Source organism: Nonomuraea sp. CA-143628 (assembly GCF_050942315.1).
Lineage (GTDB): Bacteria > Actinomycetota > Actinomycetes > Streptosporangiales > Streptosporangiaceae > Nonomuraea.
Map to the genome: position 1 here is coordinate 10,693,254 of NZ_CP192072.1, position 56,287 is coordinate 10,749,540.

Genomic DNA, 56,287 nt, shown 5'->3' on the forward strand with positions numbered 1-56,287 from the left:
GCTCGCCGTATCGCGGCTCGGCGGCCACGATCCGCACGCCGGGCACGCGCTCGCGCAGGAAGCGCCCCACCCCCATGAGGGTCCCCGTCGTGCCGAGCCCGGCGACGAAGTGGGTCACGGTGGGCAGGTCCTCAAGGATCTCGGGTCCGGTCGACTCGTAGTGGGAGCGCCAGTTGGCCGGATTGCCGTACTGGTAGAGCATCACCCAGTCCGGGTGCTCGGCCGCGAGCTCCTTGGCCACACGCACGGCCTCGTTGGAGCCCCCCGCCGCGGCGGACGAGATGATCTCCGCCCCCCACATGCGCAGCAGCTGGCGGCGCTCCTCGGAGGTGTTCTCCGGCATGACGCAGATCAGCTTGTAGCCCTTGAGCTTGGCCGACATCGCCAGGGAGATGCCGGTGTTGCCGCTGGTGGGCTCCAGGATCGTGCAGCCGGGTGTGAGCAGCCCGTCCTTCTCGGCCTGCTCGACCATCCAGAGCGCGGGCCGATCCTTGATCGACCCGGTCGGGTTGCGGTCTTCGAGCTTGGCCCAGAGGCGTACCTCGGCCGACGGCGAGAGCCGGGGAAGCCCGACGAGCGGCGTGCGACCGACCGAGTCGATCAACGATTCGAAGCGCATGTCACCCGCCGGCGACGGCGGGCAGCACGGTCACCGTGTCGCCGTCGGACACCGGCGTGCCGAGGCCGCCGAGGAAGCGCACGTCCTCGTCGTTGAGGTAGACGTTGACGAAACGGCGCAGGGCGCCTTGGTCGACCAGGCGGTCCTTGATCCCGGGGTGCAGGGACTCAAGGTTGCTGATCAGCTCGTCGAGGGTGGCGCCCTCGGCGTCGACGGCTTTGGCGCCGGCGGTGTAGGTACGAAGAATGGTCGGAATGCGAACCTCGATGGCCATCGCGGTCAGTCTCCTCAGGTCAGGTCGTCGTCCCATCGGCAGCAACACCGACGGCTGAACACGGATTCCTGATCAGCGACAGTCGTAGACGACGACAGCCGGGGTATGCGCGAAGAGGTAGCTCTGCACCGGCCGGACCATCATGGTACGAACCTTACCTCTTCCTCCGTTATCGCCCCATCGAGGATCCGGTACGAGCGGAACTCCGTCTCGTCCTCGTCCCTCGTCGAGACCAGAACGTAGTGGGCGTCCGGCTCTGAGGCGTAGGTCACGTCGGTACGCGAAGGGTAGGCCTCGGTCGCCGTGTGGGAGTGGTAGATCACGACGGGTTCCTCGTCGCGGTCGTCCATCTCGCGCCAGACGCGCAGCTGCTCCAGCGAGTCGAAGCGGTAGAAGGTGGGCGAGCGCTCGGCGTTCTCCATCGGGACGAACCGCTCGGGCACCCCGCCCCGTCCCGCGATCACGCCGCACGCCTCGTCCGGGTGGTCGGCCCGCGCGTGGGCAATGATCTTGTCCACGAGTTCCTGCGAGATCGTCAGCATGTCGGGGAAATTACCAGAGGGCCCGGACCAGGGTGTCCTGCAGGTAGGTCAGCCAGTCGTAGGTGACGTAGGCCGGGTAGCGGGGGTCGTCCTCGGACATCGTGGCGATCTCGTCGTGGATCTCCTCGGTCACCTCGAGCTTGGTGCCGAGAGCGAGCCGCACGTCGTTGAGCGAGCGCAGCCACGCCTGGGCCTGCTCGGGCGACAGCTCGCTGCGGCCCGGCCGGGCGCTGTCGAGCATGGTCTGCGCGTCGGCGCGCTTGCCGTCGCGCAGCGTCGCCTCTGTGTAGCGGCGGAACTCCGCCGCCTCCTTCTCGTCCTGGTAGGCCGAGGGGAACAGCCGGGCGAGCACCGGATCGGACGGCGCCGCCCCGGCTCCGACGCCGATCCCGAGCGCCCGCTCCAGCGGGTCGTCGCCCGTCTCGCCCGGCGCCACCAGGCCGAGCACCTGGGTGACCAGCGAGCGCAGGATCGACACCTCCGCCGCCTCGAACACCGCGATGACGCCGCCGCCGTCCCGCGTCGAGAACCCCGAGTTCACGTGTGCCGCCTCACTTGACCGAATCCGGCTGAACCGTCGCCCACAGCCCGTAGGAGTGGAGGATCTGCACGTCGCGCTCCATCTCCTCCCGAGTGCCGCTGGACACGACGGCTTTGCCTTTCTTGTGCACGTCCATCATGAGTTTTTCGGCCTTCTCCTTGGAGTAGCCGAACACCGTCTGGAAGACGTACGTCACGTAGGACATGAGGTTGACCGGGTCGTTCCAGACGATCGTCACCCATGGCAGGTCGGGCCGGACGTCCGTTGACGGACGCTCGACGGCCATTGGAGCAGTGCTACCCACATCCCCCATCCTGCCCTACCCCGGCCGTAGTCTTCGAGTCGTGGCAATGACCATGAGCACTGCGTTGCTCACAGATCACTATGAACTGACGATGCTTCAGGCGGCACTGCGGAGCGGCGCCGCCCACCGGCGGGCGGTTTTCGAGGTGTTCGCCCGGCATCTACCGGGCGGACGGCGCTACGGGGTTGTCGCCGGGACGGGACGTGTCCTGGACGAGCTGGAGAACTTCCGTTTCGGTGACGAAGAGCTGACCTATCTGCGGGAGAACGAGGTGGTCGACGAGGCGACCCTCGATTTCCTCGCCGGCTACCGGTTCTCCGGAGACGTCTATGGCTACCGCGAGGGCGACGTCTACTTCCCCGCCTCCCCGATCATGGTGGTGGAAGGAACGTTCGCGGAGGCCGTACTCCTGGAGACTTTGACCCTTTCCATCCTCAATCATGACTGCGCCATCGCCTCCGCCGCCTCCCGGATGACGAACGCGGCGGGCAAGCGCCCGATCATCGAGATGGGCTCGCGCCGTACGCACGAGTGGGCCGCCGTGGCCGCCGCCCGCGCCGCCTACATCGCCGGGTTCGCCTCCACCTCCAACCTGATGGCCGGGCGGGTCTACGGCGTACCGACGGCCGGTACGGCGGCGCACGCGTTCACGCTGCTGCACGACTCCGAGCGGGACGCGTTCGAGGCCCAGATCGCCACCCTCGGCCCGGAGACCACGCTGCTGGTCGACACCTACGAGGTGGCCGACGCGGTCCGCACGGCGATCGAGCTGGCCGGCGCCAAGCTGGGCGCGGTGCGGATCGACTCGGGCGACCTGGCGGCGGCCGCGCAGGAGGTGCGCGAGCAGCTCGACGCGCTCGGCGCCTTCAACACGCGCATCGTGGTCACCTCCGACCTGGACGAGTACGCCATCGCCGCCCTGGCCGCCGCCCCCGTCGACGGCTACGGCGTGGGCACCTCGCTGGTGACGGGCTCGGGCGTGCCCACCGCCGCGCTGGTCTACAAGCTGGTGGCGCGCGAGACCGCGGCGGGCGTCATGGAGCCGGTCGCCAAGCGGTCGGTCGGCAAGCCGTCGCGCGGGGGGCGCAAGGAGTCCTACCGTCTGTACGACGAGAGCGGGCACGCCGACACCGAGCTGATCACCACGTCGGGACCGGCGCCGGAGGGCGGCGTGCGGCTGCTGCACCAGCTCGTACGGGACGGCGAGGTCATCGGCAGAGAGCCGTTGACCGCGGCCCGCGAGCGACACGCCGAGACGATCGCACGCCTGCCCCAGGAGGCGCTGCATCTTGGCAGGGGGTATGCGGCGATCGCTACGGAGTTCGCCTGACGTAGGGTGCTTCGTATGGGGACCGCGCTGATCATCGTGGACGTGCAGAACGACTTCTGCGAGGGCGGCAGTCTGCCCGTGGCCGGAGGCTCCGAGGTGGCCGCCGCGATCACCCGCTACGTGGACGACCACGGCTACAACCATGTGGTGGCCACCCGCGACTACCACGTCGACCCGGGCGGCCACTTCTCCGACTCTCCCGACTACGTGACGACCTGGCCCGCGCACTGCGTCGCGGGCACGCCGGGGGCCGACTTCCACCCGGCGTTCGACGTCTCGGCGGTGGAGGAGGTCTTCTCCAAGGGCGCCCACGCCGCCGCGTACAGCGGGTTCGAGGGCGCCTCCGGTGACGACGTGTCGCTGGCCGCCTGGCTGGACGAGCACGGGGTGAGCGAGGTGGACGTGGTGGGGATCGCCACGGACCACTGCGTCCGCGCCACGGCGCTCCACGCGGTCCAGCACGGCCTGGCCGTACGCGTGCTGCTCGACCTCACGGCCGGGGTGGCGCGGGAGACCACGGACCGCGCGCTGGCGGAGCTGAGGGCCGCGGGCGCCGTGCTGCAGGGCACACCGTCCGTGGGCTGACTCTCTTTCGCACGCTGGCTTTCTCTCGTGCGCCGTCCGTGTACTGCCCATCGCGGGCCGCCCGGTGCGCGGCCTTTCCCACGCCGTCCGCGCTCTCTGAGCAACGGCCACGAAGAGTACACGATGCGCGACGCTGCGGTCATATGATATCCAGAAGGCGAACGCTCTCCGCGCTCACCCCGCCACGGAGAGCGATATGACTTCTTCCTGGTGTGAGGTTCCCCATGCTCACCTTTTCCCTCGGCCTCGCCTGGCTGCTGCTCGCCCCGCTCAGCCTCTGGGTGCTCGTCCGCGGGCGCAACGGAGCCAGGGTCGGGGCCGTGGTGACGCTGGCACTGCTGGAGGCGGCCACGGTCGCGATGACCGCCGAGGAGCGGGAGGCCGCGGTCGTCGCCCATGAGGCGCCGCCGAGCGTGTTCTCGATGGCGTGCGCGGCGCGTACGCCGATGCCGCGGACGGCCCGCCTGAGCGGCGCGCGCGACGATCTCACGCTGTCCTGGCCCGCCGCACCCGACGAGTGCGCGACGGCGCAGGTCACGCTCCGCCCCAAGGGGCGCGGGTTGCGCGTCTGGATCCGCGAGGGGCCGACGGTCGGCGAGGGCAAGGGGGCGCGTACGGTGCCCGTACACGTCGCCGGAGGCGCCGCCTCGCTGCGGGTGCCGCTCGACCCGCCCGCCCCCGCACGGCTCAGCCCGGTGGACGGGCGCACCGGCCACCGCATCCCAGCCACGACCGACGACCGTCCTGGCACCTCGGCTGAACGTCCTGGGACCCCAGCCGCGACCGGCAGCCGACGCCCTATGAGATGACGGAGCCCTGCCGCAGCGCCTCGTCCAGATCGGCGTAGACCTCGAACACGTGCCGCAGCCCTGTGATGAACAGCACCCGCCCCATGACCCCCTGAACCCCGCCCAGCAGCAACCGGGTCCCTCTGGCCTCGCACCGCTGCAGCACCTCGACCAGCTCGTTCATCCCCAGGGAGTCGCAGAAGGTGATCTCCCGCAGGTCCATGATCAGGACGGGCATCGCCGGGTGCGCCCAGACGCGCTCCATGTGCTCCCGGAAGACGGGCACCGCGGAGGCGTCGAGATCGCCGTTCAGCCGGGTGACGATGGCGTTTCCCGAGAGGCCGGAAGTGACGACGAGCGTCGATTTACCCGTGGCCCCAGCTGACATGGAAGAAATCCTTCTGTTCATCCCAAGGCAGCCATCGTGGGTCGTAGCCGATGCGGCTGGGCGTGCGCCGAAAGGCCCCAAGCGCGTTACCGACCTATGAATCGGCGCCCGGCACGGCCATGAGCAGGGTCTTCGCTGCCGTGTCCTAACCGTGACACCATTCGGGGCCCAAGGCCACCGGATCGCGAAGATCCCTATCACGCCGACTTGGGGTCGCCCGGCGAGGCGAGTACATCTCCGCCTGCCTGGTCCAGAACGTGGATTATCACGTCTGCCTGGTCCGGGACGCGGACTTGGACGACCGCATCGGCCTGGTGGCCCGGCGAGGAGGGAACCCCTCGCCGGGCGGTGCGCTAGCGTCGCTGGGTGGCCCACTGGCGGATCTTGGCGATCCGTTCCTGGATCTCGGCGGCCGTAGCCTGGGCGATGGGCGGCCCACCGCACGCCCGGCGCAGGTCCGAGTGGATGACGCCGTGGGGTTGGCCGGTGCGGTGGTTCCAGGCGCCCACGAGGCCGTTGAGCTCCCGCCGGAGCTCGGCGATCTGCTCGTGCGGCGCCAGCGCGGGCGGTGCGCTCTCGGCCTTCTTGGCCTTGGCCGCCTGCTGATCCGACTGCCGCTTGCGCAGCAGCGTGGCCACCTGGTCGGGCTCCAGCAGGCCGGGCAGCCCGAGGAAGTCCTCCTCCTCGGCCGAGCCGACCTCCGCCCCGGTGCCGAACTCGCCGCCGTCGTAGAGCACCCGGTCGAACGTCGCCGAGGTCTCCATCATCTCGAACGGCAGCTCGTCACCGACGACGTCTGGATTGTCCTTTTTCCTGTTGGCCTGTTCGAGCAGGCTGTCGTCCAGCCCGTCCTCCGGCGGACGGCGGTTGAGCACGTGGTCGCGCTCCAGCTCCATCTCGTTGGCCAGGCCCATGAGGGTCGGCACCGAGGGCAGGAACACCGAGGCCATCTCACCGCGCTTGCGGGCCCGCACGAAGCGCCCGACCGCCTGGGCGAAGAACAGCGGCGTGGAGGTCGAGGTGGCGTAGACCCCGACGCACAGCCGCGGGATGTCGACGCCTTCGGACACCATCCGGACCGCCACCAGCCAGCGATCACCGGACGCGGCGAACTGCTTGATCTTGTTGGACGCCCCCGGATCGTCGGAGAGCACGACGGTGGCGCCCTCGCCGGAGATGTTGCGCAGGTGGCGGGCGTAGGCGCGGGCCGTCTCGTGGTCGGTCGCGATGACCAGGCCCCCGGCGTCGGGGACGCCGCGCCGCACCTCCGTCAGCCGCCGGTCGGCGGCCTCCATGACCTGGCGGATCCAGTCGCCCTTGGGGTCGAGCGCGGCGCGCCAGGCCTGGGAGAGCTGGTCCTTGGTGAGCGGTGTGCCCAGTGTGGCGGCGAGCTCGTCGCCCGCGCGGGTGCGCCACTTCATCTCCCCGGAGTAGGCCAGGAAGATGACCGGCCGGACGACGCCGTCGTCGAGGGCCGGGCCGTAGCCGTAGGAGAAGTCGGAGACGCTGCGCTTGAGCCCCTCGGTGTCCTCCTCGTAGCCGACGAACGGGATCGGGTTGTCGTCGGACCTGAACGGCGTGCCGGTCAGCTGGAGCCTGCGGGTGGCCGGCTCGAACGCCTCACGGATGCCGTCGCCCCACGACTTGGCGTCACCCGCATGGTGGATCTCGTCGAAGATGATGAGCGTCTTGCGGGCCTCCGTGCGCGCCCTGTGGAGGGCGGGGTGCATGGCGACCTGCGCGTAGGTCACGGCCACACCGGTGTAGTCGCGGGAGGTGGCGCCCTGGCTGTTCTTGAACTCGGGGTCGATGCCGATGCCGACCTTGCCGGCGGCGTCGGCCCACTGGCGCTTGAGGTGCTCGGTGGGAGTGACGATGGTGATCGCCCGGATCACCCCGTTGGCGAGCAGCTCGCTGGCGATGCGCAGGGCGTAGGTCGTCTTGCCCGCGCCCGGCGTCGCCACGGTGAGGAAGTCACGCGGCTCGCGCCTGAAATACAGGTCGAACGCCTCCTGCTGCCAGGCACGCAACTTGGGGGCGGTGCCCCATGCGGCGCGGTCGGGGTAGGAAGGCGAAAGGTGGGATGCGGCGAAGGTGCTCACCGCATCACCTCTGGGGTTCGTGTGCTTCGCTGTCTCACAGTGACCCAAGAGTAATCGGGCCCACCGACAAGACGTGCCGTGCACCGGGGATCCTGGCCAAGCTCATCCTTGCGTGCTAAGGGGCGTACGGGGCTTATCGCACGCTCGACATCACCGCATCGAGCGCCTGCCTTCTGGTCGTTTCTTCGGGTTGGAGCAGGCCAACGAGCAGCACTGCCTTGCCGTCCCGGGTGAGGAGTGTGACACGTAGGTAGGCGGGTGTGTTCGCCACATCCTGGTATTGCGCTCGTAGCGCACGCGTGTGCCCTTGCGGGAGAACTTTGTCCTCCACGATGTCGACCTTGTCGCCTTTGAGCAGCAGCCTGGAGTACAGCTCCGCCGCGTCCTTTGTGGCCTTTGTCACGTCGGCCGTGGGATCGGGGACCGGCCTGGCCATGACGAGCGCGCCACCGCTCCTGGCGGCCGAAGTGAATCCGGTCACAGGCGGCACCTCGGCCTCCTGCCACCCCGCCGGCAGCGTGATCGTCACCCCCGCCCGGGAGTCGCTCAGGCTCGCCGTCGCGGGCGTTGGAACGACCAGCCGCAGCACCACCATGACCAACGCCGCGATCAGCCCGGTGGCCAGGACCACTGTGAGCACCGCCCCTGCAGGCCGCCGCCACCGGCGCCCCCGTACCCGCCCTGACAGGCCGGGATCGGCGGGCACCCCGTAGTGGCGGGCGGACGGGGGCAGGGACTCCCAGGGCACCTGCGGATCGCCATCGTCCCGCTCAAGCCCTCGCCCGGCGGTGCGCCGCAACCGCGGATTCCAGAGATCCTCCGGCTCGTCCCCCTCCTCGCCCTCGGGATCGCCCCTGCCGTGCCACGAATCCCTCCCGCCGACCTCGTCATCGTCGCTCGCAGACCCCCACCGCACCCACCCGAGCCCACTGGCCAAGGGATTTCGCCGCACAGCCCCGCCATCGCGGCCCCGCCGTGAGGAACCGTCATCGTTGAGGGGGTCCCGCCGTGAGAAGCCGTCCTCGCGCCCGGGATCCCGCTGCGTGGGCCTGTCACCGCCCAGGGTGCCCCGCCGCGCGGCGCCGCCATCGCGTAGAGGGTCCCGCACCACCCCGTCCTCGCGTAGAGGGTCCCGCGCGGCCCGGCCATCGCGCAGGAGGTCCCGCGCCGTCCCGTCCTCGCGTAGAGGGTCCCGCGCGGCCCCGCTATCACGTAGGGCGCCCCGCCGCGAGGACCCGACATCGCGTACGGGCTCTCGCCGCCCGACCCGCGGGTAAGGATCCCCGCCCCTGCGCCCCGGGCTCGGCGCCTCCTCGCGCCGTTGAGACGCCGTGCCGGATGACCGCTTGGCCTCCGTGCCGGATGACCGCTGAGGCGCCGTGTCCGACGACCGCTGAGTCGCGGGGGCAGGCGACCGCAGGGGCGCCGTGTCCGACGACTGCTGAGTCGCGGGGGCAGGCGGCCGTAGGGGCGCCGTATCGGACGACCGCTGAGACGCTGTGCCGGATGACCGCTGGGGCTCGGGGTCAGATGAGCTTTGGGGCCCGGAGTCAGACGACCGCTGGGGCTCGGGGTCGTCGGGCGGAGACGCGGGAGGTGTGCGGCGGTGCCTGGCTCCCGAGCTCGGCGGCCAAACGCGGCGATCGTCCTCCATGACACCTCCTGCCCGCTGTCCTATCACTCCTGCCCGCGCGGGTCCGGCGTTCCGTGATCGCTGTGACAGGAGGGACAAGAATCACCCTTGAACCGGGTCAGTCGGAACGAGTGCGAGAGGCGAGAAGGGTCGCGCCGAGCGATATGGCCGACATCAGACAGCAGATGACCACGAAGCCCCGCGCGATCATCCCCGGGCTGTGCCCGATGACGTTGATCAACGCGCCGCCGAGCCCCACCGCCAGCGCGGACCCCAGCATGTCCGTCACCGAGAGCGCGGCGGAGTTGGCCCCCTGCTCGTTGACCGGCGACTGCTTGAGCGCCGTGACGCTGACCGTGGTCATTCCTATGCCCATCCCGAATCCCGCCACGATCCACGCCGGCACCGCGACCCAGCCGGTGACCCCGGGCAGGACCGACAGCAGCCCGAGCAGTACCCCCGTCATGACGCAGGCGGCTCCCGTCCGGATCCGCCTGTGCGGCTCGACCGAGCGCCTGCTCTGCAGGTAGGACCCGGTCGACCAGCCGAGGGCCCCGGTCGTGAGCGCGATGCCCGCCGCCGTGGGGCCGAACGACTTGACCTGCTGGAGGGCAAGAGGGATGAAGGAGTTCACGCCGAAGAAGGCCGCCGAGAACAGGCCGCGCATCATGATCGTGGTCGGCAGCCCCCGGCTGAAGCGCAGGGCGCCCGGCGGCAGCAGCTTGGCCAGGCCGTACCCGAGGCAGACCAGCCCGACCAGGACCGCGACGGCGCTCGGCACCGGCGAGACATGAAGCTTGTCCACGCCGTACAGCAACACGCCCGCCCCACCAGCTGAGGCGGTGGCGGCCACGGTCATCGCCAACGGCCTGGAACGCGCCCCTTCCACCGACCCACCACCCGCGCCAGACGAGCCGGATGAGCCGGACGAGTCGGGCAAGTCGGCCGAGCCCGCGTCCCCGGAGGCCTGGGACGCGTCCGGCTCGTGGGCGGGCTTGTTCAGTGCGGGGACCAGCATGACCAGGGCAGGCACCACGAGCGGGATGATCCCGAAGAACACCCACCGCCACCCCAACGTGTCCGCCACGAACCCGGCCACGGCCGGCCCGACCATGGCGGGCACCACCCACGCCGCCGACAGCCCCGCGAACACCTTGGGCCGCACGTCAGCCGGATAGACCCGGGCGATCATCACGTACACGGCGACGATCGTGCATCCGGCGCCCAGCCCCTGCACGGCCCGCGCGGCCAGGAACAGCACCTTGGTCGACGCCGCCCCCGCCAGCCCCATCCCGACCACGAACAGCACCACCCCGACCAGGAACGGGATCGTGTACCCCCGCCGATCCGACCAGAGCCCGGACACCACGTTCGCGAACAGGCTGGCGATGAGGAAGGCCGAGAAGCTCAGGCCGTAGAGGTCGAGCGCGTCGAGTTGCTGGGAGATGACCGGCATGACCACGCCCACCGACATGCCCTCGAAGGCGATCAGCGTGATCACCAGCAGGATGCCGATGGTGGCCGTCCGATAGGCCGAACCGAAGATGCGAGGTTGATCGTACGGAGTGTCGAGTGCCTTCGGTGCTGTCACCCAAACATCCTAGTTGTGCCGCTATTTCAGGACGACGCACCAGTCAGCGCGACGGGGCACGTCAACGCAGCGCACATGTCAGCGCGGCGCCCCGTCAGAGGGCGGACAGCGAGCCCCGGCCCCGGTAGACGGCCCACATCTGGTGCATGCGTTTCGCCTGCTCCGCCGTGAACTCCCACATGCACCGGTCATGCGCGTAGTCCATGTAGTTGTGGATGGGGTCCAGACCCCGCTCCGCGCAGGTCTCCTTGGAGTCGGGGCAACCTTCCGTGGGCCTGGCCTCGGGTGGGGTGTCGGCGATGCCGTCGCCCGGGTACGCGCAGCCGTTCTCGAAGGTGTGGAAGAGGCCGAGCCAGTGGCCGATCTCGTGTACGCCGGTGTAGCCGCGGTTGTAGTTGACCAGCGCGCCGCCGGGCAGGCTGCGCCAGTCGATGACGACGCCGTCGAGGGTGGGACTGTCCTTGTACCAGTAGGGGTAGGTGGAGAAGCCGAGGACGAGGTCGCCCAGCTGACCGATGTAGAGGTTCAGGGTCTCGGGGCCGCCCCGGCGCAGGGCGGACTTCATGGCGCGCTCGTTGCCGATCGGGTCGATGAACCAGGAGGCGTCCTCCTTGACCGAGATGCCGTCGAGGCGGAAACGCACCCCGGTGGCGGCGCCGCCCAGCGCGCCGCTGTAGGCGGAGTTGAGCGCGTCGATCTGCGCCCTGACGTCCGCGTTGGAGGCCCGCCTGACGCCGTCGGTGAGTACGTGCACCCAGGTAGGAACGATCACCTCGTCCGGGACCGTCACCCCGGCGAGCCGCTGGGCGAGCTCGGTCAGCACCTGGTCGACGTCCCGTGGCCGGGGCTGCCGCGGCCCCAATGACCGCGGGTCGTCCCCCAGCCCCGAGACCGGCCTCCGCGCCCCACTGGACCCACCGTCGCGGGCCACGGCGCCATCGTGGGCAGCGCGCAGACCCACCTCGCGCGGCGAGTCCGCGGCGGCGCAGTCAGGTGCGGCCGGGGCCCCCGAGGCGGGACGGAGCGGCGGTGTGAGCCCGGCCGCGAGCAGGCATGCCAACGAGACGGCGGTCGCGCGCCGGGCCATGCAATCCCCCGTTACGGTATGAGTAGGTCCGTATGCAGACCGTAGCTCTACCGTGGGTGATCACACGTGATCAACACTCACTCGTTGTTGTCGTCGCCGCCCGACGGCAGCCCCTCGTAGATCTCCTTGCACTCGGGGCACACCGGATATTTCTTGGGGTCGCGGCTGGGCACCCAGACCTTGCCGCACAGGGCCCGGATCGGCGTGCCGGTTACCATGCTCTCGGTGATCTTGTGCTTGTCCGCGTAGTGCGCGAACCGCTCATGATCGCCGTCGCCATGCGACGTCCGCGGGGTGGTCTCCTGCTCAGGGAGGATCTTCGTGCTCACGCCACCGAGTCTATGCCCGCCTCCGAGCGTGTCTTCCCGGTCGAGATCGTTCAGCCCACCCCTTGGACACGCGTACGGCCCCCGCCACCAGGCGAGGGCCGTACAGAGGAAAAGAAGGGTCAGCCCATGTGCACCGGCGCGCCCTCGGTCTTGCGGCCGCTCTTGACGAACAGCGCCAGAACCGCGGTGAGGACCGCGATGCAGGTGCTGACCAGGAAGGCCAGGTGCATGCCGTCCATGAACGCGTTGTGCACGGCCCCGCCCACCAACTGCTGGAGCTGCTGCGGGGTGCCGGCCGGGAGCCCGCCGAACGCGGCGGCCTTCTCCAGCAGCGACAGCTGCTCCGGCGGGATCCCCTTGGCCGCGGGGCCGAGGTACCCGGGCAGCTTGCCGGCGATCTCGGAGGCCATGACGGCGCCCAGGATCGCGGTGCCGAGCGCGCCGCCGACCTGCATGGCCGACTGCTGCAGACCGCCCGCGACACCGCTGAGCTGAATCGGGGCGTTGCCCACGATGATCTCGGTGGCGCCGACGAAGACCGGCGAGAGGCCGAACGCCAGTAGTACGAACGGGATGGCGCTCTGGACGAACGAGGCGTCGATGCTCAGCTGCGACATGAGGAACATCGCGGCCGCGGTGATCAGCAGGCCGGTGGCCATCGTGATCTTCGGACCGACCCTGCCGATCATCATGCCGGCCAGCGGCGAGGCCACGATCATGCCGGCGCTCATCGGCAGCATGCGCAGGCCCGCGTCCAGCGGGCTCAGACCGTGAACGCCCTGGAAGAAGAAGCCGAGGAAGAACATCGCGCCGAACATGGCGAACGCCACCATCATCATCAACACGGTGCCGATGGAGATGGACGGGTTCTTGAACAGCGACAACGGGACCAGCGGCTGCTTGGCCCTGCTCTGCCAGAAGATGAAGGCGGCGATGAGCACCACGAACCCGGCGATGAAGGCGAGCGTCGTGCTGTCGCCCCAGCCCCACTCGGGGGCCTTGATGATCGTCCAGACGAGCGCGAACATCGCGCCCGACAGCAGCACCACGCCGAGCCAGTCGATCCTGGCCAGCGACGGGATGCGGTTCTCCTTGATGAGGAAGATGCCCATGATCAGGGCGATGATCCCGACCGGCGCGTTGATGAAGAAGACGGACTGCCAGCTGACGTTCTCGACCAGGACGCCACCCACGATCGGGCCGGCCGCGCTGGACAGGCCGATGATGGCGCCCCAGGCGCCCATGGCCTGGTTCAGCTTCTCACCCGGGAAGGCACCACGCAGCAGAGCAAGGGCGGCGGGCTGAAGCAGGGCGCCGAACAGGCCCTGCAGCACCCGCAGAGCGATCAGCGCGCCGACCGGCGACAGGCCCGGAACGATGTCCGACAGCTGCTGGCTGAGGCCGATGCCGACCGAGGAGAGCGCGAACCCCGCGACGCCGATCAGGAAGACCCGCTTGTGTCCGAACAAGTCCCCGAGCTTGCCCGCCGTGATCAGGAACACCGCCAGCGCCAGCAGGTAACCGCTGGTCACCCACTGCAGATCGGACAACGACGCGCCCAGATCGTGCTGGATGGACGGGTTGGCGATGCCGACCACGGTGCCGTCGAGCATCACCATGATGACGCCCAGGCAGACAGCCAGAAGCACCAGCCATGGGTTGCCGCCCCCGGTCCCCGTCTCCCTGGGGCCGGGCGACGACGGCGCGTCGACCGTCCTCGCGTGAGCCATGAAGTCCCCCTCAATGCCGCCCCATAACGGGGCATAAGTCACTTAAGCCTCAGGTAATCTATGGCAGTCCATGACAGATGACAAACGAGTTTCATTTGTCGGACTATGACTTATGGCACACTATGACAGGAAGGTTTCTAGGGAGTGACGCAAGTGGGTCTAAGGGAACGCAAGAAGGAGAAGACGCGCCTGGCGATCCTCGACGCCGCGCTCGACCTGTTCCTCGAACAAGGGTACGACTCGACCACCGTGGATCAGATAGCGGGGTCGGTCGAGATCTCCCCGCGGACGTTCTTCCGCTACTTCACCAGCAAGGACCATCTCGTGCTGTGGTACCACGACCAGGGCGAGGAGATCATGCAGGAGACCTTGCGGACCCGCCCGGCCGATGAGCCCCCGTTCACCTCGATGATCCACGCGGTGCGCGCGGTCGCGCGCGACATGGAGGACTCAACACCCGAGGACACGGCGAGATTCCTGAAGTTGCGGCGGCTTCTTGAGGAGAATCCGCGCCTGGTGGGCCTGTCCGTCGCCAGAGGCGCGGAGACGGAGCGGCGCCTGGCCGTCGAGATCGCCGCCCGCAGGGGCGTCGACGTTACGACCGATCAGCGTACGCACCTTATCGTCGCGTTCGCGATGTCGACGCTCCGGGTCGGGTTCGACTGCCCGCAGCCGGACGTGCCGGACATGCGGATCATCGTGGACCGCATGGAGGAGACCCTCGAACTCGCCCAGAACGCCTTCCGCCCCGGCTGGGACGTCTAGCTCGGCGCCGGGTCGCCCGGCTCGGCACCCCAAGGGCGTCGTCACACGACCACCTCAATCCCCGTGACGGTCCGCCGTGGCTGGGGCCTCTCGGAGAGATACCCCCTCCGGGGCTCCGTCGGCGAGATACCCCGCCGGGGGCGAGGAAGCTGACAGTCCGGCGCGGCACAGGCCACCAGGGGGATGCGCCCCTTCGAGGAGGAGGGACGGACACCGGCGAGCGTTCGCGGACTCCGCTAGTTCAGCGTCGGGTCGTCCGGGCAAGTCGCCACGAAGGCCAGTTCGCCCGGCTGGCGCCGCAGGACGTTGCGCCACAGGGAGCCGGGGTCGGTGTGGAAGGTGTCGCCTACTTCCGAGTCGACGACGTACCAAGCCCCTTCGGCGATCTCGCTCGCCAGTTGCCCGGACGTCCAGCCGGCGTAACCGGCGAAGATTCGCATCTGCGCGATCTCGCCCTGCAGGATCTCGGGCGGCGCGTCCAGGTCGACGGTGCCCAGGCGGGAGACGGCGGGCGTGCCCGCGTGCAGCCTGCGCCAGCCCAGCGGCTCCTCGCCGCTCGGCACCGCGGCCAGCGCCAGCGCGCTGTCGGTCTGCACCGGACCGCCCTCGAACAGCACAGGTGGCCCGGTCACCAGCGGGTCCCACACCGGCAGCACCTGCGTCACCGAGATGTCGCTCGGCCTGTTCAGCACTACGCCGAGAGTGCCGCCGTCGAGGTCGTGTTCGAGGATCAGCACGACGCTACGACGGAAGTTGGGGTCGTCGAGAAGCGGCGTCGCCACCAGTAAACCGCCGACGTAGATCGCTTCCGCCATACCTCCATCATGAAGGGTCAACCCCACATCTCGCTCCCCCACCACCTGGATGTTACTTTCTGTAGCCATACGGGCACTATAGGTACCAAAGATCGCTATCCTGCGGGCTCGGGAGGAGCTAATGGGCATCGTGAACCGTCGCACGCTCGCCCTCCTGCCGCTCGGCATGTGGCTGGTCCTCCCCGCCGCGGTGTGGGCAGGGGCGACGTCCGACGCCGGCGACCCGTTCACGATGTCCGCCGCGCGGCCCGCCTGCGGCAACGGGCAGACGCTGGTCACGTTGCGCAACCAGACCCGCCAGCTGGCCCGCTTCGATCTCAAGGCCGACTCGGCCAGTGTCGCCACCGGGTCCATCCCCGCCCGTAAGTCGGTGACCCGGAAGGTTCACGTCGGCCGGGGGCACAGCATGGAGATCGAGGCGTTCTCGGTCACCGCCGGCCAGCCCGACACGCTGATCGACTCGACGCGGGTACGCAACACCTGCTCCCGACGCCAGAGCCGCCATCTCCTCCATACGAGCCGCCACCTCCCCCGCACCGGCCCGCCGACCGACCTGCTCGCCAAACTGGCCACGGCGGGTGGACTGCTCCTCACCGGCGCGGTCTTCTGGTGGTACAGCGCCATCTGGCCACGCGGGTCCTTCTGATCCCGCACGACCCAAGCCCGTACGACCTGGTGGAAATCGGACATCAAGCAGTTCAGCCCAGGTCGCCGCCGAGCAGCCGTACCGTGCCGGAGGTGGCCCTGATGAGGCCGAGGAGGATTCGGATGTTCGTGGACTTTCTCGCGCCGTTCGGCCGAGGAAGCCGTGCACCTCGCCGCCGCGTCCGCTCAGGGTTTCAGCGGGAGGCCTGGTCGAGCACCTTGGCGAGGTCGGCGATGGCGGTCCTGGCCGACTCGATGCGCCTGGTCTGCGCCTCGTCGGTCCAGCCGAGCCGCAGCCCTTCCGCGGCCACCTCGTCGAACGCGGTGAACGCGGCGAGCTTCTGCCGGATGACCTTGGACCAGGCGTCGTCCTCGATCTGGTAGTAGACGGTCCGCTCCCCTGGCCTGCGGAACCTGCGGATGAGTTTGATGGACGTCAGGAGCTGCATGTTCGTCGTGAGCGACGCGCGGCTCGCGCCGATGGCGTCGGCGATCTCGCCCGCGGTCTGCGCCGGCGGGTCGCACGCCATGAGCCAGCCCAGGACGCGGCCGGTGATCGGGGCGAGGCCCCATTCCGCGGAGACGAACCCGGCCACCCGCTCGACCCATTCGAGCACCTGCTCGCGGTCGGGGCCGTCCTGCGTACTCATGCGGTCATCCTAACGTTCAGCTTCGTTGCCAGTCATTTCAGACTAAACTGAAACAACGGGCAATGACAAGCCGGTGTTTACTGGTCGCATGATCCTGGTTCTGGGCGCCACCGGCAGGACCGGGCGGCGCGTCGTCGCCGGTCTGCGGGATCGCGGCGTGCCGTTACGCGCCGCCTCCCGGTCGTCGTCCGCGCGTTTCGACTGGGACGACGCGCGTACGTGGGGCTCCGTCGTCGTGGACGTTTCCGTGATCTACCTGGTGACGCCCGAGGACCCCACGTTCTCGGCGGAGCAGGTGGCCTCGTTCCTGGCGCTCGCGCGGGCGGCCGGAGTGCGGCGGGTCGTGCTGCTGTCCGGGCTGAGCGCCGGGTACGGGAGCGCGCCGATGGCCTCGCGCGAGACGGCCGTGCTGGAGGCCGGGATGGAATGGACGATCCTGCGGCCGGGCGCCTTCCAGCAGAACTTCGCGACCGTGGGCAACAAAGGGGAGCTGCGGGTGCCGCTGGGGCCGGAGCCGTACACCGCGCCCATCGCCGTCGCCGACATCGCCGAGGCCGCGGTGGCCGTGCTCACCGGCGAAGGGCACGCGGGCCGGATCTACCCGCTGGCGGGGCCGCGCGCCCTGTCGTACCCCGAGCTCCTCGCGATCGTCTCGCGCGAGACGGGGCGTACGGTGGTGTACGTGGACGAGCCGGTCGAGCGATGGACGGAGCGGACCCGGGCCGCCGGCGTCTCGGAGGCGGCCATGAACTGGTCCCTGGAGACCTTCGAGGCCATCCGCCGCGGCGAGTACGCGCGGCTCCACGACGGGGTCCAGCGGATCCTCGGGCGCCCGCCCAGGGAGTTCACCGTACGCGAGACATCCGCCTGAGCCGCCGCTCCCACGCGCCTCCCCTCCTGCGGCTGGGCCATCGCGCCGGGAGCCCGCAACCTCCTCACCACCGCCCTGCACCCGACCTCAACGGGCTGGTACGGCCAAGTCGCGCACGGCCTCATCCCGCACGCCCTGATCTCGCGCCTGATCCCGTCCGGCAACGCGACCGGCAACGCGACCGGCAGGGCCGTCACCCGATGAAGGCCCCGTTGCGGGCCGCCACCAGAGCGCGCGTCGCCGACCGCTCGGCCGTCGCCTTGTCCACCGGCTCCTTGCTGACCAGCAGGCGGTAGTAGAGGGGGGCCGAGATCGCCCGGATGACCTCGTGGCCGTCGGTGCCCTCCGGGAGCTCGCCGCGCCCGATCGCCAGGTCGATTGATTTGCCCCACTCCGTGATCCGGCGCTCGTAGAAGGTGCTCAGGGCGGCCGCCGCCTCCTTGTCGCAGGTGGCCGCCGCGATGACGGCCTGCAGCGTGGCGCCCAGACGTTCATCCGTGATGGCGGCCAGGACGCTCAGGGCGTTGGCCCGCAGGTCCTCCTCGATCGTGCCGGTGTCCGCGTGCGCGGCGGACTGGTCGGCCAGCTCCGTCATGAGGTCGGCCACCAAGCCCGCCGCACCTGCCCAGCGACGGTAGACCGTGGTCTTCCCCACGCCCGCCCGGGCGGCCACCGCGTCCATGCTGAGGCCGTGGAATCCGTGGAGCACCAGCTCATCCTGGGTCGCTTCCAGAACCGCCGCCCGGACCCGGGCCGTGCGGCCACCGGGGCGCACCGTTCCAGCCAAACGGGAATCCTGTTCCATTAAGGCTCCTTAGCGTGCTAGCGTCATCTCATCTTAACGGAACTAGAGACCCATTAGGGGGATGACATGTCCGTGGCCATGCAAGCCGTCCGGATGACGGGGCGGCAGCGACTGGTCCTGGTGCTGTTGCTCGGCTCCCAGTTCATGCTCGCCGTCGACTTCTCCATCCTGAACGTCGCCCTGCCGGTGATCGGCGCCGGACTCGGGTTCGAGCTGGCCGACCTGCAATGGGTGGCGACCGCGTTCGCGCTCGCGGCGGCCGGGTTCACGTTGCTGTTCGGCCGGATCGCGGACCTGTTCGGGCGGCGCCGGTTGTTCCTGGGCGGGATGGCGCTGCTCGGGCTCTCCTCGCTGGCGGGCGGGCTGGCCGGCTCGCACGGCATGCTCCTGGTCGCCAGGGTGGCCCAGGGGCTGGCCACCGCCGCCGTCACCCCGGCCGCTCTGGCGCTGCTGACCACCTCGTTCCCCGAGGGGCCGCTGCGGGCGCGGGCGCTGGGGCTGAACGGGGCGCTGATGTCGGCCGGTTTCACCTCCGGCGCGATCCTGGGCGGGCTGCTGACGGATCTGCTGAGCTGGCGGTGGGCGTTCTTCGTGAACGTCCCGGTCGCGCTCGCCGTCCTGGCCGCCGCCCCGGCCCTGCCCGCCGAGAGCCGCCTCGCGGACCGGCCCAAGATGGACCTGCCGGGCGCGGTGACGGTGACCACGGGCCTGCTGGCCCTGGTGTACGGGCTCACCCGCGCGGGCGAACACGGCTTCGCCGACCCGGCCGGGATCGGCGGACTGCTGGCGGGGGCGGGGCTGCTGGTCGCGTTCTGGTTCGTCGAACGGCGGGCGCAGGCACCGCTGGTGCCGGTGACGATCCTGGCCAGGGCCGGCGTGAAGTGGGGAAACCTAGCGGGATTGGTCGCGTTCGCCACGGAGACCTCACTGGTCTTCCTCATGACCCTCTACCTGCAGAAGGTCCTCGGCTACTCGCCCCTGGCCACGGGGCTGGCGTTCGGAGTGCTCGGGCTCGGCACGGTTCTCGGCGGTCTCGCGGCCCCGCGCGTGCTGTCCCGCCTCGGCAACCGCAGGACACTGGCGACCGGCTTCGCGGTGCAGGCCGCGGCGACGGCGGCGTTGGCCCTGCTCGGCCCGGAGGCAGGCTGGATCTGGCTGCTCCTGGTGGCCACCTTCGTCGGCGGCGTCGGCAACATGCTGGCGATCGTCGCCTTCATGGTGACCGCCACCTCGGGCCTGCCCGCCTCCGAACAGGGCCTGGCGACGGGCCTGGCCACTATGACACAGCAGATCGGCATCACGATGGGCATCCCGATCATGAGCGCGACAGCGACGGCCGCCATGGGCACGATCCTGCAAGGAGTGACGACCGCGGTCCTGATCAACGCGGCCCTGGTCCTGGCGATGGCCGCCCACAGCGCGATCAGAAGGGACGACCTTTCATGACCGCCCCCGCCGCACAGCCGGCCGGCCGCTGAACGTCTTCGACGAGGCGGGCGCCAGGGATCGGTTACCGCCGCTGCGAGCGATAGCCACGGCCGACGCCCAGTCTCGCCCTCCGGGCGAACCACCGCGTCATCCCTGCGGTCACGAAAGAGCCACCACCGGCCGAGAAGAAGAGTCGGTACCAGCCCCGTCAGTGTGGCCACCGGCCCAGGAAGAGTCGGCACCAGCCCAGGAAGAGTCGCCACCGGCCCAGCAGGTGCCGCCACCGGCCCAGAAGACGCCGTAACGGCGCCCGGCCACGCACCGGTCAGCGGCCGTCTTCCTGGAGGCCCTCAACCCCGGTCGGCGGGTGGCGGTGGGTGCGGCTGTGCCGTAAAAGAAAAATCAGGCTTCTGTGAAACCCCTCGCCCTACCCCCCGCCGAGTCGCGGACGGCGGCGGCCACGGCCGTCGCCACGTCCGGGTGGAACACGCTCGGCACGATGTAGTTGGGCCCGAGCTCCTCCGGAGACACCACGGCCGCCAGCGCGTGCGCCGCCGCCAGCAGCATCTCCTGGCTCACCTCGGTCGCCTGGGCGTCGAGCAGGCCGCGGAACACGCCCGGGAACGCCAGCACGTTGTTGATCTGGTTGGGATAGTCGGAGCGGCCGGTCGCCACCACGGCCGCGTGCTCGCGGGCGTCGTCGGGCGACACCTCGGGCTCCGGGTTGGCCAGGGCGAACACCACCGCGCCGTCGGCCATCGTGGCGATGTCGTCGCCGGTCAGGATGCCCGGCGCGGACACCCCGATGAACACGTCGGCGCCCTTGACCGCCCCGCGCAGGTCGCCCGAGTAGCCTTCGGCGTTGGTGTGGTCGGCGATCCAGTGGAGCGACTCGTCGAGGTCGTCGCGGCCCTTGTGCACGGCGCCGAGGTAGTCGCAGACGATGACGTTGCGCGCGCCCGCCGCGAGGAGCAGGCGCAGCACCGCGTTGCCCGCCGCGCCCGCGCCCGCCATGGCGATCTTGACGCCCTCGATGGGCTTGCCCACCACGCGCAGCGCGTTGGTGAGCGCGGCCAGCACGCAGATGGCGGTGCCGTGCTGGTCGTCGTGGAAGACCGGGATGTCGAGCAGTTCGCGCAGCCGCCGCTCGACCTCGAAGCAGCGCGGCGCGCCGATGTCCTCGAGGTTGATGCCGCCGAAGCCCGGCGCGATGACCTGGACCGTGCGGACGATCTCGTCGACGTCCTGCGTGTCGAGGCAGATCGGCCAGGCGTCGATGCCCGCGAAGCGTTTGAACAGGGCCGCCTTGCCCTCCATGACCGGCAGCGCCGCCTCGGGGCCGATGTTGCCCAGGCCGAGCACGGCGGAGCCGTCGGTGACGACGGCGACCGTGTTGCGCTTGATGGTCAGGCGCCGCGCGTCCTCCTTGTTGCGCGCGATGGCCATCGACACGCGCGCCACACCGGGGGTGTAGGCCATGGACAGCTCGTCGCGGTTGCGCAGCGGGACCTTCGACACCATCTCGATCTTGCCGCCGAGGTGCATGAGGAAGGTGCGGTCGGAGACCTTGTGGATGACCACGCCGTCGACGGATTCGAGCTGGTCGACGATCTCCTGCGCGTGGTCGGTGTCCCTGGCCGCGCAGGTGACGTCGATGCGCAGCTTCTCGTGACCCGCGTTGGTGACGTCGAGCGCGGTGACCACACCACCCGCCGACTCCACGGCGTGGGTGAGCTGGCTGACGGCCTTGCCGCCTGCGGGCACCTCAAGCCGCACGGTGATCGAGTACGAGACACTAGGGACGGTCGCCACGTCAATTGCTCCTTTGGGACTGACCAAGAAGTTATCCCATGGTAGGGCGGGTTCGGTCAGTCGAGTGCCTCGGCCGCCGTCGCGATCAGATCTACGCAGGTCGCTACAGGAATGCTCGTACTATCAATAACCAGGTGATATAGGGACGAATCCGACGGATCCGCCCGATAGAAGTGGCGTACGTACGCCGTGCGCGCGCGGTCGTTGTCCTCGACGATCTTGCGCGCCTCACGCTCGCTGAGCTCGCCCAGCGTGGCGGTCTGCCGCACCCGGCGTTTGAGCGGAGCGTCGAGCCTGACGTGCAGCGCGCCGGGATGGTCGGCCAGCACGAGTGCCCCCGCCCTGCCCAGGAAGACACCGCCCCGGTCCCGCGCGGTGTCCACGAGCAGGCGTTCGGTACGGCGGACGAACTCCTCCTGCGCGATCGGCATCGCGCCGGGGACGTACATGTCGACGCCGCCGAAGGTGACCGTCGGCAGCCGCATCGCACCGGAGAGCAGCCTGCCGAGGCCGTGTTCGGCCCGGTCGTCGTGAGCCAGCGCCTCCTCCAGCGTGCAGCCGAGCTCCTCGGCGACGGCGCTGGGGATGGCCCGGTCGACGAAGGGCACGCCCAGGCGTTCGGCCACGGCCGGACCTATGTGGCTACCGGCCGTGCCATATGTCGCCGAGATCGTGACGACCCGCATATGTCCAGGTTAGAACAACGCGCTGGACAAAGCTCTACGTGCCTTGGCCAAAGAAGGGTCTTCGGCGGGTAGCGCGTCGAACAGGCCGAGCAGGTGACGCCGGGCCTTGTCCCGATCGTCGCCCGAGGTGCGCTTGACCACGCCGATGATCCGGTCGAACGCCTCGTCGATCGCGCCCGACAGCATCTCCAGGTCGGCGGCGAGCAGCTGGGCGTCGATGTCGGCCGGGTCCTGCAGGCGACGCTGCACGTCGGCCGGGTCGACGTCGGCGGTCCGCTTGATCAGGCCGACCCCCGCCAGCCCCATCTTCGCGTCCTCGTTGGCCGGCGAACGGGCCAGCAGCCGCTGGTAGGCCGCCTCGGCGGCGTCGAGGTCGCCCTTGTCGACGGCCTCCTCGGCGGCCAGCACGTCGGGGTCGGCGGGCGGGCCGGCGGGCTCGTCCTGCCGCTCCCCCACCTCGGCCGGGCGGGCGTCGGGGTTGGCCTGGTAGAACTGCTCGACGGCGCCCATCAGCTCGTCGAGCCAGCGGCGCACCTCCTGCTCGGGCAGCACCTGCTGGAAGCCGGTGACGGCCTGCCCCTGGAAGATGGCCAGCACGGTCGGCACCGCCTGCACCCGCAGCGCCTGCGCGATCTGCGGGCTGCCGTCGACGTTGACCTTGGCCAGGATCGCCCGGCCGCCCATCTCGCCGACCACTTTCTCCAGCACCGGACTGAGCTGGGCACTGCCGGGAGCACGTGGCGACCACAGGTCGAGGACGACCGGCACGCTCATCGAGCGGTCGATGACCTCGGTGGTGAACGTCTCCTCGGTCACGTCGATGATCGAGCCCGACGCGGCCGCCTGGGGACCCCCGGCCTCCCGCCGGGACTGTGCCTCGAGTGCCTGCTTACGCGCGCCCAGATCCACGGCTCCGTAGAGCGACCCAGGCCTAGAGAAGTCCGCCATGCTCCTCATCTTGCCGCATGGACGCGGCGGAGAAGTCACCCGCCGCCACCCTCAGCGTGCGCAACCGGTCAAAGAGCTGCCGCAGCTCGTCCTCGCCGTACATGGTGAGACCGAAGTCCGCAGCCATCAGATCGGCCGTGGCCCGCTGCACGACGTCACGTCCGGCGTCGGTGATCTCGGCGAGCACCCCTCGGCCGTCCTGCGGATTGGGCATCCGGCAGACGAATCCCGACTTCTCCAGCCGGTCGATGGTGTTGGTCACACTCGTCGGATGCACCATGAGCCGCTCGCCGATCTTCCACAGCGGAAGGGCCCCGGCCCTGCTGAAGGTCAGCAGCACCAGGGCCTCGTACCTGGCGAAGGTCAGCTCGTACGGCTTGAGGAGCGAGTCGAGTTGCGACAGCAGGATCTGGTGGGCTCTCATGATCGAGGTGACGGCGGCCATGGCGGAGGAGGCCCCGAAGTGAGCGCGCCAGGTCTCCGCGGCGCGGTCGATGGGATCGAACGGCAGGTTGAGCGGCTTGGGCTGCGACACAGCGCTACCGTAGCGCGCCGCTCGTCCTGATTAGTATGGTTACGGAGAGCGATCGGACTCACGGCTTGACCAAGAATCCGGACGTCAATCATCACGCTCCGTTATGGTTCTCGCATCGAATGGTGACGCGGAAGCCAAGTTCACTCGCCGTGGGGACCGGCCCGAACTGAATCGCTTCCGCCGCGCCGACACGGGGCACGGGGGGTGCTTGGTGATCTTCAATGGAAAAACGGGTGCGTGAGCACGCGGGCGTTACACGTGAGGAGTTGAAGCAGAGCGCGGCCGTCACGGTTGCCGTGCTCCTTGCGCTCGGCTTGATCGCGGCGTGGAGCGTCCTGATTCCTGGTGTAGACGCGTGGGAAAATATCGTGGCCGCGGTCATCGGTTCGCTCCGGCTGACCGGGCCCGTGGCCGCCGCCTTCGCCGCGTGGGTGGCGATGCGCAAGCGCAGGGCGCTGCGCGGCCGCTCACTGACGACCTGGCGGGCGCTGAAGGCCCCGCTGGCGATCGTCGTGGTGGTGCTGGGCTCGTTCAGCGCGACCGTGCTGGTGCTGGCCATCAAGACGGTGCTCACCGAGCAGTCGGGGCGGCTGAGCCTGGCCGGGCTCGGCGTGGGCATGGCCGGGCTGGCCCTCTACTCGGTGATCGGGTGGATCACCGGCTGGTTGCTGCCCAGGGCCTGGACGCCGCCGCTGGCCGGATTGGCCTGCTATGGCCTGTTCACCTGGCTGGCCGGCGGCCGGGGCTGGGCCGACAAGCTGGCGCCCGGCACGGGCGAGCCGTACGACCTGTTCCAGGGGCTCGGCGGCACGGCCTTCCTCGACCAGACGGTCTGGCTGCTGGGCATCACGGCGGCGCTGCTGCTCGGCTGGGCGGCGGTGGTGACCAGGCAGGCCCTGGTGCTGGCCTGCGCCCTGCTGGCCGTGCTCGCCGCGGGCACGGGGGTGGCCCGGCTGCTGGGCGCGACCAAGCCCGCCGCCGCCCAGGGGATCGCCTACAGCTGCCAGGACTGGCCGATCACGGTCTGCCTGCATCCGGGCATGCGCGCGGGCCTGACCGAGCTGGGCGCGGCCTTCACCAAGATCGCGTCGCGGCTGGCGGGCACGCCCGCCGGGTTCACCCGGGTCGAGCAACGGCCGCTGGAAGAGCCGCTGCAGCCGTCCGCGGGGCTCGCGCAGATCCACGTGCCCGACCTGTCGGCGGGCTTCGCCGACGAGGCTGTGTACGAGTACGTCGAGTCGCTGGCCGCCAAGTGCCCCGACACGCCCGCCGGCGGCTACCGCGAGATCGTGGTGGCCTGGCTGCGCGGCGAGCCGCTGCCGGGTGGGCCGCTGCCGGAGCACCAGTACGCGGCGGCCTGGTTCTCCGGGCTGAGCGAGCACCAGCGGCGCGAGTGGCTGCGCATGTTCTTCAGCGACTTCCAGGCGTGCAAACTGTCGAGTACGCACTTCGGCGGCGGGCCGGCGGGTGCCGCGGCGGCTCCGGTGGCGGCCTCGACGGGCTCGCCACAGGTCTATCCGGTCTATCCGAATCCCAGCGACGAAGAGCGCTCTACCGACTGGGGATCGGAGATGTCACCTAAAAGCTGGCAATGATGATCGATCGTCGGGTAGTCAACCGGCATGACGACTTCCCAAACGGCGCCCCCCGCGGTCACCCCGCAGCGGCGCCGCCGGTGGCGATATCTGGCCGGGTTCCTGGTCGTGGTGGTTCTGCTCGTGGTCGGCGGCCGCCTGGCCTGGTCCTGGCTCAACCCGTTCGGCGAGCAGACCATCGACCGCAGCCAGCCGGTGCTCCTGCAGTCCATCAAGGACCTGAGCCGGTTCGAGGCGGCGACCGGCAACTTCCAGGTCGTGGTCGACCTGGAGAAGGACGCCCGCTTCCTGCCCGACGCCATCAAGGGCAGCCGGACGCTGTTCGTGGGGGCGGGCAACGTGGACGCCTATGTCGACTTCTCCGGCATGGCGGCCAACGGGGTGACGGTTTCGAAGGACCGCAAGGAGGCCACGATCCGCCTGCCCCGCGCGCAGTTGGAGAAGCCGAACCTCGACAACCGGCGTTCCTACGTCTTCGCGCAGCAGCGCGGGCTGCTGGACCGCGTACAGGGCTTCCTGTCGTCGTCTCCGAACGACCAACGGGAGCTGTACGTCCTGGCCGAGACCAAGATCTCTGAAGCCGCCGCGGCCAGTGACCTGCGGGCCCGCGCCGACACCAACACCAAGGCCATGCTCGAAGGGATGCTCAAGTCGCTCGGGTTCGCCAAGGTGACGGTGAAGTTCGCCGACCAGCCCTAAGTGCCTTAGGTCCTCCGACCGGCGCCCTAGGTATCTCCTCATGTCGGCCTACGACCACAGATAGGGCATCCGCCCGATGTGGCGCCAGGGGCCTTAGGAGCAACCTGGAAAGTGCCAGGGAAGAGGACCGAAAGAAACACGGGAGCATCGGATGAACGCCGAACTCGAATACGTCGTCATGAAGAACCACGCGGACGAGCTGCGCGAGGCCGCGGCCGAGCACCGCCGGGTACGCGAGGCGCTGAAGGGACAGAAGGCCGAGCGTCGTCACCGCTCGGTGTTCGCCAAGTTCCTCTCCTCATGACCACCGCCAAGAAGCCCGGCCGCAACCTCCCTCGCGGCCGGGCCTACCTACCTCCGTAGGCCGAAGGGGTGAGAGCCGAGCTCTCACCCCTTCCGTCTGTGCGGAGGTCTGTCTATGCGAAGACCAGCTCTATGCGGAGACCTGGCCTCTACGCGGGTACGCGGATGATGAGCGCGTCGCCCTGGCCGCCGCCGCCGCACAGCCCGGCCGCGCCCAGGCCGCCGCCCCGGCGCCTGAGCTCGTGGGCCAGCGTGAGCACGATACGGGCGCCCGAGGCGCCGATCGGGTGGCCGAGCGCGATGCCGCCGCCGTTGACGTTGACCCGGTCGAGGGGCACGCCCAGCTCCTTCGCCGACTGGAGCACCACGCTGGCGAACGCCTCGTTGATCTCCACCAGGTCGAGGTCGCCGACGCTCAGGCCCTGCTTGGCCAGGGCCTGCTTGATGGCGTTGGCCGGCTGCGACTGCAGCGAGGTGTCGGGCCCCGCCACGTTGCCGTGCCTGCCGATCTCCGCCAGCCAGGGCAGCCCCAGCTCCTCGGCCTTGGCCTTGGACATCACGACCACGGCGCAGGCGCCGTCGGAGATCTGCGAGGCCGAGCCGGCGGTGATCGTGCCGTCGGCGGCGAACGCCGGCCGCAGCCCGGCCAGCGTGTCCACGGTGGTGTCGCCGCGGATGCCCTCGTCCTCCTTGACGACCACCGGCTCGCCGCGCCGCTGCGGGAGCTCCACGGGCACGATCTCGTCCTCGAAGACGCCGTTCTTGGTGGCCGCGGCGGCCAGCTGGTGCGAGCGGGCCGACACCGCGTCCTGCTCCTCGCGACCGATGCCCAGCCGGGCGTTGTAGCGCTCGGTGGACTCGCCCATCGCGCACTGGTCGAACGCGCAGAACAGCCCGTCGTGCGCCATCGAGTCGAGCACTTCGGCACCGCCGTACTTGACGCCCTTGCGCATGCCCGGCAGCAGATGCGGCGCGTTCGTCATCGACTCCATGCCGCCCGCCACCACGATGTCGAACTCGCCCGCGCGGATGAGCTGGTCGGCCAGGGCGATGGCGTCGAGCCCCGACAGGCAGACCTTGTTGATGGTGATCGACGGGACGGTCATGGGGATGCCCGCCTTGACCGCGGCCTGGCGGGAGGGGATCTGCCCGGCGCCCGCCTGGAGCACCTGGCCCATGATCACATATTCGACGTCTTCCGGCGACACGCCGGCGCGCTCCAGGGCCGCCTTGATGGCGATGCCCCCGAGCTCCACGGCGGGCAGCCCGGACAGGGCGCCCAGCAGTCTGCCGATCGGCGTACGAGCTCCGGCTACGATGACGGACCCAGACATGGCGACGGCCTCCTGTGCACGTGAGGGGTTCTTTGACACCATACCCACGAGTAGGTGCACGCTCGCTATGGAGGCAGGCCACACATGTTCATGCGGATCGACCACATCGGTATCGCCTGTCATGACCTTGAAGCCAAGATCGCGCTATTCTCGGACACGTTCGAGCTGACCGTCGTCGCGCGCGAGGTGAATGAGGAGCAGGGGGTCCGGGAGGCCATGCTCCACATCGCCGACGGCGAGGGCGGGAGCTCCTACATTCAGTTGCTGGAGCCGTTGTCCCCCGACACGCCGGTGGGAAAGTTCCTGGCGAGACGGGGCGAGGGGGTGCATCACGTGGCGTTCGGCGTGCCGGACGTGGCCGAGGCGATGGATCGGTTGGCGGGCAAGGGTGTGCGGCTGCTCGATGAGCGTCCGCGACACGGCTCGATGGGGTCGGAGATCGCGTTTGTGCACCCCAAGGACGTGGGAGGAATGCTCACTGAGCTCGTACAGGCCACCGAGTCCCCAGCAAACCCTAAAACTGCTCGTATGTAACTAGTCACGCAGATAGTCGGACGGGGCTTCTCAGGCGGCACTGGCGGAGTACGCTGGCTTTCCACCGGACAAGGCGCCTGCCGCGAGGCACAGGCTCCTGGCTCGGCTGTCCCGAACCCCCCGTCCGGCCCGTGTAGCCGTCTCGACAACCCAGGATCGAGCCTCCATGCAGTCCGACATCGACGCCCAGCTCAACAATTTCTTCGAGGATGCCCCAGCACGCGAGTTCGACGTCGTGCTGCGTGGTTATGACCGCCACCAGGTCCACGATCATCTGAAGCAGCTCGACGGCGAGCTTCGCCAGTCCCGCGAGCAGGTGACGTCCCTGCAGCGCGATCTATCCGACTCCCAGCGCCAGTTGCAGGAGCAGGAGCGCCCGACCTACTCCGGTCTCGGCGCCCGCATCGAGCAGCTGCTGCGCCTGGCCGAAGAGCAGGCCACCGAGCTCGTCCAGGCCGCGCGGTCCGAGGCCAACGAGATCAAGGCCGCCGCCAAGGTCGAGGCCGCCGACGTGCGCGCCGCCGCCGAGGCCGAGGCCGCCGACAAGCGGGCGCAGGCGACGCGTGAGAGCGACGAGATGCGCACCAGCGCCGAGCGCGACGCGGAGGAGACCCGCTCGACCGCTCGCCGCCTGGCCGACGAGCTGACCAACACCACCGAGCGCGAGGTCGCCAAGCTGCGGGCCACCGCCGACCACGAGGTGGCGGAGAAGCGCGCCGACGCCGAGCGCGAGATCGCCAAGCTGCGCACGACGACCGAGCGCGAAGTGGCGCAGCTGCGGGCCTCGACCAAGCGTGAGCGCGACGAGGTGCTGACCACCGCGAAGCGGCAGGCCGACGAGATGCGGGCGCAGGCGCAGCGGGTGCTGGAGGAGTCCGAGGCCAAGCGGGCGCAGGACGAGGCGGAGTTCGAGATCCAGCTCGCGTCGCGGCGTGAGGAGGCCGAGCGCCAGGAGGCCGAGCGCCACGCCACCGCGCAGGCCAACACGCAGAAGCTGGTCGCCGAGGCCGAGCAGCGCGCGGCCACGGCCGAGTCGAGGGCCACGAAGGCCACCCAGCAGGCCGACCAGACCAGGCGCGAGGCCGACCTGCACGCCAAGCAGCTGGTCGCCAACGCCCGCAAGAGCTCCGAGACGATCGTCGCCGAGGCCAAGTCCAGCGCCGACACCATCGTCACCGAGGCCAAGAACGACGCCGAGCGCACGCGCACCGCGATGCAGCGCCAGGTCGACGAGCTCACCCGCCAGCGCGACAGCATCACCAGCCACCTGGCGCAGCTGCGTCAGCTGCTCGGTGGCGCCGCTCTGCCGGGCATGGAGCCCGAGCCCGCCGTCACGGCGGCTCCGCCGAAGCCGGCGATCGCGGCAGCGGCACCGGCCAGCGAAAAGCCCGCCCAGCCCGCACCGGCCCCCGCCAAGGCGGAGTCCAAGGGCGAGGACGACGCGGAGTGGTGGCAGGAGTAACCGTCACACGACCGACTACACGGGGGTGGGCTGACGGCTGAAGAGAGCCTGGTGACCTTGGGGTCGCTAGGCTCTCTTTGTTATTCCGAACGGCATGTGTCGTGGTTTGTCGCAATTCCCAGGAGACCCCCGTGTCAGCAGAAGCCGAATCCCCTGCCGTGGCGGACGTCGCCAAGCCCCCGTCGTACGCGCTGCCGCTGTCGCGGGGGCCGTTCACGTTCGGGCTGATCGGCGGGCTGGGCGTGCTGACCGCGATCGCGATCGCGCAGATGGTCGTCAGCTCGTTGAGCGTGATCGTCCTGATCGTGGTGGCGATGTTCCTGGCGGTCGGACTGAACCCGGCCGTGGAGGCGTTGCAACGGCGCGGGCTGGCCAGGCGGTGGGCGATCTCGATCGTGTTCGCCGGGGTGATCGTGGCGTTCGCGCTGTTCGGGCTGGCCGTGGTGCCGCCGGTGAGCAAGCAGCTGGCCGAGTTCATCGCGGCCGTGCCCGGCTACGTGACCGAGCTCAGCAACCATCCGACGCTCCGGCAGCTCGACGCGGACTACCAGATCCTGCCGAAGCTGGCCACGTTCGTCACCAGCGAGCTGGGGCCCTCGCTGGCCAGCGGGGTCGTGGGGGCTGGGCTGGTGGTGCTGGACGGGGTGTTCACCACGGTGACGCTGCTGGTGCTCATGCTGTACTTCCTCGGCTCCCTGCACACCATCAAGTCGTACATGCTCAAGCTGGTCCCGGCCTCCCGGCGGGAGCGGACCGGTGAGATCACCGAGCAGATTCTCGACGGCATCGGCGGCTATGTCGCGGGCAACGTCCTCATCTCGGTCATCGCGGGCCTGCTGACCTGGATCTTCCTGTCGATCGTGGGCGTGAAGTACGCGCTGGCGCTGGCGCTGGTGGTCGCGCTCACGGACCTGATCCCGCTCGTCGGCGCCACCATCGGAGCGGTGCTGGTGACGGGGGTCGGGCTGCTCCAGTCGCTGCCCGTGGGGATCGCGTGCGCGGTGTTCTTCGTGATCTACCAGCAGGTCGAGAACTACCTGATCTACCCGCGCGTCATGAAGCGCTCCGTGGACGTGGCGCCGGCGGTCACGGTGATCGCCGCGCTGTTCGGCGGCGCGCTGCTCGGCATCGTGGGCGCGCTGGTGGCCATCCCGGTCGCGGCCGCCATCGCGCTGATCATCCGCGAGTTCGTCCTCCCCCGCCAAGCCCGCGCCTGACCGCCCGTCGGCCCGCTACCTACGGGCCGACGGACGCGGTGCGGGCCGTCAGCGAGGTCGGGTGGCGCCGCCGAGTTCGGTGTCGAGGAACTTCGCCACGGCCGCGTTGAACGCCTCCGGCTGCTCGACCGCCGACAGATGCCCGGCCTTCGGGATGATCTCCAGCCGCCCGTCGGGTACGGCCCGCGCCATCGCCTCCGCGTCGGCCACGGTCGCCAGCTCGTCCTCCTCCCCCACCACGACCAGCAGCGGCACCTTGAGCGCGGCCAGCGTGTCGAAGGAGTCGGGCCGCCCGGCCATGGCCCGCTGCGCCCACGCCACCGCGCCGGGCGGAGCCGACTGCACGAGCCCCTTGACCCGGCCGAACACCATGGCACGGCGCTCCTTGGTGGTGGGCCCGATCAGCGCGGGCAGCACCTCGGACACCAGCACCGCGCTGCCGTCGGCCAGGACCGCCTGGGCGATGCGCTCCCTGTTCGCGCGGGCGGGCTCGGGATCCGGGCTCGCCTTGGTGTCGGCGAGGATCACGCCCAGCACCCGGTCGGGATGGCGACGGCAGAACGCCATCGTCACGTAGCCGCCCATGGACAGGCCACCGATGACCGCGCGGTCGATCCCCTCCGCGTCGAGCAACCTGGCGACGTCGTCGGCCATGACCTCGACCGACGGCTCTTCCTCCCCCAGGCGCGACCCCCCGAAGCCGCGCAGGTCAGGCGTGATCACACGACATGACCTGGCCAATCCTTCGCGCTGTGCCAGCCACATGGCCGACGAGAGCGGAAAGGCGTGAAGCAGTACGACCGGGAGTCCCGTACCGGCTGATCTCGTGTAAAGCTGCACGGACGATACGGTAGACCTCTTCGCCCCGACAATCACTGCACGTCTTATGCCGATATTCGCCGCTGTGCTGACCGCTTTCTGTAACACCAGTCTTTTTTACGGCCGGCAGTGGCCGGCCCCACCCGCCATACGCGGCCAGGCACCGTCCAGGGAAACGCTCCTCCGGTTCCCCGGCTGAGCGCCGTGACGTGCGCGTTCTTGACCATCCCTGCCCTATCCGATGGCCGTGGCGCCCCCATCGATGAACAGCACCTGGCCCGTCATATAGCTAGAAGCCGGACTAGCCAGGAAAACCGCTGGATGGGCCATTTCCTCCACCGTCCCCCAACGGCGCATCGGGACATTGGACACCGTCGCCTCGTTCGCCGCGGCGTCTTCCCACAGGTTCCGGTTCAGGCCCGTGGCCGTCCACCCCGGGCACAGGGCGTTGACCCGTACCCCGGCCCGCGCCCATTCCACGGCCAGGGTCTTGGTCAGCGCCACGACGCCCGCCTTCGCCGCCGCGTAGGAGGAGAGGAACGGCGCGCCCAGCGCCGCCACCGACGCCACGTTGATGACCGTGCCGGTGCCCCGGCCCAGCAGGTGGGGCGCCACCGCGTGACAGACCGCCATGGCCGAGTCGAGGTTGAGCCGGATGATCTTGTCCCAGCCGGACAGGCGCAGATCCTTGAACTCGACCAGGAAATTCGACCCGCCGGCGTTGTTGACGACGATGTCGAGGTGGCCGAGCCCGTCGATCGCCCCCGCCACGGCGCCCACGGCAGCGTCGCGGTCGGTGAGGTCGGCGGGCAGGACGACGGCGCGCCGGCCCAGCGCCTCGACCTCCTTGGCGACCTCGGCCAGAGCGTCGGCCGAGCGGGACACGAGCGCCACGTCGGCCCCCGCCTCGGCGTAGGCCAGCGCGATGGCCCGCCCGATCCCCTTCGACGCCCCGGTGACCAGGGCCTGCTTACCGGTGAGATCGAACGCGCCCATGGGGGTCTCCTCGCCTCGGAACCGAACAAGATTCTAGGGCTCAGGGTCCGCGAACGCCACCGGCGCGGGGCTACGAGAGCCCCGCGCCGGCGGTCCATCATCGGCTGAGCAGAGTGCTGACCCCAGCCGTGCCAACCCAAAAGGTGCTAACCCAAAAGGTGCTAACCCAAGCCACCCAGGATGGTGTCGATCGTGTCGACGACGTTGTCGAGGATCTTCTGACTTCTGGCGCCCAGCTCGGCTATCGCGCCGGACCTCTTGGTCAGCTCGATCTCCTCATTCCGCCAGAGCTGCTTCTCCCCCTGCCCGGAGCCGCCACGCGCCGGGAGGTTCGTCGGCGGCCGGCCTTCGGGGTACATCCTGCCGTTGCCGTAAACGGAGTAGGACTGGGTCGGCTGGGTGGTGCCGTCGTTGCGATAGACCTGGCTCGGCCTTGGCTGTGCCGGCTGCCGGTTCGCCCTGGGCGGCGACTGCCGCTGTACCGCCCGTTGGCTGGTCGGCCGATGCGCCGGACGCTGCCGCGCCTGCTGGATTCCGCGCGGGAGCTTGCCCGCCCGGTGGTTTCGCGCCCTGGCCGCCGCCGCGGCCCGCCTCTTCGCCGCCGCCTCAGCGGCCTCCCTTCTGGCCTGTCGTTTCGCCGCCGCCGCGGCCCGTCGTCTCGCCGCCGCGGCAGCGGCCTTCTTGGCCTTCTCGGCCGCCTTCTTCCTTGCCGCTGCCAGCGCCTTCTTCTTGGCCGCCGCGGCGGCCTTCTTCTTGGCCAGCTCCAGGGCCTTCTTCCTGGCCAGTGCCGCCGCCCGGCGCTTGGCCGCCGCGATGGCCGCGCGTCTGGCCGCCGCCCGTGCCGCCGCGAGTGCCGCCCGCCTGGCCGCCGCCTGGGCCAGCTTCCTGGCGATGATCCGGGCCGCGATCCTGGCCGCGATGCCGACGGCGATCCAGAACAGCTGCCCGTCGGGGTCGCTCATGGTGACGGGGCTGTTGTTGGCGTAGGCGTAGGCGTTGAGCTGCTGCGGGTCCTCCTCATCGATGATGGGGTCGACCGACAGGAAGCGGCCGTTCTTGGCGTCGTACTCACGGGCGCCGAGGTGGACCAGCCCGGTCGTCGGGTCGTTGCCGCCGCCGACGAAGCCGCGCTGGCCGGGCCACCAGGGTGGTGCCGACCCCCGGTCCTCGCCGAACGGCGTCATCCTCCTGATGGCCAGCTCACCGGTCCCGGCGTTGACCGCGGCCTGCCCGGTGCCCTGGTGGTCGTTGGCCAGGAAGTAGACCTGGTTGTCCGGGGTGCGGACCGCGATGGGCTGGTCGTTGATGGTGTAGTAGCGGGTCTGCTCGACCGCGTCCTTGGCGAAGTCGAAGCGCAGCTCCATGTCGTCGACGTACAGGGTGGCGTCGGTCGTGGTCTTGCGGAGCAGCCGCTCGCCGTCCGCGTCGTACACGAACGAGGTCGTCTTGCCCGCCTCCGTCACCGACTCCAGGTTGCCCTCGGCGTCCCAGACCAGGGATTGGTCTGAGTTGCCGACCTTGCGCCTGGTGGTGTTGCCCGCCTCGTCGTAGGCGAACACGTCCGCCCCGACGCTCTGGAGCGCGTGCGGCTGCTTGCCGCCCGCCGCCGGGAAGGTGGAGGTGCGGACGGATTCGGCCGCGCCGCCCCAGGCGTGCTTGGTCTCCTTGGTGCGGTTGCCGGTGGCGTCGTAGGTGTAGCTGGTCGCGTAGGGCGCCACACCGCCGATCTTGTCCGACTGCGGGGTGCCGCTGGCGCAGTCGTCGGTGGCCGTCCACGCCGAGGTCATGCGGCGCAGATGGTCGTACTTGAAGCACTGCGTGTCCTGACCGCCCGCCTTCTCGGCGATCTTGGTGACGTTGCCCACGGCGTCGTAGGTGTAGTTGAGGTCGAGGTCGGTGGCGGCCGCGCTCTCCCTGTCCAGCCGCATCCTGGTCAGCCTGCGGGTGGCCTCGTCGTGGGTGTAGGTGAGCCAGGTCTTCTTCCCGCCGGCGCCCAGCTCGTACTGCAGGGTCTCGCCGAGCTTGGAGTAGCGGGTCGCGGTCACGTACGACGACAGGCCGGTGACCTTGGTCGGCTGGCTGAGCTCGTCGTAGGAGTAGACGACCGACTCCTCCGCCAGGCCGCCCGCCGCGGGGAAGCTGACGGACTGGACCTGGTCGTCGAGCGTGTAGCGGGTGTTGAGCTGGTACGAACCGGCCAGCTTGCCCTCCCGCTCGGGGACGGTGACGGTCTGGCGCAGCGAGCGGTAGCTCGAGTCGATGGCGTTGATCTCCGCCTTGTACGCCTGCCCGCCCGCGTAGCGGATGCTGGCGTTCAGGTGGCCCTTGGCCAGCGCGTCGTACTTCCACTCGGCCAGCAGCGGACCGGTCGCGGAGCCGTCACGCAGCTCCTTCTTGCGGCCCAGCTCGTCGTAGCCGTACCACAGGGTCTTGCCGCGGGCGTCGGTCGTGGTGACCAGCTCGTCGGCGTCGTTGTAGGTCATCGAGGTGACGCCCTTGTCGGGGTCCTCGGTCTTGATCTCCCGTCCGCGCAGGTCGTAGTGGTGGCGCCACACGTTGCCCGCGGGGTCGGTCACGGTGGACAGCTGTCCGGCGGGGTCGTAGGTGTACTTGGTCGACTCGTACTCGCCGGTCGGGGTCGCGCCCTTGTACTGGCGCAGCTCGATGAGGCGGTCGTCGGCGTCGCCGATGCGGGTCGTCGCGGTGCCGCCCGGCGGCGGCGTGACGTGGATCCGGTCGCCCTCCTGCGTGGCGCTGACCCGGTACTTCTCCACGCCCTTCGCCTTGAGGACCTGGGCGTTGACGTCGCCGGCGCCGTCGAAGGACGACACGACCTGGGTGGGCACGTCGGCGTCGGCCACCGCGAGCAGGTCGGTGGACGGTGTTCCGGTGGCGAAGTAGCCGGTGTTGGACTTGGCCGCCTCGCCGAGCGAGTTGTAGACGGTGTCGGTGATCGTGCGCCCGTCACGCAGCGCGGGGTCCTGCGTCTGGTCGTCGCGGGGCGCGGGCTCCTGGGTCTGGCGCTCGCGCATCAGGCCGTCGTACAGCTCGTGGCTGGTGGTGTAGCCGCCGTCCGCGCGCAGCGTCTTCGTGGTGACGACGCTGGGGCCGTCGTTGCGCATCAGGTAGGAGTACTCGGTGTTCGGCGTCTGCCCGGCCGCCTTGCTCCGGTCGGGCTGCCAGACCTTGACCAGGCGGCCGAGCGCGTCGTGCTCCATGTCGACGCGACGGTTGTTCGCGTCGATCTCGGCGACGGGCTCGCCCCAGGCCGGTTCGAGCAGGGTGCGGTCGACGTGGCCGAGCTGGTTGGTCTCCGTGATCTCCGTCGCGGGGGCGCCCGCGGTCGGGGTGTAGGCGGTCACGGACTTGGTGCCGACCGCGTCGGTCTCGCTGGTCTCGCGGCCGTAGGTGTCGTAGGTGTGGGTGCTGTCGGTGGTCGTCGTGCCGTCCCCGGTGGCGAGCTGGACGGCGGTCACGTCGCCCTTGCTCGGCGCCTGGCCGTACGCCTTGCCGTCGTACTGGACCCGCTGGTCGGAGATCACGTCACCGGCGGCCAGCGCGGACACTCCGGTGCCGCAGCCGGCGGCGACCTTCTGGATCCTGCTGGTGTAGTCGAGCATCCAGGCCGTGTCGTTGCGGGCGTAGGTGTAGCGGGTGCACTGGTCGTCGTCGGCGCTGGCCAGGTCCCCCTTCTCCTCCACCTGGGTCAGCAGGCCCTTGGCGTCGTACGCGCGCTCCTCGCCGGTACGCCGCCACTTGCCGCCGCTCAACGCGGTGCGGGTGACCATCGACTTGGGCTCGACCGCGTACGCGGCCTTGGTGACGCCGCCCTGCGTGGACTCGGCGGTCTTGAGCGACCACGGCTCCTCGGCGGTCGCGGTCAGGATGGCCCCGCCGTCGCCGTCGTAGAGGATCTCCTCCCGCTCGAACCCGGACAGCTGGTCGAGGTCGTCCAGCTTGCCGCCCTCGGTGTCCACGACCTGCGCGCTGCGCTTGGAGCCGTCGGCCTGACGGTCGCCGTCCATGCCGCGGAAGTACCTGAACTCCGTGAGCGTGCGCTTGGTGTCCTGGCCGTCGCCCTCGCGCACCCGTACCCGGCCGAACCCGCGCCAGTCCGACCACGTGCGGTGCTCGGGCTTGACCAGGATGTTCTCGGCGTAGCGCCAGGCGCCGCCGTCCAGATACTCGTAGTCGGTGACCACGTTCGGCGAGCCCGCGACCCGGTCGGCCTCCACCGTCTGCGTCACCACGTACTTGTGGAACCAGTCGGTGACCTCGGCCTCGTTCGCCGGGGCCCAGCGCTGCGGGAAGCAGCGCCTGGTGTTCTTGTCGGCGGCCGGCAGGTCGCCCGGCTTGCAGTCGGCCGGGGCGTAGTTGACGCGCAGCTCGCCGCCGCTCTCGTTGTTCACCGCCTGGACGCGCCACTTGACCAGCGGGGCGCGGCCCTCGGTGGCGTCCACCCTGTTGGGCAGCTGGACACCGGTGAAGGTGATCTTGGGCAGGGTGATCGTGCCGCCCACGTGGCCGCTTTGCTGGATCGAGGCCAGCCACAGCGACGGGCTGAGGCCGTCACCGGTAGCGGGGAACTGGTGCGTCAGCGTCCAGGAGTCCACCGGGCAGTACTGCGCGCCCCCGCACTTGGCGGTGTCGGTGTTGACCACCTGGGTGGTGACCTTGGTCAGCCGCTTACGTGTGAAGAACGTCGGCGACAGGCGGTCGACACACTTCACGCCGGAGTCACAGATCTGGTCGAACGGGACGTCCGGCCAGCTGCTCGCGGTCTCCTTCTTGAGCTCGGCGGCGGCGCAGGTGATCGTCCCGCTGGGCAGGCAGCGCTCGGCCACGTCGAAGACCACGCGGGCGGCGGGCGCCTTGGTGAACAGCTCGTTCTGCAGGTAGCCGTAGTCGATGCGGGTGAGGTAACCGCTGCGCGCGTACAGGGTGCCCAGCTCGGGCTTCATGTTGCGGCCGTAGTAGTTGTTCTCCAGGGCGTACCAGTAGGTGGTGGCGTTGCCGTGGGTGTCCACCGCGTAGTCCAGGTTCCACCGGTAGGCCTGCTGGCACCAGGCGTTGGCCGGGGTACTGTTGTAGCAGGGCTCGCCGCTGTTGTTGCCGAACACCGGCACGGTCTGGACCGACTTCGTCTCCGGCTTGCCGGTGGCCCAGCCGGGCAGGCGGTTCAGGCCGAAGGTGAACTGGGTGCCGTCGGCGGTCGTGACGCGCCAGTACTCACCGTTGTTGTCGCCGTTCACGGCTCCGGTGAGGTATTCGATCCGGGTGCCGTCGTCGCGCTTGGGCCGCCACTGCTTGCTGGTGGCGTCCTTGACCAGCTCGACGGCCGAGTTGCCGAGGGAGAGCGTCGCGTTCTCCTGGTCCCAGCACAGGTCGCCGGTCTTCTTGCCGTCGATCATGCAGGACTTGTAACGGCGTTCGACGTAGCCGCTGGGGTTGAGCTCGAAGCCCTCACCGGCCCAGGAGGGCTGGTTGTTGGTGGAGGCGGTACGGCCGTCCACGCTCTGGGAGGAGTAGTCGATCGACAGGTCCGGCTCGTCACCGCCCAGCGCGGGCGGCGCGCGCAGCTCGTAACCCCAGCTGAAGTCGCCGGACTGGGCGCCGACGCTCCACTGTGCCGAAGGGGCGAGCGAGGTGGCCGCGTGGTCGCCCGACGAGCCCGAAGGGGCCGCCGTCAGCGCGTACATCGCCGGCATGTCCACGTCGGCGGTCAGCGTGCCCGCCTTGGTGTCGTTGTCGCCCGGCACCGGCTGCGGCTGCGGGCAGCCGGTCGCGGTGGCGGTCAGTACACACTCGTCCAGCCGTACGAGCCGCAGCCGGGCGCCGTAGTCGCCGCCGGAGGCGTAGCGGAAGCCCGAGTAGTCGATCGCCAGGCGGGTCTTCCCGCTCTTGGCCGCCAGTCCCTGACCTGGCGAGACCCGCAGGGCCAGGCCGAGCAGGCCGGCCCGCTGGCTCTGGGCGGGGTCCAGCAGCTCGACGCGGGCGGGGGTGGGAGAGGCCGCCGCCTTGGCGGTTTTCGTGCCCGTCTTCGGGGCGGCCAGGCGGATCGGGAAGGTGTCGGCGCCGAGCGTTCTGGCCTGCGCGTCGTCGGCCGTGGTCAGCTCGACCGTCCGCGCCTTCGGCCAGGTCGTGCCTGGTGGCGCCTTCCACGCCTGTTTCTGCGCCGGATCGGCCTGCGGCGGCAGCACCGGGACCTTCTTCCCGGTTACCGGCGTCTCTTTCTGCACGTTCGGCGCGGATCGGGTCGCGGCCTGGGCGGGCATCCCCGACACCAGCGTCGAGACCATGACCACGGTCAGTGTGGCCGCCAGTCGGCGGGGCCACGACGACCGTTTCGCGGGTTGCTGTAAACGATTCCAGTAGGCTTCCGGCAGGTCTAACTCGCTCGGTTGATCCATTTCGACCTCTCCCGGTCTATGGGGGTTACTGGTCTATGGGGAGTTACTGGCCTATGGGGGGTTACCGGTCGTTGGGGGTGACCGGTCCTTAGGGACCGGTCATTGGGGGATTACTGGGCGGCTAGTTGGGAGATTTGTTCGGCGTTGAGCACACCGTCATAGGTGCGGACGTCGTCCACGGTCCCCGGCCAGTAGCCGGCGAAGACGCCCGCGGTCTTGGCCCGGCCGAGCTGCAGCGGGCCGGTGGCGTTCCACGCGCTTACGTGGTCGGTGATGGTGCTGGTCGACAGGCGGCCGTTGACGTAGACGCGCAGCTCGCCCTGGAGCGGGTCATAGACCCCGGCCAGATGGGTCCACTCCATCGGCGCGGGTACGGCGTCGGACCGCGTGCGCACCAGCGCGGCGGTGTCGGTGTCGGCGGCGGCCATGCCGAGCACCCACCGCCCCTGCTCCTTGTCGAAGCCGAGCTGGAAACCGCTGGCCCGGGTGCCGGACTGGGACACCGCTGCGGCGTCGCGGGTCGGCAGGTAGTCGAGCTGCGTCCAGAGCGCGACGGTGAACCCGGCCTTGGTGTTGACGGCGGGTGCGCCGGCCTGCGCGTGGCCGTTGACCCCGTCGAGCGCCAGCCCGCCGTCCAGCCAGCCCTCACCCCAGGTCGCGGCACCGGCCAGTGTCGCGGCGGTACCCTTGCCGGAGGAGTCGGCGGCGGTGGTGCCGGACTCCTCGTCCAGCTTCCAGTGCCCGACCAGCGTCGCGGCGCTGTTCACCAGGTCGGCGACCTCGTCGGCGAACATCGCCCGCCCATAGACGCGGACCTCGTCGAGGTCGCCGGGCCAGAATTCGGCCGCCGCCCCGTTGACCGTCCCCCTGCCGATGGCCAGCGCCCCGGTCGCGTCCCACGGCTGGGTGAACGGGACCGTCGACTCCAGCCGTCCGTTGACGTACAGGGACAGCTCTCTGGCCGCCGCGTCGTACACACCGGTGAGGTGGGTCCACTCGCCGAGCCTCGGCCCCGCCGCCGACAGCGCGCGCACGCTCTGCGCCCCGTCGGCGTCCGCGACGGTGCGGCTCAGCGCCCAGCGGTCGTCGGGCTTGGAGTACTGCAGCGCGAAACCACCGGCCCGCGCACCGCCCTGGCTGACCGCGGTCGCGGTGGCGCTCGCGTTGGTCAGCCGGGCCCAGGCGGTGACGGTGAAGTTGCCCTGGGTGGACACGGCGGGGCCGTTGGTCTGCGCCTGGCCGCTCACGCCGTCCAGTCGCAGGCCCAGCCCGGTCCTGCCGGTCGTCCAGGTGGCCTGGCCGGACAGGGTGGCGTGGTGGGCGTTCGTCCGGTCGGCGGCCACGGTGCCCAGACCCTCGTCGAGCGCCCAGTGACCGTCGGGGCCGGTGCCCGCGTTGACGTTGAACAGGTAGGTGCGGATCGGGCCCTGCTGTCCGGCGCGGTCCTTGCTGCGTACCGACAGCACGTTGGGGCCGTCGTGCCGCGGGGTCAGCTGGATCGTCGCCGTGCCGTCCGCCTGACCGGCCGCGACCTCCACCTTCGGCGTGGTGTCGAGCCCGTAGACGTAGGTGGAGACGTCGGAGACGCCGTTGGGGGTGAAGGTGAAGGAGCCGGCCCGGCCGACGCCGTCGTTCCAGCCGCCTTCGGGGTACTGCGACGACGTCACGCCCGGCTCCTTGCCGGGGGCGGAGGCGTCCACCGTGGCCTCGCACCAGGGACCCCAAGCGCTGTTGGCCTTGCCGTCCTCGGCGCGGACCCGCCAGCGGATCACCGAACCGTCGGCATAGGCGCCCGCGGGAACCTGCGCGTAGAAGGCGCTGCCCGTGCTCTGCAGCCCGGTCACGTACTCGCTGACCTTCACACCGGCCTCGGTGTACCACTCGAACCGGCCCTTGACCGAGTTGTCGACGTCACGCAGCTTGGCCCACAGCTTCGGGGTCGTGCCGCCGATGACCGGCCGCGCGTCACCGGAGACGCAGGCGCCTCCCGGGTCCGACCACAGGTCGGCCGCGACGGGCGCGGACGGCAGCGAGTTGTACTCGATCACCAGGCTGGGGTTGTTCTTGAACTTCTTCCAGCCGTAGTTGTCGCCCTCGTCCGTCGCCCTGAGCCCGATGGTGATGTTGGGCCAGCTCTTGGCGGCGGCGTCCACGACCTGGCTGGTGACATTGAACTCCACGCCGCCGGGCAGGCAGGCCGTTCCCCAGCCCTTCGCCACGTTCTGGGTGTCGAGGAGCTTGACCCAGGTCGGCTGCTTGCTCCAGGTGGTGGTCTTGCTGATCGGGTTGGTGGACCAGGCTTCGACCGGCCGCTTGGTGCACGAGTAGGACCACGTCTCGTACGTCCGCAGCGTCCCCTTGATGATCTGCTTGCCGTGGATGGTCGAGCCGGTGTTCATCTGGAAGAACGACCTGTTGGTCTGCCCAGGGACGTGTCCCGCCCTGGCGACGTCGTTGGCGTTCAGGAAGTTGGAGGTGGGGTTGTTGCTCCAGACGGAGGTCCACGCGCCCCGGGCCGCCGAGAAGAACGGGTCGAGGTAGACGGGATAGCGGGTCGCCGGATCCTCGATCATGCCGCGGTGCGGCTTGAGCAGCAGCTTCTTGCCCACGAGCCGCAGGCCCATCACCTCGTGCCGCGCGTCGGCGGGAGAGCCTTCCCCTGCGGCCAGGGTGCGCGCAACCGAGGATCCGGAGGAGTCCCACATCATCGGCGGCGAGGCCGTGAAGATCGTGCCGCCGTTCGCGTCGTTGGCTTCGAGGTTGCCGCCCTCGGTGGACTTCATCGACAGGCCGGTGGTCGAGATCGGGAAGCTCAGCTCGGTCAGGGCCTTGTTCTCGGCCGCCGCCCGCGACTTGACCACCAGGAGATGCGAGAAGCCGTCGACGTCCGCCTTCACCTGGAGGTCCACGCCCGGCAGCACTTCGGCGTAGGTCGCCGTGTCACCGCTCAGCGTCGGCTTGGGCAACTGCCCCGGCCAGCCGAGTTCCATCGCCTTGGCGCCGCGGGCCATCCGGGCGAGCGGCGCGCCACCCCCGCCGGAGAAGCGGAGATCCACCGATGTGGCGACCGGGGCGATCGTCCCGTCCGGCTGAAACCGGAGCGCCGGGTCCGCGGCCACCCAGCCGCCCGCCTTGCGGACGCGTACCGGCCGCGCGTACTGCTCCAGGAGGAGGGTGCCGCCCGGCTGGGCGAAGACCTGGCGCGTCTCGGTGCGCATCGCCTCGACCTCGACCGGCCGGCCGTCCCGGCGGGCCAGGGCGAGAGCGGATTTCTCCGCCGGGGTCCCCGTGTTCGTGCTCTGTTCTCGGAGAACGGTGTCCGTGCTCTTCTGTCGCGCGCCGGCGACTGCTTCCAGATGATCAAGGGGCCCTGCCGCTACCGCCCCTGCCAACATCACCACGACCAGCCCACGAACTACGCGCATGCACCCTCGCCGCTGCCGAGCAAGAGACGCCACGCAGGTCAGGCCCGCCCGGCGTCTCCTCGATCTTCAATTGACGATCGGATTGTCACCCGGCACAGAGGATTCGTCTAGATCTTTCGGCGGATTTCATCAAGAACTGCACGATGTCCGAAAATAATCGCCAACCTCAGGCGTCGACGGGCAGCGGAGCCGCGGCCGGGTTCACCCGGCTGACGATCTGATCCAGCACGATGCGTACGTACGGCTCGCCCACCCACAGGTGCTTGGCCCCGTCGACCCCGATGACCTCGGCCTGCGGCACCCGCGCGAACCGCCGCCTGGCCTCCTCGGGCCGCAGGTAGTCGTCGAACTCCGGCACCAGCGCCACCAACGGCCGGCCGAATCCGGCCCACGCGTCGAGGTCCTCGTCCGTGGCCCGGTGCAGCGGCGGCGAGAGCAGGATGGCGCCCTCCACGAGCGGGTCGCGGGCCCATTTCAGCGTCAGCTCGGTGCCGAACGACCAGCCGACCGCCCACACGTGCGGCAGGTCGTGGTATTCGGCGTACTCCAGCGCCGCCGCCACGTCGAACCGCTCCCCCTCCCCTCCGTCGAAGGTGCCGGAGGAGGTGCCGCGCTCGGAGGAGGTGCCGCGCGTGTTGAAGCGGAGCACGGCCAGGTCGGCCAGGGCGGGCAGGCGGTTGGCCGCCTTCTTGAAGACGTGGCTGTCCATGAACCCACCGTGGGTGGGCAGCGGGTGGAAGGTGACCAGTGTCGCCACGGGTGGCCGGTCGAGGGGCAGGGCCAGCTCCCCGACCAGGGTCTGGCCGTCGGCCGTGTGCAACTCGATCGGCTCTCGCCGGGCGGGCAGCACCGTCGCCGCGCGAATCTCCAAGGTCGGTCCCTTCAGTGTGATCTTGCCCCCTGGGGGCGGGGGCTGGGGGCGGGGGCTGGGCCGCTCAGTAGCGGCTGCGGCCGGGGCCGCGATCCAGTCGCTTTCGCCAGCATGCCGGATGCCAGTGGCGGCGCTCGTCGTCGCCCCCGCTCCAGCTCGGCCAGGCCACCAGGTGCGGCTGGCCGCCGCGAATCTCCTGGTCGCAGCCGGGGCAACGGTAGTCCTTGGTCGAGGAGGAGCCGGTGAGCATGCGGACTTTCCAGTCGCCGTCCGGCCATTCCTCCACCCGCTCCATGCCTCCGGGCAGGCCGAGCGGGCGCGACGACTCCCTGCGGCGGGCGCGGCGCGGGCTCATGGCTCCACCCGTACGAATGGGTCCGCCCGTACGAATGGGTCCGCCCGTACGGACATTTCGCCGGCCCCCGCGCCCCTTGGGCCGGGGGCGACCACTCCCACCATCGCGAACGCCATGCGTCCAGTTTTCCAGAGCCGGTAGGGTTGGCCGTCATGCGGCTGGTCATCGCGCGATGCAGCGTGGATTACATCGGACGGCTCACGGCTCACCTGCCGATGGCGCCGAGGCTCATTCTCATCAAGGCGGACGGCAGCGTGTCCATCCACGCCGACGACCGGGCTTTCAAGCCGCTCAACTGGATGAACCCACCGTGCAAGCTCAAGGAGGACGGCCAGACCTGGACCGTCACCCACGGCAAGTCCGGCGAGAAGCTGGTCCTGACGATGGACGAGGTCCTCCACGACTCCAGCCACGAGCTCGGCGTCGACCCCGGCCTGATCAAGGACGGTGTCGAGGCGCACCTCCAGGAGTTGCTCGCCGAGCACATCACGACCCTGGGCCCCGGCTACACGCTGGTCCGCCGCGAGTACATGACGGCGATCGGCCCGGTCGACATCCTGTGCCGCGACGCGGTCGGCGCGACGGTGGCGGTCGAGATCAAGCGCCGCGGCGAGATCGACGGCGTCGAGCAGCTGACCCGCTATCTGGAGCTGCTCAACCGCGACCCGCTGCTGACCCCGGTCCGCGGTGTCTTCGCCGCCCAGGAGATCAAGCCTCAGGCCCGTGTGCTGGCCACCGACCGGGGCATTCACTGCGTCACGCTCGACTACGACGCGCTGCGCGGGATCGAACCGGAGAACCCCACGCTCTTCTGATCCCACCGACGTTCCTGTGTTGACATGTCATGACTAGACATTCTAGTTTTGACCTATCAAGATTGGAGCGTGATATGACGACGCCCTTCTACCTGAGCGGCAACCTCGCCCCCGTCTCCGACGAGACCGAAGCCCACGACCTCCCCGTCTCCGGCGCCCTGCCCACCGAGTTGACCGGGCGATATTTCCGTAACGGACCCAATCCAAAGCCGGGCGACGATCCCGGTCACTGGTTCGGCGGAGCGGGGATGCTGCACGGCGTACGGATCGACCGAGGCCGGGCGGAGTGGTACCGAAACCGGTGGGTCCGCACCAAGAGGTTCACCGACGACGCGCCCTTCATCGGCGAGCGCGGCATCGACCTGGCCGCCGTCACGGCCAACACCTCCGTGATCCGGCACGCCGACCGGATCTTCGCCCTCGTCGAGAACGGCCTGCCGTACGAGATGACGCCGGAGCTGGCCACAGTCGGCCCGTGCGACTTCGGCGGACGGCTGACCACGGCCATGACCGCGCACCCCAAGGAGGACCCGGTCACCGGCGAGCTGCACTTCTTCGGCTACGGCTACGCCCCGCCGTACGTCACCTACCACCGCCTGTCGGCGGGCGGCGAGCTGGTGGAGAGCCGGGAGATCGAGGTGCCGAAGTCGACGATGATGCACGACTTCGCCGTCACCGAGCACTACCTGGTCTGGCTCGACCTGCCCTTCGTGTTCGAGGCCGGACGCGCGGGCGGCATGCCCTACGCCTGGGAGGACGGATACGGCGCGCGGATCGGCGTGACGCCCAGGCAGGGCGGCCCGACCCAGTGGTTCGAGGTCGACCCGTGCTACGTCTTCCACGTCGGCAACGCGTGGGAGGACGCGGACGGCCGGATCGTGCTCAACGCCGCCCGCTACTCGCGGGAGTCCTTCACCCCGCTCTGGGCGCGCATCGGCAACACCGGCGACCCGGCCAGACACGCGGCCACGATCGGCGGCGCGACACTGCACCGGTGGACGCTCGACCCGGCGTCCGGCCTGGTCAAGGAGGAGGTGCTCGACGACCGGGGCATCGAGTTCCCCACGTTCGCCGACGACATGCTGGGCCGCCCCAGCCGCTACCTGTACACGGTGGGCGAGAACTCGAACTCCATCGTCAAGTACGACCACCAGACCGACACCGCTCAGGTCAGGGTGACCGGCGACGACACGGGTGAGGCGGTGTTCGTGGCGGCCGAGGGGGCACGGGCCGAGGACGAGGGCTGGCTGCTGTCGGTGGTCACCACGGGCGGCAGCTCCGAGCTGCTGGTGCTCGACGCGAGCGACCTGTCGGACGTGGCATCGATCCGGCTGCCCCAGCGCGTCCCGGCCGGCTTCCACGGGACGTGGCTGGCGGAGGGCTGAGCCATGGACCTCGCACTCGTCGCGGACCCGGACGTCGCCGAGCTGGCCGGCGAGGTGCTGGCCAGGGCGTTCCGCGATGACCCGGTGGTCAGGTGGCTGCTGCCCGACGATCCGGGCACGGCGCTGATGTTCACCACGCTCGCCCGCCACACCCACGCGATAGCCGAGGCCGCCTACGACGCCGAGGGCGCGATGGTGGGGGCCGCGCTCTGGGATTCGCCGGGTCACCAGCCTGACGACGCCGGGCTCCCCGGCTTCGTCGAGGCCATGGGCGAGCGGGTCTCCTACGGCATGGTGCTGGACGAGACGTTCGCCGCGTACCGGCCCGCCGAGCCGCACTGGTACCTGGCGCAGATCGGCACGCTGCCCGAAGTGCGGGGCGGCGGCGTGGGCGGGGCGCTGCTGCGCTCCGGCCTGGCCCGGTGCGCCGGGCTGCCCGTCTACTTGGAGAGCAGCAAGGAGTCCAACGTGCCGCTCTACGAGAAGTACGGATTCCACGTCACCGAAAAGTTCCGGCTCCCCGACGGGCCGCCCGTGTGGGGCATGTGGCGGGCGGCGTCCTGAGCTGGTAAGTGACGGCTTACCGGTCTATGGTGACGCCATGACCACGCTGACGTTCGACTCACTGAACCCGGCTACCGGCGAGGTCGTCGGAAGTCACCCCAAGCAGTCCGCCGACGGCGTACGCGCCGCCGTCGGCCGGGCCGAGCAGGCCGCGACCTGGTGGGCCGGGCTGGCCCCCGCCGAGCGCAGGCGCCGCCTGCTCGACTACAAGGCCGTGCTCACCCAGCACCTCAAGGAGCTGGCCGGGCTCGTGCACGAGGAGACGGGCAAGCCGGTCGGCGACGCCACGCTGGAGATCGTGCTGGCGATCACGCACCTCGACTGGGCGGCCCGCAACGCGGCCAAGGTCCTGGGGCGGCGCCGCGTCTCGACCGGGATGATCGGCCTCAACCTGGCCGCCACGCTCGAATACCTGCCGCTGGGCGTGGTCGGCGTGATCGGGCCGTGGAACTACCCGGTCTTCACGCCGATGGGCTCGATCGCGTACGCGCTCGCGGCCGGCAACGCGGTCGTCTTCAAGCCCAGCGAGCTCACTCCCGGCGTCGGCGTACGTCTGGCGGAGCTGTTCGCCGAGTCGGTGCCGGAGCAGCCAGTGTTCCAGACCGTGACCGGGCTCGGGGAGACGGGCGCGCTGCTGGCGAAGGACCCGCGGGTCAAGAAGGTGGCGTTCACCGGCTCGACCGCCACGGCCAAGCGGGTCATGGCTGCCTGCGCCGAGAACCTGACGCCGATCGTGGCCGAGTGCGGCGGCAAGGACGCGTTCATCGTCGACGCCGACGCCGACCTGAAGGCCGCCGCCGACGCCTGCCTGTGGGGGGCGATGTCCAACGCCGGGCAGACGTGCGTGGGTGTCGAGCGGGTGTACGTCGTGGACGCGGTCTATGAAACTTTCATGCGCGAGCTGTCGGAGCGGGTCGCCACGGTCAAAGCCGGCGAGGACTACGGCCCGATCACCATGCCGAGCCAGCTGGACATCATCCGGCGCCACATCGACGACGCCACCAAGTCCGGAAAAGTCGTGACAGGTGGCCCCGACTCGGTGCGCGCGCCGTACGTCGACCCCGTGATCGTCGAGGACGTGCCGGAGGACTCCCCCGCGGTGCGCGAGGAGACGTTCGGCCCGACGATCACCGTGCGGCGCACCCGCGACGCGCGGGAGGCGCTGGAGTTGGCCAACGCCTCCGCATATGGGCTGGCCGGCACGGTCTTCTCCCGGAACGCGCGCCGGGCGACGGAGCTGGCCCGGCTGATGCGTACCGGGATGACGGCCGTCAACTCGGTCATCTCGTTCGCCGGAGTGCCCGCGCTGCCGTTCGGCGGAATCGGCGATTCGGGCTTCGGACGCATCCACGGGGCCGACGGGTTGCGGGAGTTCGCCAGGCCCAAAGCGATCAGCCGTCAACGCTTCGCGATGCCCGGCATGAACCTGACTTCGTTCAGCAGAGCCCCCGCTGAGCTTGAGCGGCTGATCAGGCTTGTCACGTTCTTGCACGGCCGACGTAAGAGATAAAGTATATGCTCTTTCCCAAAACGGATCATCCGTCCATAATTGTGTGCTCTGGGGGCCACGATCATGTTGGACGGGTGGAATGTGAACCGGTCTTACCGGGGAATGTCGGCTGAGCAAAGGCTGGCGGACAGACGCGAGCGGCTGATGACAGCCGCCTACACGCTATACGCGAAGCCAGGTTTCGTGGCTACGACCATCGAAAGGCTGTGCTCGGAGGCCCGGATCTCGAACCGCGCCTTCTACGAATGTTTCGGCGGCCGTGAGGAACTTCTTCAGGCGCTGCACGAGCGATGCGCGGAGGAAACCCTCGCCGTCGTGGCCAAGGCGTTACAAGAGGCGCCTGCGACCCTGGACGACAGGATGCAGGCGGGGATTCGCGCGTATATCGAGTTCTCCACGGCCGACTGGCGTCGCGCCCGCATCATGCACCTTGAGGTACGCAGGTCGGGCGACATTCTGACCGCTTCCCGGCAGCGGGCCGTCGACTCCTTCGCCCGTCTAGTCGAGGAGGCGTCGGCGGAATTCCCCCTGGCCGCCGAACCGAATCGACGCCTGGTGGCGCTCGGGGTTATTGGAGCGCTACAAGAGCTGCTCATCGAATGGCTGCTGTCAGAGGAGCCGCCGTCCATCGACGAACTGGTCGGTGTGGCCGTACACATCTTCGGCAGATCCCTCGGTTCGCCGTGAGGCGCTGATTACGGTTCGTGTTTATCTGGCTATCTGGTAAGGAGATAATCACCAAGCTAAAGGGTGATATCTGAGTTCCAGAAACTACTACCGCGTGTGGGAGTATGGCCGAGGAAAAGGGGGCGAGCAGCGGCTGATCGCTGCTCGCCCCTATATATCGCGACATCCCGGCGCACTCCCAAGCACCCACCGGGCGCCGCTTCAGGCCACCGCGGCCGCCTGAACCTCTACCCGCAGGACCCGATTCAGCCGGGTCACCGCCAGGACCCGCATGATCCGCGGTGGCACCCCCCGAAGAACGAGGTGGCGTTGCACGCTGAGCGCGCGCCGATGCGTGCCCACGAGCACTCCGAGACCGGTGGCGTCGATCATCTCCAGTTTGGAGAGGTCGAGGATCAGGTCGCCCTCGCCGGAGTCGACCGCGTCGTGCAGACGTTCCCGCACCCCCGCCGACGTGCCCGCGTCGAGCCGCGCTCCGATCCGCACCACCTGGGCCTTGGGATTGCCCCGGACGCGCATGCCACCTCCTCAGTCACGCCGCACACTTGACGCGGCGTCTTCATACCCTTCCGCAGGGCGTCCGCCGAGGTGAACCCGGCACCGTCCCCCTACCCACGCAGCGGAAGTGACACAACCGCCCGCAGAAGGAACTCCCCATCGCCTGTGGGACGGGCCGTCACCTTGCCGCCGATGTCCGCCAGCCGCTCCCCCATGCCCGTCAGACCGCTGCCCAGGTCGGACACCTGATGGCGGACCACTCCGTCGTTGCGCACGCTCAGCTCCGCCTCCTCCTCGGTGAAGCGGAGGGTGATCTCGCAGAACGAGGCCGTGCTGTGCTTGAGCACGTTCGTCGCCGCCTCGCGGACCGCGTAGGCGAACACGGGCGCCACGCCGCCGGGCGGCTCACGGTAGGGCAATCGCAGCTCGCAGCGGACTCCGGCCGCTTCGAGTACGCCTTTCACGCTATTCAGCTCAGCGCTCAGGTCAAGTTCGCGATAGCCGCGCACCGCCTGGCGCAGCTCCCGCAGCGCCGTCCTGGTCAGTGTGTTCACCGCCACCATCTCCGCCTTCGCGGCGACGGTGTCGGCGGCCGACAACCGTACGGCCAGCTCGGTCTTGACCGCGATGGCCGAGAGTTGGTGCCCCACGAGATCGTGCAGGTCCCTGGCGAAGCGCAGCCGCTCCTCCGCGACCGCCAGCCGGGTGTGCGCCTCCCTGCCCTCGTGGGCCTGTACGGCGAGCGTGTAGATCCACAGCCAGAACCGGTTGGACGGCGGCATCAGGGCGCACATGAGCGCGTAGATGAGTCCAAGGAAGAAGACCGCCCCGTCTTCGTACGGAACGACGATCGACAGCAGGGGCTGTCCCATGAGGAGGGCGATGGTGCCCAGCCCGGTGCCGACCACGGCCGTACCCGCCGCCAGGCCCACGGCCACCCACGTGCGGACGCCGATCACCGCCACGGACACCCAGATCAGCAGCCCGACGCCCCATCCGAACGGATCGGCGCCCCCCAGAGCCGCGGCCAGGACAGCGAGAGCGCCGGCCGCCGCCACCTCTCTCGTGGGGTAGCGGAGCTCCAGGACGGCGCGGGTGATGCGCAGGAAGAGCCAGGTGAAGACCATCAAAGCGATCACCGCGGGCACGATGCGCAGCCAGGAGACCGTAGCGGTGGCGAGGCCGCCGAAGGTCGCCAGGGCGATGCAGAACCACATCATCACGAGCGTGAAATTCAGCACGCCCAGGGAGATGCGCCGCGCCCGCCTGATCGCATCCATCTATTTCGCGCCTATCTATTTCAGGATATTTCGCGCTATTTCGCGCGCAGCACGTCGCCGAGCTTGACCCTGGCCCCGGTCCGCAGCACCGCCCGCTCGTACACCTTCGCGCCGAAGGACAGCACCCCCGCCACGGCGAGCAGCATCAGCACCGTGGACAGCCCGATCTCCCAGAGCGGCACGTCGGCGGCGGCCATCCGCACCGGCATGACCATCGAGGAGAACGGCGGGATGAGCGAGGCGACCCTGGCCAGCGTCCCGGTGGGGTCGGTGGTCGCGTAGAAGGCCCCGAAATAGGTCACCATGATGAGCATGGTCAGGGGCGACATCACGTTGCTCACCTCCTCCTGCCGGGAGACCAGCGAGCTCAGCGCGGCCGCGAGCGTGGCGAAGAAGGCGTAACCGAGCACGAACCAGAGCAGCACTCCCGCCACGATCCCCGGCAGGCCGGGCGGGAAGTCCACAGCGATGCCCGAGACGAGCGAGGCCGACACGCCGACCACCAGGATCGTGACGAGGTTGATCAGGCCGAGCGCGCCCAGGCCGATGATCTTGCCGGCGAGCAGCTGCCACGGCCGAACCGAGGTGAGCAGGATCTCCACGATCCGGCTGCCCTTCTCCTCCACCACTCCCATGGCGACCATCATGACCTGTCCGATGATCAGCATGAAGAGCACGAGGACGAGCACCACGGCGATCCCGGTCCTGGCGGCCTGGTAGCGGGTGTCGGCGCCCACGGACACCATCTGGAGCGGTGGGATCGACACGCCCGCGGCGCCCAGCTTGAGCTCCCGGTTGGTGCTCTGCATCAGCACGCCCAGCTCTGTCTCGATCTCGCCGTCGGTCAGCACCTTGGCGTTGTTCACCAGGGCCGCGTCCACGTCGCCGTCGAGCACCGCCTTCTTGGCCGCCGCCTCGTCGGGGAACGCGCGCCACTCGAAGTCCGCCTCCGGCAGGGCCGCCTTGAGCGGCAGCTGCTGGGAGTTCACGGTGGCGATCTTGTACGAATCAGGGCGGTCCAGAACCTTCGGCGCGAAGGCCACCGCGCCCACCAGCACGGCGGTGATGAGCAGTCCGATGACGAAGGCCTTCGTCCGGATATGGGTGGTGATCTCGCGCCTCGCCACCAGCATCACGCTGTTCACGCCACGGCCTCCTTGAAGATCTCGGTCAGGGTCGGCTGCTCGGCACCGAAGTGCTCGACCTGCCCGGCCTTCATGGCGCGACGCAGGATCTCCTGGCCATCCCCGTCGGTGGTGAGCAGCACGTGCCGGTCGCCGGTGACGGTGACGGTGCCGGGCAGGCCGTCGGCCCACCCGGGCGCCGGGTCGCGCACCACGACGCGGAGCGTACTGCTCTCCGCCGCCCGCAGATCGCCGACCGTACCGCTGGCCACCATCCGGCCCGCCGACACGATGCCGACCGAGTCGCACAGCCGCTCCACCAGCTCCAGCTGATGGCTGGAGAAGATGACCGGTACGCCCCCGCGACACCGCTCCTGCAACACCGTGGCCAGCGCGTCCACCGCGATCGGGTCGAGCCCGGAGAACGGCTCGTCGAGCACCAGCACCTCGGGATCGTGCACCAGCGCCACCGCGAGCTGCACGCGCTGCTGGTTGCCCAGCGACAGCGCCTCGACCGCGTCACCCCGGCGCTCGGTCAGGCCCAGCCGCTCCAGCAGGTCGCCGGCCGCCGTCCTGGCCGCCGCGGCGTCCATGCCGTGCAACCGGCCGAAGTACTCGACCTGCTCGGCGACCCGCATCTTCTGGTACAGCCCCCGCTCCTCGGGCATGTAGCCGAACCGCCGCCGGTCGTTGTACCCCAGCGGCCGGCCCTGCCAGCCGACCGAGCCTTCGTCGGGCTGCAGCACACCCATGACGATCCGCATGGTGGTCGTCTTGCCGGCGCCGTTCGCGCCGACGAACCCGAACATCTCGCCCGCCCGTACGGCGAAGCTGATCCCGTCGAGAGCCACCTTGCCCTCCGGCGCGTCCGGCCCACCGGCGAAGCGCTTACGCAGCTCGCTGATCTCGAGCATCAGATCCTCTCCTTCGTCATGCAAGCAATCGTCGCGGGTGGCGACGCACGCTGGTAGTCGTGGAAATCACCGACGCCATATGCGCCCCGCGTCCGTTCCGGGTGACTTTTGTCATTACGCTGACCTCATGACGCGTGCCGACAAGGACAAGCCGGTCGTCCTCTCCCGGATCTACACCCGCACCGGAGACGACGGCACGACCACGCTCAGCGACATGAGTCGCACCGTGAAGACCGACCTCCGCCTGGCGGCCTACGCGGACGTGGAGGAGGCCAACGCCCATCTGGGCCTGGCCATGTCGCACGGCACGCTGCCGATGGAGCTGACGGCGGTGCTGATCCGCGTCCAGAACGAGCTCTTCGACGTGGGCGCCGACCTGGCGACACCGGTCACGGACAATCCGGAGTTCCCGCCGCTGAGGGTCGAGCAGTCCTACATCGACTGGCTGGAGGCGCGGTGCGATGAGTTCAACGAGCAGCTCAAGCCGCTGCGCAGCTTCATCCTCCCCGGCGGCGACCCGTCGATAGCCGGGCTGCACGTGGCACGGGTCACGGTCCGGCGCGCGGAGCGTACGACGTGGGCGGCGCTGGAAGCGCACGAGGACATGAACCCGCTGACGGCCAGATACCTCAACCGCCTGTCAGACCTGCTGTTCATCCTGTGCCGGGTCGCCCACGCGGGCAACGAGATCCTCTGGAAGCCGGGCGGCACCCGCTAACGCCCTTTAGGGATCTCCAACCACCACGGACCGACATCTCCCGCTCCCCGGAGGGGGTCTGCCACCACGGACCGGCCCCTTCTGCTCCCCCGGAGGGGGTATCCCTCCTAAGGACCTCAGCCCCCACGGGACCGCCTTCTTTCCCTCCCCCGGAGGGGTATCCCTCCCAAAGGACCCCAACCACCACAGACCGTCACATGTCCCGAAACGGTCGCGTAACGGACCCCATGGGAGCCTAAGCGACGTCCAGATAAGCGCTAGGCGGTGCGGACTCAAGCCAGGCGAGAAACCCGGTCAGCGCGTCCGCACTCATCGCCAGCGAGATGTCCCGCGTGGTGCCAGAGCAGTCCACCGCGAAGAACCCGCTGTCCAGCTCCCGCCGCGAGGAAACGACGAGGCCCCGCCTCGCGATAGCGTGGCGGGGCCTGAGTCGCAGACCTATGAGCGGGATCCAATGGAGCTCCCCGTCGGCGTAGCGGGCTACCCCGCGCTGCCAGCCGTGGTCTCCCACGCGCAGGCGGCAGGGCACACTCCCCCGGGAGCGCGCCACCAGGAGCCCGCGCAACACCACCAGGACGGCGACCAGCAGCACACAGATGAGAACCGTCGCTACCAAGCCGCCCCCTTGCATCAAACCCGCATCAACAAACTAGACCTCAAGGACCTAGACCTCTTCGCCGGCCGCACGCAGCCGGGCCTTGGCACGCTTGGCCTCGACGGCCGCGTCGGCGTCCGCCTGGTCGGCCTCGATCGAGGCCTGCGCCCGTTCGAGAGCGTCACGGGCCGCCGCGATGTCGACCTCCGAGCCGAGCTCGGCGACCTCGGCGAGCACGGACACCTCGTCGTCGGCCACGGAGATGAATCCGCCGTGGACCGCCGCGACCAGGTCGCCCTTGCCCTCCCGCTTCACGCGCAGCACGCCGCCCTCGACGAGGACGCCGAGCACAGGTGCGTGTTGCGGCATAATACCGATCTCGCCGTCCACGGTCTTGGCAATCACCATGTCGGCCTCGCCCGACCAGATCTCACGCTCGGGCGAGACAACGCCTACTCGTAGCTTCGCCACGTAGGCTCCTTTCCGGACAGGAGTGGGGGTACGGCTCGCGCCGTACCCCCACCACGGGCGATCAGCGCTCGAGTTCCTTGGCCTTGGCGATGGCCTGGTCGATGCCGCCCACCATGAAGAACGCCTGCTCGGGCAGGTGGTCGTACTCGCCCGCGCACAGGCCCTTGAAGGAGCGGATGGTCTCCTCCAGCGGCACGTTCTCGCCGGGCTGGCCGGTGAACGCCTCGGCGGCGTACATCGGGTGCGACAGGAACCGCTCGATACGGCGGGCCCGCTGGACGGTGACCTTGTCCTCTTCCGACAGTTCGTCGATACCGAGGATGGCGATGATGTCCTGGAGCTCGCGGTACTTCTGCAGGATCCGCTTGGTCTCCTGGGCCACCGCGTAGTGCTCCTCGCCCACGATCTGCGGGTCGAGGATGCGGGAGTTGGAGTCGAGCGGGTCCACCGCGGGGTAGATGCCCTTCTCCGAGATCGGCCGGGAGAGCACGGTCTGCGCGTCGAGGTGAGCGAACGCGTTGTGCGGCGCCGGGTCGGTGATGTCGTCGGCGGGCACGTAGATCGCCTGCATGGAGGTGATCGAGTGACCACGCGTCGAGGTGATGCGCTCCTGGAGCACACCCATCTCGTCGGCCAGCGTGGGCTGGTAACCCACGGCCGACGGCATACGGCCGAGGAGCGTGGACACTTCGGAGCCGGCCTGCGTGAAGCGGAAGATGTTGTCGATGAAGAGCAGCACGTCCTGCTTCTGCACGTCGCGGAAGTATTCCGCCATCGTCAGCGCCGACAGGGCGACCCGCAGACGGGTGCCCGGCGGCTCGTCCATCTGACCGAAGACGAGCGCGGTGTCCTTGAGGACGTCCGCCTCCTCCATCTCCAGCCAGAGGTCGTTGCCCTCACGGGTGCGCTCGCCGACGCCGGCGAACACCGAGGTGCCACCGAAGTTGCGGGCGACCCGGCGGATCATCTCCTGGATGAGGACGGTCTTGCCCACACCCGCGCCGCCGAACAGGCCGATCTTGCCACCCTGTACGTACGGCGTGAGCAGGTCGATGACCTTGATGCCCGTGACGAGCAGCTCGGTGCGCGACTCGAGCTGGTCGAACGGCGGCGACGGCCGGTGGATGCCCCACTTCTCGTCGACCTTGAGCGTGGCGGTGGGCACGTCCAGCGACTCGCCGAGCGTGTTCCACACGTGGCCCTTGACGACGTCGCCGACGGGCACCGAGATCGGCGCGCCGGAGTCGGTGACGGCCGCACCGCGGACCACGCCGTCGGTGGGCTGCATCGAGATGGCCCGGACGAGGTTGTCACCGAGGTGCTGGGCGACCTCGAGGGTCAGCACCTTGGTCTCCTCACCGATGGTGGCCTCGAGGTTCAGCGCATTGTAGATGTCGGGCATCGCCTCGACGGGGAACTCCACGTCGACGACGGGCCCTGTGACCCGAGCCACGCGGCCGACACCGGCCGCGGGGGTCTCAACGGTCTCAACAGCCTCTGCAGTCATTTCACTCTTTCCCCGCTGCGGCGTCAGCCAGCGCGTTGGCGCCACCGACGATCTCGCTGATTTCCTGGGTGATCTCCGCCTGACGAGCCTGGTTCATCTGCATGGTGAACACGCGGATCAGCTCGTTGGCGTTGTCCGTGGCGGACTTCATCGCGCGGCGACGCGCGGCCTCCTCTGAAGCCGCCGATTCCAGCAGCGCCGTGAAGATGCGGGACTCCACGTAACGCGGCAGCAGCGACTCGAGTACGTCGGCCGCGGTGGGCTCGAACTCGAAGTAGGGCGGGATCGCGTCGCTCTCGCTCGCCTCGGTCTCCTCGACCTCCAGCGGCAGGATGCGCTTGACCACGACGTTCTGCGTGAGCATCGAGACGAACTCGGTCGAGACGATGTGGATCT

At 69.7% G+C, this 56,287-nt stretch carries 53 protein-coding genes (2 of these 53 only partly in view); 19 read left to right on the forward strand and 34 right to left on the reverse strand.

Annotated elements, in window-relative coordinates:
- The 5 genes from ACQP2T_RS48485 to clpS form a co-directional block, all read right to left on the reverse strand.
- A protein-coding gene (locus ACQP2T_RS48485) for a PLP-dependent cysteine synthase family protein (protein ID WP_225290417.1) crosses the window boundary here: on the reverse strand, positions 1-619 show its 5' portion. 329 nt of this gene lie to the left of the window's left edge; 619 of the gene's 948 nt are visible here — the first part of the coding sequence; it begins with the start codon at positions 617-619; the stop codon falls past the left edge of the window.
- A 1-nt stretch (position 620) separates the two neighbouring features.
- The gene (locus tag ACQP2T_RS48490; RefSeq protein WP_433511580.1) at positions 621-893 is read right to left on the reverse strand and encodes a MoaD/ThiS family protein; all 273 of its coding nucleotides are present in this window, start codon (positions 891-893) and stop codon (positions 621-623) included.
- 140 nt (positions 894-1,033) lie between these two features.
- Entirely contained in the window at positions 1,034-1,435 is a 402-nt protein-coding gene (locus ACQP2T_RS48495) for a M67 family metallopeptidase (protein WP_357646593.1), read from the reverse strand.
- 10 nt (positions 1,436-1,445) lie between these two features.
- On the reverse strand, positions 1,446-1,976 hold the full coding sequence (locus tag ACQP2T_RS48500; RefSeq protein ID WP_433511581.1) for a DUF2017 domain-containing protein: 531 nt from the start codon (positions 1,974-1,976) through the stop codon (positions 1,446-1,448).
- A 10-nt stretch (positions 1,977-1,986) separates the two neighbouring features.
- Positions 1,987-2,262, reverse strand: coding sequence for an ATP-dependent Clp protease adapter ClpS (clpS, locus tag ACQP2T_RS48505; protein ID WP_372454859.1), 276 nt, complete (start codon positions 2,260-2,262; stop codon positions 1,987-1,989).
- 64 nt (positions 2,263-2,326) lie between these two features.
- On the opposite strand from clpS, the gene ACQP2T_RS48510 reads away from it, so the two are divergent.
- The 3 genes from ACQP2T_RS48510 to ACQP2T_RS48520 all read left to right on the forward strand — a co-directional run bounded on the left by ACQP2T_RS48510 (position 2,327) and on the right by ACQP2T_RS48520 (position 5,004).
- Entirely contained in the window at positions 2,327-3,610 is a 1,284-nt protein-coding gene (locus ACQP2T_RS48510) for a nicotinate phosphoribosyltransferase (RefSeq protein ID WP_433511582.1), read from the forward strand.
- 15 nt (positions 3,611-3,625) lie between these two features.
- On the forward strand, positions 3,626-4,195 hold the full coding sequence (locus ACQP2T_RS48515) for a nicotinamidase (RefSeq protein WP_433511583.1): 570 nt from the start codon (positions 3,626-3,628) through the stop codon (positions 4,193-4,195).
- 224 nt (positions 4,196-4,419) lie between these two features.
- Positions 4,420-5,004, forward strand: coding sequence for a hypothetical protein (locus ACQP2T_RS48520; protein ID WP_433511584.1), 585 nt, complete (start codon positions 4,420-4,422; stop codon positions 5,002-5,004).
- Here the strand turns inward: ACQP2T_RS48520 and ACQP2T_RS48525 are convergent.
- The 7 genes from ACQP2T_RS48525 to ACQP2T_RS48555 all read right to left on the reverse strand — a co-directional run bounded on the left by ACQP2T_RS48525 (position 4,994) and on the right by ACQP2T_RS48555 (position 13,843).
- A complete protein-coding gene (locus ACQP2T_RS48525) occupies positions 4,994-5,371 on the reverse strand; it encodes an anti-sigma factor antagonist (protein ID WP_433511585.1) in 378 nt (125 codons plus the stop codon). The genes ACQP2T_RS48520 and ACQP2T_RS48525 overlap by 11 nt on opposite strands.
- Positions 5,372-5,724: 353 nt before the next feature.
- A complete protein-coding gene (locus ACQP2T_RS48530; protein ID WP_433511586.1) occupies positions 5,725-7,473 on the reverse strand; it encodes a DEAD/DEAH box helicase in 1,749 nt (582 codons plus the stop codon).
- A 133-nt stretch (positions 7,474-7,606) separates the two neighbouring features.
- Positions 7,607-8,389, reverse strand: a complete 783-nt coding sequence (locus tag ACQP2T_RS48535; RefSeq protein WP_433511587.1) for a hypothetical protein — start codon at positions 8,387-8,389, stop codon at positions 7,607-7,609.
- An 835-nt stretch (positions 8,390-9,224) separates the two neighbouring features.
- The gene (locus ACQP2T_RS48540) at positions 9,225-10,697 is read right to left on the reverse strand and encodes an MFS transporter (protein WP_433511588.1); all 1,473 of its coding nucleotides are present in this window, start codon (positions 10,695-10,697) and stop codon (positions 9,225-9,227) included.
- 94 nt (positions 10,698-10,791) lie between these two features.
- Entirely contained in the window at positions 10,792-11,784 is a 993-nt protein-coding gene (locus tag ACQP2T_RS48545) for a zinc metalloprotease (protein WP_433511589.1), read from the reverse strand.
- Positions 11,785-11,861: 77 nt separating this feature from the next.
- The gene (locus ACQP2T_RS48550) at positions 11,862-12,113 is read right to left on the reverse strand and encodes a DUF3039 domain-containing protein (protein WP_225290405.1); all 252 of its coding nucleotides are present in this window, start codon (positions 12,111-12,113) and stop codon (positions 11,862-11,864) included.
- 119 nt (positions 12,114-12,232) lie between these two features.
- A complete protein-coding gene (locus ACQP2T_RS48555; RefSeq protein ID WP_433511590.1) occupies positions 12,233-13,843 on the reverse strand; it encodes an MFS transporter in 1,611 nt (536 codons plus the stop codon).
- A gap of 153 nt (positions 13,844-13,996) precedes the next feature.
- Between ACQP2T_RS48555 and ACQP2T_RS48560 the strand changes: the two genes are divergently transcribed.
- On the forward strand, positions 13,997-14,608 hold the full coding sequence (locus ACQP2T_RS48560) for a TetR family transcriptional regulator (protein ID WP_433511591.1): 612 nt from the start codon (positions 13,997-13,999) through the stop codon (positions 14,606-14,608).
- 236 nt (positions 14,609-14,844) lie between these two features.
- On the opposite strand, the gene ACQP2T_RS48565 is transcribed toward ACQP2T_RS48560, so the two are convergent.
- Positions 14,845-15,423, reverse strand: a complete 579-nt coding sequence (locus ACQP2T_RS48565) for a YqgE/AlgH family protein (protein ID WP_225290402.1) — start codon at positions 15,421-15,423, stop codon at positions 14,845-14,847.
- Between the two features lie 130 nt (positions 15,424-15,553).
- Here ACQP2T_RS48565 and ACQP2T_RS48570 point away from each other — a divergent pair, with 130 nt between their 5' ends.
- Complete coding sequence (locus ACQP2T_RS48570; protein WP_433511592.1) at positions 15,554-16,069, forward strand: hypothetical protein; 516 nt, start codon at positions 15,554-15,556, stop codon at positions 16,067-16,069.
- Positions 16,070-16,262: 193 nt separating this feature from the next.
- Here the strand turns inward: ACQP2T_RS48570 and ACQP2T_RS48575 are convergent, their stop codons facing one another.
- A complete protein-coding gene (locus ACQP2T_RS48575; RefSeq protein ID WP_433511593.1) occupies positions 16,263-16,718 on the reverse strand; it encodes a GbsR/MarR family transcriptional regulator in 456 nt (151 codons plus the stop codon).
- Positions 16,719-16,806: 88 nt separating this feature from the next.
- Here ACQP2T_RS48575 and ACQP2T_RS48580 point away from each other — a divergent pair, with 88 nt between their 5' ends.
- Complete coding sequence (locus ACQP2T_RS48580; protein ID WP_433511594.1) at positions 16,807-17,589, forward strand: NAD(P)H-binding protein; 783 nt, start codon at positions 16,807-16,809, stop codon at positions 17,587-17,589.
- Between the two features lie 193 nt (positions 17,590-17,782).
- On the opposite strand, the gene ACQP2T_RS48585 is transcribed toward ACQP2T_RS48580, so the two are convergent.
- The gene (locus tag ACQP2T_RS48585; protein ID WP_433511595.1) at positions 17,783-18,394 is read right to left on the reverse strand and encodes a TetR/AcrR family transcriptional regulator; all 612 of its coding nucleotides are present in this window, start codon (positions 18,392-18,394) and stop codon (positions 17,783-17,785) included.
- Positions 18,395-18,460: 66 nt separating this feature from the next.
- Here ACQP2T_RS48585 and ACQP2T_RS48590 point away from each other — a divergent pair, with 66 nt between their 5' ends.
- Entirely contained in the window at positions 18,461-19,840 is a 1,380-nt protein-coding gene (locus ACQP2T_RS48590) for an MFS transporter (protein ID WP_433511596.1), read from the forward strand.
- 384 nt (positions 19,841-20,224) lie between these two features.
- On the opposite strand, the gene ACQP2T_RS48595 is transcribed toward ACQP2T_RS48590, so the two are convergent.
- The 4 genes from ACQP2T_RS48595 to ACQP2T_RS48610 are packed head-to-tail and all read right to left on the reverse strand — an operon-like array spanning position 20,225 to position 23,803.
- Positions 20,225-21,634 carry an NAD-dependent malic enzyme gene (locus tag ACQP2T_RS48595; protein WP_357942727.1) on the reverse strand — a complete coding sequence of 470 codons (1,410 nt, stop codon included), beginning with the start codon at positions 21,632-21,634 and terminating at the stop codon, positions 20,225-20,227.
- A gap of 56 nt (positions 21,635-21,690) precedes the next feature.
- Positions 21,691-22,320: an AAA family ATPase gene (locus tag ACQP2T_RS48600; protein WP_357942725.1), complete on the reverse strand. Its 630-nt coding sequence runs from the start codon at positions 22,318-22,320 to the stop codon at positions 21,691-21,693.
- A gap of 9 nt (positions 22,321-22,329) precedes the next feature.
- Entirely contained in the window at positions 22,330-23,268 is a 939-nt protein-coding gene (locus tag ACQP2T_RS48605; protein WP_433511597.1) for a tetratricopeptide repeat protein, read from the reverse strand.
- Positions 23,252-23,803, reverse strand: coding sequence for a MarR family winged helix-turn-helix transcriptional regulator (locus ACQP2T_RS48610; protein ID WP_433511598.1), 552 nt, complete (start codon positions 23,801-23,803; stop codon positions 23,252-23,254). The genes ACQP2T_RS48605 and ACQP2T_RS48610 overlap by 17 nt, the downstream gene beginning before the upstream one ends.
- 233 nt (positions 23,804-24,036) lie before the next feature.
- Between ACQP2T_RS48610 and ACQP2T_RS48615 the strand changes: the two genes are divergently transcribed.
- The 3 genes from ACQP2T_RS48615 to ACQP2T_RS48625 all read left to right on the forward strand — a co-directional run bounded on the left by ACQP2T_RS48615 (position 24,037) and on the right by ACQP2T_RS48625 (position 26,401).
- Entirely contained in the window at positions 24,037-25,398 is a 1,362-nt protein-coding gene (locus ACQP2T_RS48615) for a hypothetical protein (RefSeq protein WP_433511599.1), read from the forward strand.
- Between the two features lie 27 nt (positions 25,399-25,425).
- Positions 25,426-26,097 (forward strand): DUF4230 domain-containing protein, encoded by a 672-nt coding sequence (locus ACQP2T_RS48620; RefSeq protein WP_433511600.1) that lies wholly within the window; start codon positions 25,426-25,428, stop codon positions 26,095-26,097.
- A gap of 151 nt (positions 26,098-26,248) precedes the next feature.
- Positions 26,249-26,401: a hypothetical protein gene (locus ACQP2T_RS48625; RefSeq protein ID WP_357646632.1), complete on the forward strand. Its 153-nt coding sequence runs from the start codon at positions 26,249-26,251 to the stop codon at positions 26,399-26,401.
- Between the two features lie 148 nt (positions 26,402-26,549).
- Here the strand turns inward: ACQP2T_RS48625 and ACQP2T_RS48630 are convergent, their stop codons facing one another.
- Positions 26,550-27,734: an acetyl-CoA C-acetyltransferase gene (locus ACQP2T_RS48630; protein WP_433511601.1), complete on the reverse strand. Its 1,185-nt coding sequence runs from the start codon at positions 27,732-27,734 to the stop codon at positions 26,550-26,552.
- 84 nt (positions 27,735-27,818) lie between these two features.
- Between ACQP2T_RS48630 and mce the strand changes: the two genes are divergently transcribed.
- From mce to ACQP2T_RS48645, 3 genes are all read left to right on the forward strand, one after another.
- Positions 27,819-28,268: a methylmalonyl-CoA epimerase gene (gene mce / locus ACQP2T_RS48635; RefSeq protein WP_433511602.1), complete on the forward strand. Its 450-nt coding sequence runs from the start codon at positions 27,819-27,821 to the stop codon at positions 28,266-28,268.
- A gap of 166 nt (positions 28,269-28,434) precedes the next feature.
- Positions 28,435-29,730, forward strand: a complete 1,296-nt coding sequence (locus ACQP2T_RS48640) for a DivIVA domain-containing protein (RefSeq protein ID WP_433511603.1) — start codon at positions 28,435-28,437, stop codon at positions 29,728-29,730.
- A 131-nt stretch (positions 29,731-29,861) separates the two neighbouring features.
- Positions 29,862-30,947: an AI-2E family transporter gene (locus ACQP2T_RS48645; RefSeq protein ID WP_433511604.1), complete on the forward strand. Its 1,086-nt coding sequence runs from the start codon at positions 29,862-29,864 to the stop codon at positions 30,945-30,947.
- Between the two features lie 48 nt (positions 30,948-30,995).
- Here ACQP2T_RS48645 and ACQP2T_RS48650 read toward each other — a convergent pair whose 3' ends face one another.
- From ACQP2T_RS48650 to ACQP2T_RS48675, 6 genes are all read right to left on the reverse strand, one after another.
- Positions 30,996-31,712 (reverse strand): alpha/beta fold hydrolase, encoded by a 717-nt coding sequence (locus ACQP2T_RS48650; protein WP_433519932.1) that lies wholly within the window; start codon positions 31,710-31,712, stop codon positions 30,996-30,998.
- Positions 31,713-32,000: 288 nt separating this feature from the next.
- Entirely contained in the window at positions 32,001-32,762 is a 762-nt protein-coding gene (locus ACQP2T_RS48655; RefSeq protein ID WP_433511605.1) for an SDR family NAD(P)-dependent oxidoreductase, read from the reverse strand.
- 161 nt (positions 32,763-32,923) lie between these two features.
- Positions 32,924-39,061 (reverse strand): RHS repeat domain-containing protein, encoded by a 6,138-nt coding sequence (locus tag ACQP2T_RS48660; RefSeq protein ID WP_433511606.1) that lies wholly within the window; start codon positions 39,059-39,061, stop codon positions 32,924-32,926.
- Between the two features lie 221 nt (positions 39,062-39,282).
- Positions 39,283-42,597, reverse strand: coding sequence for a LamG-like jellyroll fold domain-containing protein (locus tag ACQP2T_RS48665; RefSeq protein WP_433511607.1), 3,315 nt, complete (start codon positions 42,595-42,597; stop codon positions 39,283-39,285).
- A gap of 166 nt (positions 42,598-42,763) precedes the next feature.
- Complete coding sequence (locus ACQP2T_RS48670) at positions 42,764-43,468, reverse strand: alpha/beta hydrolase (protein ID WP_433511608.1); 705 nt, start codon at positions 43,466-43,468, stop codon at positions 42,764-42,766.
- A 64-nt stretch (positions 43,469-43,532) separates the two neighbouring features.
- On the reverse strand, positions 43,533-43,823 hold the full coding sequence (locus ACQP2T_RS48675) for an ATP/GTP-binding protein (RefSeq protein ID WP_225290383.1): 291 nt from the start codon (positions 43,821-43,823) through the stop codon (positions 43,533-43,535).
- 152 nt (positions 43,824-43,975) lie between these two features.
- Here ACQP2T_RS48675 and nucS point away from each other — a divergent pair, with 152 nt between their 5' ends.
- From nucS to ACQP2T_RS48700, 5 genes are all read left to right on the forward strand, one after another.
- Entirely contained in the window at positions 43,976-44,638 is a 663-nt protein-coding gene (nucS, locus tag ACQP2T_RS48680; RefSeq protein WP_357942695.1) for an endonuclease NucS, read from the forward strand.
- Between the two features lie 74 nt (positions 44,639-44,712).
- Positions 44,713-46,023: a carotenoid oxygenase family protein gene (locus ACQP2T_RS48685; protein WP_433511609.1), complete on the forward strand. Its 1,311-nt coding sequence runs from the start codon at positions 44,713-44,715 to the stop codon at positions 46,021-46,023.
- Positions 46,024-46,026: 3 nt separating this feature from the next.
- Complete coding sequence (locus ACQP2T_RS48690) at positions 46,027-46,587, forward strand: GNAT family N-acetyltransferase (protein ID WP_433511610.1); 561 nt, start codon at positions 46,027-46,029, stop codon at positions 46,585-46,587.
- Positions 46,588-46,624: 37 nt separating this feature from the next.
- Positions 46,625-48,097, forward strand: a complete 1,473-nt coding sequence (locus ACQP2T_RS48695) for an aldehyde dehydrogenase family protein (RefSeq protein ID WP_433511611.1) — start codon at positions 46,625-46,627, stop codon at positions 48,095-48,097.
- Between the two features lie 183 nt (positions 48,098-48,280).
- On the forward strand, positions 48,281-48,784 hold the full coding sequence (locus ACQP2T_RS48700) for a TetR/AcrR family transcriptional regulator (RefSeq protein ID WP_433511612.1): 504 nt from the start codon (positions 48,281-48,283) through the stop codon (positions 48,782-48,784).
- A 201-nt stretch (positions 48,785-48,985) separates the two neighbouring features.
- Here the strand turns inward: ACQP2T_RS48700 and ACQP2T_RS48705 are convergent, their stop codons facing one another.
- The 4 genes from ACQP2T_RS48705 to ACQP2T_RS48720 form a co-directional block, all read right to left on the reverse strand.
- Entirely contained in the window at positions 48,986-49,303 is a 318-nt protein-coding gene (locus ACQP2T_RS48705; protein WP_363998892.1) for an STAS domain-containing protein, read from the reverse strand.
- An 89-nt stretch (positions 49,304-49,392) separates the two neighbouring features.
- Positions 49,393-50,562: a sensor histidine kinase gene (locus ACQP2T_RS48710; RefSeq protein ID WP_433511613.1), complete on the reverse strand. Its 1,170-nt coding sequence runs from the start codon at positions 50,560-50,562 to the stop codon at positions 49,393-49,395.
- 35 nt (positions 50,563-50,597) lie between these two features.
- Positions 50,598-51,707 carry an ABC transporter permease gene (locus tag ACQP2T_RS48715; protein WP_433511614.1) on the reverse strand — a complete coding sequence of 370 codons (1,110 nt, stop codon included), beginning with the start codon at positions 51,705-51,707 and terminating at the stop codon, positions 50,598-50,600.
- On the reverse strand, positions 51,704-52,600 hold the full coding sequence (locus ACQP2T_RS48720) for an ABC transporter ATP-binding protein (RefSeq protein WP_433511615.1): 897 nt from the start codon (positions 52,598-52,600) through the stop codon (positions 51,704-51,706). The genes ACQP2T_RS48715 and ACQP2T_RS48720 overlap by 4 nt, the downstream gene beginning before the upstream one ends.
- 127 nt (positions 52,601-52,727) lie before the next feature.
- Here ACQP2T_RS48720 and ACQP2T_RS48725 point away from each other — a divergent pair, with 127 nt between their 5' ends.
- Positions 52,728-53,318, forward strand: coding sequence for a cob(I)yrinic acid a,c-diamide adenosyltransferase (locus tag ACQP2T_RS48725; RefSeq protein ID WP_433511616.1), 591 nt, complete (start codon positions 52,728-52,730; stop codon positions 53,316-53,318).
- A 235-nt stretch (positions 53,319-53,553) separates the two neighbouring features.
- On the opposite strand, the gene ACQP2T_RS48730 is transcribed toward ACQP2T_RS48725, so the two are convergent.
- From ACQP2T_RS48730 to ACQP2T_RS48745, 4 genes are all read right to left on the reverse strand, one after another.
- Positions 53,554-53,934: a DUF2550 domain-containing protein gene (locus ACQP2T_RS48730; RefSeq protein WP_357942676.1), complete on the reverse strand. Its 381-nt coding sequence runs from the start codon at positions 53,932-53,934 to the stop codon at positions 53,554-53,556.
- A 48-nt stretch (positions 53,935-53,982) separates the two neighbouring features.
- Entirely contained in the window at positions 53,983-54,384 is a 402-nt protein-coding gene (locus ACQP2T_RS48735) for a F0F1 ATP synthase subunit epsilon (protein WP_225290371.1), read from the reverse strand.
- Positions 54,385-54,445: 61 nt separating this feature from the next.
- Positions 54,446-55,891, reverse strand: a complete 1,446-nt coding sequence (atpD, locus tag ACQP2T_RS48740) for a F0F1 ATP synthase subunit beta (RefSeq protein ID WP_433511617.1) — start codon at positions 55,889-55,891, stop codon at positions 54,446-54,448.
- Between the two features lies 1 nt (position 55,892).
- Positions 55,893-56,287: the 3' portion of a F0F1 ATP synthase subunit gamma gene (locus ACQP2T_RS48745; protein WP_433511618.1), read on the reverse strand. It continues 508 nt past the right edge of the window; the window shows 395 of its 903 coding nt (coding positions 509-903); the start codon falls outside the window, past its right edge — the gene reads right to left on this strand; the stop codon is at positions 55,893-55,895.

What these genes read in the sequence shown, in the direction of transcription:
- ACQP2T_RS48490 (WP_433511580.1), bottom strand. Translation starts at nt 893, where the DNA reads ATGGCCATCGAGGTTCGCATTCCGACCATTCTTCGTACCTACACCGCC.
- ACQP2T_RS48495 (WP_357646593.1), bottom strand. Translation starts at nt 1,435, where the DNA reads ATGCTGACGATCTCGCAGGAACTCGTGGACAAGATCATTGCCCACGCG.
- clpS (WP_372454859.1), bottom strand. Translation starts at nt 2,262, where the DNA reads ATGGCCGTCGAGCGTCCGTCAACGGACGTCCGGCCCGACCTGCCATGG.
- ACQP2T_RS48510 (WP_433511582.1), top strand. Translation starts at nt 2,327, where the DNA reads ATGACCATGAGCACTGCGTTGCTCACAGATCACTATGAACTGACGATG.
- ACQP2T_RS48515 (WP_433511583.1), top strand. Translation starts at nt 3,626, where the DNA reads ATGGGGACCGCGCTGATCATCGTGGACGTGCAGAACGACTTCTGCGAG.
- ACQP2T_RS48520 (WP_433511584.1), top strand. Translation starts at nt 4,420, where the DNA reads ATGCTCACCTTTTCCCTCGGCCTCGCCTGGCTGCTGCTCGCCCCGCTC.
- ACQP2T_RS48525 (WP_433511585.1), bottom strand. Translation starts at nt 5,371, where the DNA reads ATGTCAGCTGGGGCCACGGGTAAATCGACGCTCGTCGTCACTTCCGGC.
- ACQP2T_RS48545 (WP_433511589.1), bottom strand. Translation starts at nt 11,784, where the DNA reads ATGGCCCGGCGCGCGACCGCCGTCTCGTTGGCATGCCTGCTCGCGGCC.
- ACQP2T_RS48555 (WP_433511590.1), bottom strand. Translation starts at nt 13,843, where the DNA reads ATGGCTCACGCGAGGACGGTCGACGCGCCGTCGTCGCCCGGCCCCAGG.
- ACQP2T_RS48565 (WP_225290402.1), bottom strand. Translation starts at nt 15,423, where the DNA reads ATGGCGGAAGCGATCTACGTCGGCGGTTTACTGGTGGCGACGCCGCTT.
- ACQP2T_RS48575 (WP_433511593.1), bottom strand. Translation starts at nt 16,718, where the DNA reads ATGAGTACGCAGGACGGCCCCGACCGCGAGCAGGTGCTCGAATGGGTC.
- ACQP2T_RS48580 (WP_433511594.1), top strand. Translation starts at nt 16,807, where the DNA reads ATGATCCTGGTTCTGGGCGCCACCGGCAGGACCGGGCGGCGCGTCGTC.
- ACQP2T_RS48585 (WP_433511595.1), bottom strand. Translation starts at nt 18,394, where the DNA reads ATGGAACAGGATTCCCGTTTGGCTGGAACGGTGCGCCCCGGTGGCCGC.
- ACQP2T_RS48590 (WP_433511596.1), top strand. Translation starts at nt 18,461, where the DNA reads ATGTCCGTGGCCATGCAAGCCGTCCGGATGACGGGGCGGCAGCGACTG.
- ACQP2T_RS48600 (WP_357942725.1), bottom strand. Translation starts at nt 22,320, where the DNA reads ATGCGGGTCGTCACGATCTCGGCGACATATGGCACGGCCGGTAGCCAC.
- ACQP2T_RS48605 (WP_433511597.1), bottom strand. Translation starts at nt 23,268, where the DNA reads ATGGCGGACTTCTCTAGGCCTGGGTCGCTCTACGGAGCCGTGGATCTG.
- ACQP2T_RS48620 (WP_433511600.1), top strand. Translation starts at nt 25,426, where the DNA reads ATGACGACTTCCCAAACGGCGCCCCCCGCGGTCACCCCGCAGCGGCGC.
- ACQP2T_RS48625 (WP_357646632.1), top strand. Translation starts at nt 26,249, where the DNA reads ATGAACGCCGAACTCGAATACGTCGTCATGAAGAACCACGCGGACGAG.
- ACQP2T_RS48630 (WP_433511601.1), bottom strand. Translation starts at nt 27,734, where the DNA reads ATGTCTGGGTCCGTCATCGTAGCCGGAGCTCGTACGCCGATCGGCAGA.
- mce (WP_433511602.1), top strand. Translation starts at nt 27,819, where the DNA reads ATGTTCATGCGGATCGACCACATCGGTATCGCCTGTCATGACCTTGAA.
- ACQP2T_RS48640 (WP_433511603.1), top strand. Translation starts at nt 28,435, where the DNA reads ATGCAGTCCGACATCGACGCCCAGCTCAACAATTTCTTCGAGGATGCC.
- ACQP2T_RS48650 (WP_433519932.1), bottom strand. Translation starts at nt 31,712, where the DNA reads ATGTGGCTGGCACAGCGCGAAGGATTGGCCAGGTCATGTCGTGTGATC.
- ACQP2T_RS48655 (WP_433511605.1), bottom strand. Translation starts at nt 32,762, where the DNA reads ATGGGCGCGTTCGATCTCACCGGTAAGCAGGCCCTGGTCACCGGGGCG.
- ACQP2T_RS48660 (WP_433511606.1), bottom strand. Translation starts at nt 39,061, where the DNA reads ATGGTCTCGACGCTGGTGTCGGGGATGCCCGCCCAGGCCGCGACCCGA.
- ACQP2T_RS48665 (WP_433511607.1), bottom strand. Translation starts at nt 42,597, where the DNA reads ATGCGCGTAGTTCGTGGGCTGGTCGTGGTGATGTTGGCAGGGGCGGTA.
- ACQP2T_RS48675 (WP_225290383.1), bottom strand. Translation starts at nt 43,823, where the DNA reads ATGAGCCCGCGCCGCGCCCGCCGCAGGGAGTCGTCGCGCCCGCTCGGC.
- nucS (WP_357942695.1), top strand. Translation starts at nt 43,976, where the DNA reads ATGCGGCTGGTCATCGCGCGATGCAGCGTGGATTACATCGGACGGCTC.
- ACQP2T_RS48685 (WP_433511609.1), top strand. Translation starts at nt 44,713, where the DNA reads ATGACGACGCCCTTCTACCTGAGCGGCAACCTCGCCCCCGTCTCCGAC.
- ACQP2T_RS48690 (WP_433511610.1), top strand. Translation starts at nt 46,027, where the DNA reads ATGGACCTCGCACTCGTCGCGGACCCGGACGTCGCCGAGCTGGCCGGC.
- ACQP2T_RS48695 (WP_433511611.1), top strand. Translation starts at nt 46,625, where the DNA reads ATGACCACGCTGACGTTCGACTCACTGAACCCGGCTACCGGCGAGGTC.
- ACQP2T_RS48705 (WP_363998892.1), bottom strand. Translation starts at nt 49,303, where the DNA reads ATGCGCGTCCGGGGCAATCCCAAGGCCCAGGTGGTGCGGATCGGAGCG.
- ACQP2T_RS48710 (WP_433511613.1), bottom strand. Translation starts at nt 50,562, where the DNA reads ATGGATGCGATCAGGCGGGCGCGGCGCATCTCCCTGGGCGTGCTGAAT.
- ACQP2T_RS48720 (WP_433511615.1), bottom strand. Translation starts at nt 52,600, where the DNA reads ATGCTCGAGATCAGCGAGCTGCGTAAGCGCTTCGCCGGTGGGCCGGAC.
- ACQP2T_RS48725 (WP_433511616.1), top strand. Translation starts at nt 52,728, where the DNA reads ATGACGCGTGCCGACAAGGACAAGCCGGTCGTCCTCTCCCGGATCTAC.
- atpD (WP_433511617.1), bottom strand. Translation starts at nt 55,891, where the DNA reads ATGACTGCAGAGGCTGTTGAGACCGTTGAGACCCCCGCGGCCGGTGTC.